Source organism: Pseudomonas viridiflava (assembly GCF_900602065.1).
In the GTDB taxonomy this organism is placed as follows: domain Bacteria; phylum Pseudomonadota; class Gammaproteobacteria; order Pseudomonadales; family Pseudomonadaceae; genus Aquipseudomonas.
On the sequence record NZ_UWFN01000328.1, the window covers coordinates 1 to 57671 of the forward strand.

Here is a 57671-nt window from a genome sequence, read left to right on the forward strand (position 1 = left end):
AACTTCAACCACTTGCGCTTCGATCAACATCACGTTGCTCGTTAGCGGGAGGCGAATTCTACAGCGTTACAACCTGCTGTCAACTCCCTTTTTTCACCGCTTTCGATCAACTTCATCGAAGCCTCTTCCTCGCTAGTCAAATCGTCCAACTCGTTGATTATCAAGGAGTTTTTCGTTCTGTCTGCGCCAGAAGAGGTGCGAATTATAGAGAGATTAGAGAGGCCGTCAACCCCTAAATCACACTTTTGTTTGAACTTTCGGCTTTGCACCTATTACACGCGGGATTCGCCTCGCAATCATTGGGACTCGCAGACTCAGCAGCAGTGCGCCAATTACGGCATAAAAGGACCATTCCTTCAGATCCGCCCTGACAATCCAGAACATATGCAGCAGGCCCAACGCCAAAATCACATAGATAAGCCGGTGAAGTTTTTTCCAGCGCGCCCCTAACCGTCTCTGGCTATAACGGTTGGAAGTCACTGCCAGGGCCAGCAGACATATAAAGGCAAGGCTGCCGACAATAATGTATGGACGCTTGACCAGCTCCACTCCCAGTTGCGACCAATCCAGGCCCAATATGAAAACGGCATACGCGCTCATGTGCATGAATACGTAAGCAAAGCACCAAAGCCCTAACTGACGCCTGACAGCAATCCAGCCCGCCCAGCCCGTCAGCTTCTGCAGTGGTGTCATCGCCAGCGTAATCAATAGCAATATCAGAGTACCCAGCCCCAGCCTGTCGACAAGCACCTTCCCGGGATCAGGCCCCAGCGCAAAGATCCATGCCTGATATAGCCAGAGCACCGGTGCAACACAAGCAGCTACAAAAACGCCCAAGCGCCAGAACGGGTAACGCATCAATAATTCTTCCGCAAATCCAGACCTGTATATAAAGAGGCAACCTCCTCCCCATAACCATTGAACATCTCGGTTTGACGCACGTTGGGACTGAATAGCCCACTCGGCAGCCTGCGCTCATGCGCCTGAGTCCAGCGGGGATGATCGACCGTCGGGTTCACATTGGCATAAAAGCCATACTCGTTAGCTGCGATGCTTTGCCAGGTTGTCTTGGGCTGCTCGCTGACCAGACTGATGCGCACGATGGACTTCACGCTTTTGAAGCCATACTTCCACGGCACCACCAAACGCAACGGCGCGCCATTCTGGTTAGGAAGCTCACGCCCATACATACCCACAGCAAGAATCGCCAGCGGGCTCATCGCCTCATCCAGTCTCAACCCTTCCACATAGGGCCAATCGATCAGGGCAAAACCCGAGCGCTGCCCAGACATCGTTTTCGGATCCTGCAGCGTTTCAAAGCGGATGTACTTCGCCTTGGAAGTAGGTTCGACCTGTTTGAGCAAAGCGGAGATTGGAAACCCTATCCAGGGAATAACCATGGACCAGGCCTCTACACAGCGCAGCCGGTAAATACGCTCTTCCAACTGGTAAGGCTTCATGAAGTCTTCAAGCGCATAACGACCCGGCTTGCCGACCTCGCCATCAATCACAACACTCCACGGTTCAGTCTTCAAGGAACCGGCGTTTTGCGCGGGGTCACCTTTGTCGGTGCCGAACTCATAGAAGTTGTTGTAATGCGTGGCATCTTTAAAAGGAGTGATCGCCTCCCCCTTGACGTTGACCGCCTGCCACCGGGTATCGGGGAGCTTTTCGGCGAACCACGCAGGGGCCTTGCCAGGCTCCACATCCGGATACAGAGAAGGATCGGCAGCGCTCGCCCAACCCGGCAAGGCACTGACAGCCAAACCGGCAAGCGAAGAACCCAACAGGGTACGACGAGAGAGATAGAGAGATTCAGGGGTAACGTCCGATTCTTTGCTATCAGACGCTGAAGGGATTTTGATTAGCATGATGACTCCACAATCCAGAGGAACTGATGCACCAATAGACTGTGGAGTATGGGGGAAATTACATCAATCGGCCGACTTGTGACGGCGCAGACGCAATAAATATTGAATTGGGCCAGATGCCGCGTAAGCGAGGAATATCAGCAGCAAAACGCGCGGAGGGTCACTGAACACCACAGCGAATACCAGCACAACGGCCAGAATCGCGACAAAAGGCACTCGCCCCTTCAGGTCCAGCTCTTTAAAGCTGTTGTACTTGATGTTGCTGACCATCAGCATGCCCGCCGCTGCAACCAGCAAGGCCACCAGGAACGACAGTTTGGAACCCTGGATTCCGTAATCGCTGAACGCCCAGACCGTACCTGCAACAACGCCCGCCGCAGCGGGGCTCGCCAAGCCGATGAAGTAACGTTTGTCTGCCTTGCCAACCATGGTGTTGAAGCGAGCCAGACGCAATGCAGCACCAGCGACATAGATGAAGGCAACCATCCAGCCGACTTTGCCCATATCACTTAACGCCCAGCCGAAAGCCAGCAAGGCCGGAGCGACGCCAAAGGCGACCATGTCGGAGAGGGAGTCATACTCAGCGCCAAATGCACTCTGAGTATTGGTCATGCGCGCCACACGTCCATCCAGACCGTCGAGCACCATGGCGACAAAGATAGCGATAGCGGCGAATGCAAAGTACTTGCTTGCTCCTGCGGAGTCCCCCGCCGCCAGGGCGCTCTGGGCGCTCATCGAACTGATAATGGAATAAAAGCCCGCGAACAGATTCGCAGTAGTGAACAGGTTGGGCAGCAGATAGATGCCGCGATGCCGGACCTTGCGCCCTTCGGCGTCGTGCCCTTCTTCAATATGCTCATCGATCGGTAGCAGGCTTTCGGCGTCAGAGGCCTTGTTTGGCTCTTCAGGACGTTCGCTCATAGACTTTACCTTGCAACGGTGTGGAAAGTTTCGACAGATGCTTGAGACGAGGGTTCGTCTGCAAACGATGCAGCTTTATACCAGATGCGCTCCCGCTTAACGAAAAAACGCGGCCGGTTGGCCGCGTTTTTCTAGCGTTGAACAGCGTCGCGAGGACTTAGTTCTTGGCTTTGTCGACGATCTTGTTGGCACCAATCCAAGGCATCATGGAGCGCAGTTGCTCGCCGATGATTTCGATACCGTGAGCAGCGTTGTTACGACGCTTGGCGGTCATCGAAGGATAACCAGTAGCGCCTTCGCTGATGAACATCTTCGCGTATTCACCGTCCTGGATGCGCTTCAGAGCGTTGCGCATGGCCTGACGGGATTCAGCGTTGATCACTTCAGGGCCGGTCACGTACTCGCCGTATTCGGCGTTGTTGGAGATCGAATAGTTCATGTTGGCGATACCGCCTTCGTACATGAGGTCAACGATCAGCTTCAGTTCGTGCAGGCACTCGAAGTAAGCCATTTCTGGAGCGTAGCCAGCTTCAACCAGTGTTTCGAAGCCAGCTTTAACCAGCTCAACAGTACCGCCACACAGAACAGCCTGCTCGCCGAACAGGTCGGTTTCAGTCTCGTCTTTGAACGTGGTTTCGATGATACCGGTACGGCCGCCGCCAACGCCCGAAGCGTAAGACAGTGCAACGTTTTTAGCGTTACCCGAAGCATCCTGGTAAACAGCGATCAGGTCAGGAATACCGCCGCCTTTGACGAACTCGGTGCGAACAGTGTGACCTGGCGCTTTTGGCGCGATCATGATCACGTCCAGATCAGCGCGAGGCACAACCTGGTTGTAGTGGATCGCGAAGCCGTGGGAGAAGGCCAGGGTAGCGCCCTTCTTGATGTTCGGCTCAACTTCGTTTTTGTACAGCGCGGACTGGAACTCGTCCGGGGTCAGGATCATGACCAGGTCTGCAGCAGCAACAGCGGAAGCAACGTCAGTCACTTTCAGGCCATGAGCTTCAGCCTTGGCGACAGTAGCCGAACCTTTACGCAGGCCAACAGTGACATCAACGCCGGAGTCTTTCAGGTTGCACGCTTGCGCGTGGCCTTGGGAACCGTAACCGATGATGGCAACTTTCTTGCCCTGGATGATCGAAAGGTCGCAGTCTTTGTCGTAATAAACTTTCATGGAATTCCCCTGTTATCGTGGCCTTCAGGCCATTTTGCAAAATGAGATTAGATGCTCAGCACTTTGTCGCCACGGGCAATGCCCGTCACGCCGCTGCGTACTGTTTCCAGGATAGCGGCAGTGCCGATGGCCTGAATGAAGCTGTCCAGCTTGTCGCTAGTACCGGTCAGTTGCACGGTATAAACGCTGGCTGAAACGTCAACGATTTGCCCACGAAAAATATCCGTAGTGCGCTTGATCTCGGCGCGCTGGGCGCCAGTAGCCTTTACCTTGATCAGCATCAGCTCGCGCTCGATGTGCGCGCTTTCCGACAGATCAACCAGCTTGACCACCTCGACCAGCTTGTTGAGGTTTTTGGTGATCTGCTCGATCACCTCATCCTGGCCAACCGTGGTCAGCGTCAGACGCGACAAGGTCGGGTCTTCGGTTGGCGCCACCGTCAGGCTTTCGATGTTGTAGTTGCGCTGCGAAAACAGGCCAACGACGCGAGACAAAGCACCCGGTTCGTTTTCCAGCAAAAGGGAAATGATGTGCCGCATGATTAGGTCCGCTCCGTCTTGCTGAGCCACATATCGCGCATGGAGCCGTCTTTGATCTGCATCGGGTAAACGTGCTCGGTGACGTCAACCTGAATATCGATGAACACCAGGCGGTCCGTCATGGCGAACGCTTCTTCCATCTTCGGCTTCAGATCTTTCAAATCAGTGATCTTCATGCCGACATGGCCATAAGCTTCGACCAGTTTCACGAAGTCCGGCAGCGACTCCATGTAGGAGTGCGAGTGACGACCGCTGTAGCTCATGTCCTGCCATTGACGAACCATGCCGAGCACGCCGTTGTTGAGCAGGATGATTTTTACAGGCAGACCGTACTGCAGGCAGGTCGACAGCTCCTGGATATTCATCTGGATGCTGCCTTCGCCTGTTACACAAGCGACATGCGCCTCAGGGAAGCTGAGCTTGACGCCCATCGCAGCCGGAAAGCCAAAGCCCATGGTGCCCAGACCGCCAGAGTTGATCCAGCGATTCGGTTTGTTGAAGCGATAGTACTGCGCAGCAAACATCTGATGCTGACCAACGTCGGAGGTAACAAAAGCATCGCCGTTGGTGACTTCGCACAAGGTCTCGATGACTTTCTGCGGTTTGATGACGCTGCCATCGCCCGGGTTGTACGGGAACAGGTCACGATCACCACGCCACTCGTCAATCTGCTTCCACCAGCTGGCAACCAGCGCCTTGTCTGGCAGTTCGCCGATCTCTTTGAGGGTCGCAACCATTTCAGTCAGAACGCTCTCAACCGGACCTACGATAGGCACATCAGCCTTGATGGTCTTGGAGATCGAAGCCGGATCGATGTCGATGTGGATAACTTTGGCGTTCGGGCAGAATTTGGCGGCGCCGTTGATGACTCGGTCATCGAAACGCGCGCCCACAGCCAGAATCACATCCGCATGGTGCATCGCCAGGTTGGCGGTGTAGCTGCCGTGCATACCCAGCATGCCGACAAACTGACGGTCCATACCTGGATAGCTACCCAGGCCCATCAGCGTATTGGTCACGGGAGCGTTGAGCTTTTGCGCCAACTCAGTCAGCGGCTCGGAGCCATTGCCCATGATCACGCCGCCACCGGCATAAATGATCGGACGCTTGGCCGCCAGCAGCATTTCGACTGCCTTGCGAATCTGGCCTGAGTGACCACGAACAGCCGGGCTGTAAGAGCGCAGCTTGGCTTTCTTGGGGAATACGTATTCGAATTTCTCGGCTGGGTTGGTCATATCCTTCGGGATATCGACAACCACAGGGCCCGGACGACCGGACTGCGCCAGGTAGAAAGCCTTCTTCAGCACTTCAGGGATTTCCGAAGGGTGCTTGATCATGAAGCTGTGCTTCACGATCGGCCGGGAAATACCGATCATGTCGGTTTCCTGGAACGCATCGGTGCCGACCAGGGTGCTCGCGACCTGCCCGGACAGCACGACCATTGGAATCGAATCCATATAAGCCGTGGCGATGCCGGTGATTGCGTTGGTTGCACCCGGGCCGGACGTTACCAGCACCACACCGGCCTTGCCGGTGGCGCGCGCATAGCCGTCAGCCATGTGCGTCGCCGCTTGTTCGTGACGAACAAGGATGTGATTAACGGCTGGCTCTTTGAACAGGGCGTCGTAAATGTGCAGGAGGGCACCGCCTGGGTACCCATAGATATGCTTAACGCCTTCGTCACGCAAAAAGCGGACGACCATTTCAGCGCCGGATAAGAGCTCCACGTTGTTCACCTCTAAAACGCCAGAATACCGTCCACAAACGAGGACGGGTCTTAATAGGTTTTACTGCCAAGCAGAGCATGAGCGACGGTGGTCGCCGACTACGTCAGCACTGACTGAGCAAGTATTGGGTAACCCCTGAGTGTTTCGGGGCGTTCCCACCCAGCGCGAGGTAACGCGTTGCGGGTGTTACAGGTCGGCGCGGGTGTGCGCCTCATGATCTACCGAGATGGTCTGCTTCTGGCAGTCCCTTCACAGCGAACTTTGGATTGTTGTGATTCGCCTGCCCCAAGTCAAGTCATCCGTGAGCTTTCTTCCAATTAACCGCACCAAACTGCGTCGAATAAGGTCATCGAGATGGCCTTGTGGTAGCTTTCAGGGCAAACGTATCTGGAAGGAAGCAACATGCGTTGCATGATTTTCGCGGTGATTATGGCAGCAGCGTTCAGCGTCCCTGCCCATGCCGCTCAAATTTATAAATGGGTCGATGACCAGGGCGTTACCCATTTCGACGCCCAGCCACCGGCCGGGCGACAAACCCAGCAGATCGATATCCAGAAACCGCCCGCAGCGCCCGCAGCGTCAGAGAGTTCGAAGTCGGCAATGGAAGCTGAGGCAGAGCAGCGGGAGATTAATAACTCGGTCAAAAAGAAAGTTGCCCAGCAAGACGCCCGACGCGCCGAGGACTGCAAGATCCTGCGCACCAACCTCGCCCAGTTGCAGAACAACCCTCGCGTACGCGAGCAAGTTGAAGGGGGGCTGAAACGCCTTTCAGAAGATGAGCGGCAAGGGCGCATTGCCGAAACGCAAAAGGCAATAAACGATTATTGCCTTTGATAACGCTGCTGATCTGCCTTGATAGCACCGTGCTGTTGTAGGAGCTGCCGAAGGCTGCGAAGCATTTTATCCTGACACGCCGCGATCGCAGCCTTCGGCAGCTCCTACAGGTCCTATGTTTGCCGCGAGACAGCGCAGTATCATGGGGCGCCTACAAGAACGGCCAGCCGTTAGCGGGCCTGGCCGATCAGCCGATCAAACTGGGCAAGCAACTGTTGCAATGGCTGGGTTTCACGCTGGCGTGTCGCATAGACCATCTCAGCCATTTCAAGAATGCCCGAGGCATTTGGCAGCGGCAGGTCATTCTCCAGAATAAGCTTCATTCTGGGCAGGAAAATCCACTGCAGCCACTGCTCGAACTCCAGCGTATCAACGCAGAACGGCTCGCCACTGGACAGCGCCTGATCGCTGGGCGGCAGATCACTCCACCAGCCCAGTACGCGCAATTCGCGCTCGATCAGCAGCAAATGCTCCGCAACTTCAGGAAAGCGCTGATCCATCAAGCACCAACCCTGGCTTTTTGACGAGCCAGAGCAGCGCCGGCCGCATCACCCTGCTTCTCACGTGCCTGAGCGATGATGTCCCAGAGACTGGCCTGCAGACTTGGTCGCCCGTTAGCGTAAGTCAAACCACGACGCGCCAGTTGCTCGGCCTGCGCGGCATCCCCCTGGGCGAGTCGCACCTGAGCCAATCGATAGATGACTTGCGGCTCACGCGGAGCAACGCGCTGCGCACGCTCCAGGCTTGAGGACGCGCCGTTGAGGTCGCCGCCGTTCTGCTGTTGCTGAGCAGTGGTCAACAACGCCAGGACCGGACCATCCAGTTGTTCATCGGCAGACAAGCCGCTACCGGAAGACGGGATGCCACTGGGTGTGGAAGCAGGCATGTTGTAAGTATTGCTGGTAACCGGTGCACTGACCGAAGAAGTATCAATCGGCGGGCTGACACTGATCGGCGCCTGCCCAACCGGAGCAGCATACGTATCGATAGGCGCAGAACTACCGCCACCGCCACCTGGAATCATGACCACGACACCGGAATCCTGCGGTACGGATTGAGCCTGTGCAGGAGCCTGAGCAACGCTTGCCCGAGAAGCACCATTGCGCGAAACACGTTCGCTATTGGAAACCTTCGAACCCGAATCCACCACGGGAATCGAGCCACGTTCTACGCTGGCACAACCATTGAGCAGAGCAACAGCTGTCAACGCTGGTATTAACCACTTGTTCACTTTAGATCCTCTTTGGGCGCTCTCAATTCGTCTAGTTCAGCCAACCCTTGACCCAATCCATCACTTCCTGAGCCGGGGCTGCAGGACCGCCACATGCAGCGCCGGGTGCCGGTTCACTGCCGCGAATATACGGCATCTGCACTGCGTTCGGGCAACCCGCATCGGAGCCCTCGCCTGTTGCGGCATTGACCCACGCCTGTACCACGTTATCAGGCTGAGCCATATCCAGCGGTAGCGGATCGGCCTTTTTCATGAAACTGGTCCAGACCTGCAGCGCGCCGGTCGCACCGGTGAACGGCGTTTTGCCGTTGTCATCCCGGCCAAGCCACACAACCGCCAACAGATCCTGGCTGAAGCCTGCAAACCAGCTGTCGCGAGAATCGTTGGTCGTCCCGGACTTGCCAGCCAGGTTCAACGAGCTTGGCAGTACGTTATAAACAGAACGCCCCGTACCTTCGCGCATCACCCGCTGCATCGCATTTTGCAGGAGGTAGATCGAGCCCGGATCGAAGCGCTGCTGGATCTGGAACGGGTAACGCTTGAGTGGTTCGCCCTCGGCAGTCAGAACGCTACGAATCCCTCGCATCGGAGTATTGAAACCGCCATTCGCAATGGTCTGGAACATTGTCGCAACCTGAATCGGACTCAGTGCACCAGCCCCCAGCAACATAGAAGGGTAAGCAGGCCAGTCAACGTCAACACCCAGCTTGCCGATGGTTTTGAATACATTCGGCACACCGACTTCAAGGCCGAGCTTGGCACTGGACAAGTTGTAGGAATGCGCCAACCCCTGATACAGGAAGATATTGCCGTGCGCTTTGTGATCGAAGTTTTGCGGCTTCCATACCTGACCGTCAGCACCTTTGACCTGGAACGGCTCATCCGCCACCCAACTGGTCAAGGTGTACTGGCTCGGGCGCTCCAGTGCAGTGAGGTAAATAGAAGGTTTGACCAATGAGCCAATTGGACGCACTGCGTCGATGGCCCGATTGAAACCGGCATAACCTGCCTTGCGGCTGCCGATCAACGCCTGGACTTCACCCGTTTCCGGGTTGGTTACAACCATGGCTGCTTCGACGTCATCCACACCCTTGCGACCCGACAGGCGCTTGAACGTCTCGCTCATGGCCGATTCGGACTTCATCTGCAGGATCGGATCAAAACTGGTGAAGATACGCAGACCTTCTTCGGTCAAGTCTTCATCGCGATAGTCCTCGCGCAACTGGCGCTTGACCAGATCAAGGAAGCCAGGGAAAGAACTGTCAGCCAGGCTACCGGTCTTGGTCACACCCAACGGCATTTTCTTGGCCGCTGCCACCGCTTCAGCTGTGGCCACACCCTGTTGCTCCAGCAGGTCGAGCACCAGATTGCGTCGTTCAAGTGCACGCTCCGGATTACGTCGCGGGTTGTAATAGGAAGGCCCTTTGACCAGCCCGACCAGCAACGCCACCTGATGCAACTTCAGCTCAGACAATGGCTGGCTGAAGAAATACTGACTGGCAAGACCAAAGCCGTGCACCGCCCGCTGGCCGTCCTGACCGACGAACACCTCATTGAGGTAAGCCTCAAGGATTTCCTGCTTGCTGTAATGAATTTCCAGCAAAACAGCCATCATCGCTTCAGTCAGCTTGCGGGTAAGACTGCGCTCGTTGGTCAGGTAGAAGTTCTTGACCAACTGTTGCGTCAGCGTACTACCGCCCTGGCGCATCTGCCCGGCAGAAGCGTTGACCCAGAATGCACGGGCAATCGACTTGGGCGACACACCGAAGTGGTGATAGAAATCACGGTCTTCAACAGTTACAAGTGTATCAAGCAGATACGGCGGAGCCTGATCGAGCTTGATCAGGATGCGGTCTTCCAGATTCTTGGGGTACAACCCCCCGATCATCAGGGGTTCCAGGCGAGCCACTGCCAGCTTGGCACCATTGGCCGAGGACAGGTCTGCAACATAATCGCCCGAGAAACGCACACGGATCTGCTGCGCGGGATCGGAGCCTTCATAGAACTGAAAACCGCGGGTATTAAGGTCCACGGTATTGCCACTGACGGCAGCGGCGCCCGGACCGTTCGCAACGCTCTCCCGTCGATAACCCAGCGCATCGAGCTCAATCAGGAAGTCATCCTTGCTGAGCTTCTGCCCAACAAAGAGCTCAAGCGGGCGCGCATACACCTTGGCAGGGATCATCCAGCGCTTGCCGGAAAATTTCTCCTGAACAATGGCATCAAGGTAAATAGCGAAGCCAGCCAGCACGACGAGCCCGACAATGCCGAGCTTCAACCCCCAGCCTAACCAGGTACGAAGGCCGCCAGAGGCAGGTTTTTTTGCTTTGCGAGAGGATCGAGTACGAGTCATGGCGGCGGATTATACGCACTTTGCCGGGGTTCGACAGACACCCTTACCGGAGGTTTGCAGCCTCGCGCCAAGCGGCCATAATGGCCACCTTGACGCATTTAATGAAACATCACTCTTGAAGGATCGTCCGTGAGCCAGTCACTGATTGCAGCCCTGCAGAACCCCGCCCTGTTTCCACATCCGGTTGAGGGTTTCCAGCTCATCGAAACGCACATTTCGTGGGTGCTGCTCACCGGCCCCTTCGTTTACAAATTCAAGAAACCCGTCAACTTCGGCTTCCTGGACTTCACGACGCTGTCTGCTCGTGAGCACTTCTGCAAGGAAGAACTGCGCCTCAACCAGCGCCTGACTGACGACTTGTACCTGGAAGTCATCCCGGTAACAGGCAGCGCCGAAGCGCCACAATTGGGTGGCGAAGGCGAAGTCATCGAATACGCGCTGAAAATGCGCCAGTTCCCGCAGGACGGGCTGCTGAGCACTTTGCAGGCAAATGGTGAGTTGACTCCGACGCACATCGATAACATTGCGACCCAGATCGGCCAGTTCCATCTTGCCGCCCCGAAGGTCGGCCCGGAAAACGAACTGGGCTCGCCTGACAGCGTTATGGCCCCGGTCCTGCAAAACTTTGAACAAATCCGCCCGCTAATCAGCGAAAAGGCCGACCTTCTGCAACTCGATGCCTTGCAAGCCTGGGCCGAATCAAGCTTCGAAAGGCTCAAACCGCTCCTCGCCCGGCGCAAATCAGACGGGTTCATCCGCGAGTGCCACGGTGACATCCATCTGGGCAACATCACCCTGATCAATGACAAGGTCGTCATTTTCGACTGCATCGAATTCAACGAACCGTTCCGCATGACGGACGTCTATGCCGATATCGGTTTCCTGGCGATGGACCTGGAAGACCGTGGCCTCAAGTCTCTGGCACGCCGGCTTGTCAGCCAGTATCTGGAGTTGACCGGTGACTATCAGGGCCTGGAGCTGCTGAACTTCTACAAGGCCTATCGTGCGCTGGTACGCGCCAAGGTTGCGCTGTTCACTCTGCCGGCGGACGCCGACGCGGTTCAACGCGGCGCCACGCTGCGCCAGTACCGCAACTACGCCAATCTTGCGGAAAGCTATAGCGCCATCCCGTCGCGTTTTCTGGTGATCACCCACGGCGTATCCGCAGTGGGCAAGAGCCACGTGGCCAAGCGTCTTGTGGAATCGCTCGGCGCTGTACGCCTGCGCTCGGACGTGGAACGCAAGCGACTGTTTGCCGGTCAGGACGCCAACCTTTATGAAGCCGATGCCAGCAACGCAACGTATGACCGCCTGCATGAGCTTGCCGGAGTGGTCCTGCGCGCCGGATTCCCGGTGGTGATCGATGCGACGTACCTTAAACAGGCACAACGCAAAGCCGCCTCAAAAGTCGCCGAAACTACGGGTGTGCCGTTCCTGATTCTGGATTGCGATGCACCGGAGGCTGTCATCGCTGGCTGGCTCGCTCAACGCCAGGCAGAAAACAACGACCCTTCAGACGCAACTATGGAAGTTATCCAGGCCCAACAAGCCAGCCGCGAACCGTTGACCGCAGAAGAAATCCTGCACAGCAAACGCGTCGAAACCAATAAAAGCAGTGATCTCGACAGCCTGATCGAAAACCTTCGTCAGCGTCTTCCTACGCTCTAAAACAATGTTTTGAGCCGTTTGGCAGTTAGTGCTTCACGGCTTCAAAATAGTGGCGATATACTGGCGTCATAATTCTAACGGAACGGAAAAGCGAGGCGCTATGAGTCAGCCCAAAGTACTGGATTCCCCGCTGTATGCGATGTTGCGCAACGACGATGTGGCCGGTTTCAACCAGGAAAAACCCAAGTCAGGCACCATCGATTTCAAGGGCGGTGATTTCCGCGGACTGGACCTGCGCAACCTTGACACAGCCGGCATCGACTTCACCGATGCCTACTTCCGCTCCGCCGATTTGCGCGGTCTTGACCTGACCAGCACACCGCTGGAAGGAGCAAGCATCGCACACGCCCAGATTTCCGGGACGTTCTTCCCTCGCGAGCTGAGCGCCGATGAGATCCTGATGTCGGTCAACTTCGGTACGCGCCTGCGCTACCGAACGCACTAAGCTTCCCGCACGTTCCGTATCGATCACGCCCGCATGCGCAATGCATGCCGGGCCGTGCTCGTGCTGCCCCGCCGCCCACTGATCACCTGAAGCTATCTATCCGATCACTGCCCCCTGCGCCTTTCTCCTCAAACGCTACAATATTTCCAGACTTGCCATGTTTTCACCCACAGTCAGAGCTCAACATTGCACGGAGGCATGATGAACGATGAACTGCAGCACCTGAAAAACGTCGGCAAGACGTCAGCCCAATGGTTACACGCCGTGGGCATACACAGCGCTTCGGACTTACGCCGGATGGGGGCTGTGGATGCTTATCGGGCGGTTCGAAAGCGAGGATTTCGAGCCACCAGAGTGCTGTTGTATGCGATTGATGCAGCGCTAATGGACATTCACTGGAATGACCTGCCCAATGATCGCAAAGACGTTTTGAACAAAATGGTCAGCCATCGGGCAAGCCCGCGAAAGGGCTGATTGAGCCCCTCTTGAAAATAGATGAGAAGAAGTCATTGACTTGCAAATGAGAATCGATATGATTATCACAACCGGTCGCGAGGCTGGCCGATAACTGAAAGACCTTGGTTCGGACTTTCAGATTATCTCCTCATCAGGCTAATCACGGTTTTTGACCCGGCTTTTTGCCGGGTCTTTTTTTGCCTGTGATTTTTATGCCAATGCAAATCCCCCGAAGAGTCACGTCCCCAGCCACCGTGCAATCAGTACCCATGCTCACTTGAACCCGGCGCAAGCACCCCAAGCTGTAGCAAAATATCGTCCAGCAAGCTTGAGCCCACCAGCCGTACGCGCTGGGCACTGACCCACTGCGGACCGAAGCGTGCGCGCGCCATGTCGATAAACAGCCTGGCCTCGGCAAGAGTTCGCAACCCACCGCAGAGTTTGAGCCCGACCTGCCCGCCGACGTCGACAATGCACTCAAGCATGATTCGTACAGCCTGGGGGGTAGGAGGGTTCACAAGCTTGCCGGTGCTGGTCTTGATAAAGTTCGCGCCCGCCAGAATCGCGCCCTGACAGGCATGACGAATGATCTGCGGATCACGCAGATCGCCCACTTCCAGGGTCACAGTGAGCACAGTATTCGGCCCGCATGCAGCGCGACATGCAGCAATCATGTCCTTCCCAGTCTGCTGGTCGCCCGAAAGCAGCGTACGAAACGGATACACCATGTCGATCTCATCAGCGCCCGACATGACCGCCGCACGCGTTTCAGAAACAACCGCCTCGATGCCCGGCGAGCCATATGGAAAATTGACTACCGCTACTACGCGAATATCGCGATGGAGTAGACGATCCAGGGTCGTTCGCGCCAGTAACACGAAGCGCGGATAGACGCAGATCGCCGCGATAGGCCCTAAAGGCGTCATAGCCCGCTGACATAAACCAATGACCCGCGCTTCAGTGTCGTTGACATCCAGCGCCATCAAATCGAACAGGCCAATCGCCTGGCGCCCCAATTGCTCATCTTCATTGCAGATATCCATGCTCATAAGTCGTCCTGATACGCTCAAACAATCAAAGCGAGAACATATATGAGCCACAGACCAGCAGATTGCCGTTGGGACCAAGAGAGAGATGGACTACGTGATAACCGGAAGTTTCCGAAATGAGGGCGTGACATCTTGCCCCCTGCCCCGTTGTCCGGCACAACCGCTATGCTGGCGCGCTCCTGCCAGTAAAAATCATGTTAAATCAGTCAGTTATATTTTTTATAACAGGAAGTCGCCAAACGACTACCCGTGCCTCTGTACACAACAGTCCTGCTCGCGCAGGGCTGCCTTTGAGGTTTGATCATCCGTATCCCGGCAAAGACTGACACACTGCCAGGCCTGAGAACCCACCTTCACGCGCCCAACGGAGGCCCTGGTGAAACTGCTCTGTACCGGTGACCAATTGCCGGAAGCCCAAAGCCGCGGCTTTGAAATCAATGGCCGAAAACTGTTCGCCACGCGTCGCAACGGGCGGGTGTTCGTCTATGACAACCGCTGCCCCCATCGTGGCGTGCCACTGGAATGGCAGCCCGACCAGTTTCTGGACCCCAGCGCCAGCTTGATTCACTGCGCGACTCACGGGGCCTTGTTCCTCATTGAAAGCGGCGAATGCGTGGCAGGCCCTTGTGAAGGAAAGTCATTACGCGGTATTGCCAGCCACGAAGATCATCAAGGCATCTGGATTGATATACCCGATATCGATTGATCAGCTTCTACGCCCCAACGCAGCGTCAAGGGACGATCAATGAAGATTTCCTCTGGTGTCAGATGCACGCCATACGCCAACACCTCAACGCCCGCCTCAACCGCCTCGCGCAACGCAGCGGCGTAGCCTGGATCAATCTCCTGAGCCGGTCGCACCGCTTCGATGCCCGTCAGATTGACGCAATACAACAACACCGCACGGACACCTTCGCGCGCCAGGGTCGCCAACTCCCGCAAGTGACGGGCACCACGCTGAGTGACCGCATCTGGAAACGCCGCCACTGCGCTGCCGTCAAAGCCCAGCGTGACGCTTTTGACCTCGACATAAGCCGGCCCCTGCGGATAATCCAGGCGGAAATCCACCCGGCTTTTTTCCTGACCGTAGGCCACTTCGCGCTTGAGAGCGGTGAAACCATTCAGTTCGGTGATGACACCTGCGCGTAGAGCCTCTTCTACCAAGGTATTCGCCCGCCCGGTGTTGACGCAGGCCAGCCGCCCCTGAGGGGTTTCGCTGATTTCCCAAGTGCCGGGCAACTTGCGCTTTGGGTCGTTGGAGCGGCTGAACCACACACGCCCGCCAGGCATCATGCAATTGAACATCGACCCCGTATTGGGGCAATGGATGGTCAGTAATTCGCCTTTGTCAGTCTGAATATCCGCTAGAAAACGCTTGTAGCGCACCAACAGCAAACCTTGTTCAAGCTCTGGAGAAAAACGCATCAGCCTTGCCAGCTCCTTAGTCCGCGCGCAATGCGCTCTACCGCCTCCTGCAAACGCGGCAAGCTCTGGGTATAGGCGAAACGCACGTGATGCCCCGCCTGGAAACGGCCAAAGTCCAGGCCCGGCGTGATCGCAACGTGCTCAGTTTCAAGGAAGTGCTGACAGAAAGAGAACGCATCGCCACCGAACGCACTGATGTCGGCATAGAGGTAAAACGCACCTTCGGGCTCCACTGCAATCCCAAAGCCCAATTCGCGTAACGCCGGTAACAAGTAGTCGCGACGCAGCCCGAACTCTGCACGGCGCTGCTCGAGGATTTCCAGCGTCTGTGGTTCAAAGCAAGCCAGCGCAGCATATTGGGCCATGCTAGGCGCGCTGATATAAAGATTCTGGGCCAGTTTTTCCAGATCAGCGACGGCTTCCTGAGGCGCCACCAGCCAGCCCAGTCGCCAACCGGTCATGCCGAAATACTTTGAAAAACTATTGAGAACGAACGCCTCATCGTCCACCTCCAGCACACTCGCAGCATCAGTGCCATAAGTCAGACCGTGATAGATCTCGTCCACCACCAAATGCCCGTTGCGCGCTTTGAGCGAAGAGGAAAGCGCTGCCAGCTCATCGCGACTCAGCAATGTACCGGTCGGGTTCGCAGGCGATGCAACCAGCGCGCCGACACTGTCCCGATCCCAATGCCGAGCCACCAGATCCGGCGTCAATTGATAGCGTTCCTGAGGCCCGACCGGCACCAACTGTGCCGCGCCCTCCACGAGGCGCAGAAAGTGCCGGTTACACGGGTAACCAGGGTCCGCCAGCAACCAGTGCTTGCCAGGGTCGACCAATAAACTGCTGGCCAGGAGCAGCGCGCCCGAACCACCGGGGGTCACCAGAATCCGCCCTGGATCCACCGTTACCCCGTAGCGCTGGTGATAAAAACCCGCGATGGCTTCACGTAATTCAGGCAGGCCTCGCGCCGCTGTATAACGGGTTTTACCCGCCGCCAGCGCAGCCTGCCCGGCCGCAACAATGGGTTGCGCGGTGGTGAAGTCAGGCTCGCCGATTTCCAGATGAATGACGTCGTGCCCCGCCGCCTGCAATTCATTCGCCCGTGCCAGCAACGCCATGACATGGAATGGTTCGATGGCGCGACTGCGCGCACTGTAGGGCTGAGCCATTAGCCTTCCTTAATTTGATCGGGCCGGATGCCTGTGGGCATACAAAATGATGAGCGATTCTACCCAAGCACTCACCTGCACAGGGAAGTTAATCACGGCACGACAATAGCGGGACGCGGAGCAGAATCTATCCAAATGGGTGTAACGCGTTTCAGGCGTTGAACGTTTTCTTCAGGCCCGCGTCTGTTGCAACGACCATTAACCGCCCAGGTTGAATGCACGCTCGACAACCGGGAGTAGCGCGCTCCGATTCGATCTGGTAAGTTCGCCCGCTTGCAGCCGCAGGGCCGGCAGGTGCCGGTGATGGATATTTTCCTGCGCAATGGATTAAAGAGTGAGAGGCGGTCCATTCATGCCCACCCAAGAAAAGCAGCAGAACAACCAGCTGAACGGTGACTTCAAGCCTTACGAACTCGGTAAGGGTGAAGAGTATATGAGCGCTGAAATGCGCGGCCACTTCACGAAAATCCTCAACGGCTGGAAGCAGCAGTTGATGAATGAAGTCGATCGCACCATGACTCACATGAAGGACGAGGCTGCCAACTTTCCTGATCCGGCCGATCGCGCCAGCCAGGAAGAAGAATTCAGTCTTGAACTTCGCGCTCGTGATCGCGAGCGCAAGTTGATCAAGAAGATCGACAAGACGCTGCAACTGATCGAAGACGAAGAATACGGCTGGTGCGAATCGTGCGGTGTAGAGATCGGCATCCGCCGCCTCGAAGCCCGCCCGACCGCCGACCTTTGCATCGACTGCAAAACGCTGGCAGAAATCAAGGAAAAGCAGGTCGGCAAGTAATACGACCCGCAACCTTGCACACAAAGGACGCTTCGGCGTCCTTTGTTGTTTCCAGCTCAGCCAATGCCCCTTTAGCAGCCAACTCTTCTCAACAACACGTAACTATCTGAGTTTACGCACAACCTGTGGGACCGGATTCATCCGGGAATGCGGCATTCATGGCGACGATGATGTGGCGGATGTACTGGCCTCTTCCCGGATGAATCCGGTCCCACAGGTTCTCTGTTTTCCGCGCAACAGCGCGGTGTCATAGACGCCGGACGATCTCCTACAGATATCCGACACTATCCAGTAACATCCGCCCCATGAAATCCCCCTCTTACATCGGGCGCTTTGCGCCAACGCCCAGCGGTTATCTGCACTTCGGCTCACTGGTCGCAGCGGTGGCGTCTTATCTCGACGCGCGCTCAGTCGGTGGCCAGTGGCTAATGCGCATGGAAGACCTCGACCCGCCACGAGAAGTCGCGGGGGCTCAAAGCGCCATTCTTGAGACGATCGAACGCTACGGCTTTGAATGGGATGGCCAACTGGTCACGCAGAGCCATCGTCACGAGGCTTATCAGGAAGTCATCAATCGCTGGTTCAATCACGGTCTTGCCTACGCCTGTACTTGCTCGCGCAAACAGCTCGAACCGTTTCAGGGTATCTATCCGGGCACTTGCAGAAACGCCGGACACTCGCCTGATAACGCTGCCATCCGCATCCGTGTACCCGAACTGCTGTACCGGTTCGAGGACCGGGTACAAGGCACGTTTCAACAACATCTTGGCCGGGAAGTCGGCGACTTTGTCATACGCCGTCGCGACGGGTTTTATGCCTATCAACTGGCAGTCGTCATTGATGACGCCATGCAGGGTGTTACCGATATCGTCCGCGGCGCCGACCTGCTCGACTCTACCCCGCGCCAGCTTTACCTTCAGGAATTACTCGGCGCACCGCAACCGCGCTATCTGCATGTACCACTGATTACCCAGCCCGACGGCCACAAGCTTGGTAAAAGCTATCGTTCGCCGCCCCTGGAAGCCGATCAGGCCACGCCTCTGCTGTTGAGGGCATTGCGCGCACTGGGCCAGGAAACAGAATCAGCACTCGCTTACGGCACACCTCAGGAAGTATTGAACTGGGCAATCGAGCGCTGGAACGTTTCCGCAATTCCTCGTCTGCGGAACCTTGAGGAGGCTGCAATAGACTGAGATAGAGCGGTCGACGCAAACTGGCAGACGCTGCCGCTCACGCGACGCTTGCAGGTTACTCGCCATCCGTTACCATGCCGCTCCTCAACTGCCGCAACGCGAATGAATCGTGAAGGAGGCCAAATGTATATTTACCGCTTGGTCTTGTTGCTGGTAGTCGGCATTTACCTGTTTTCGCCCGCCATCATGGATTGGTGGATTGACGCCACCGGCGCATGGTATCGGCCTTATTTGCTATGGCTGATCCTGATCGTAGTGACCTTCATTCTGCAGAGTCAAAAAGATGCCGATGAGCTTTAGCCTGACCCAGATGATTCTGGTCAGCGCCGCCTATCTGCTCATGCTGTTTGGTGTGGCATGGATCAGCGAACGCGGCGTCATCCCGCGCTGGGTGATCCGCCACCCGCTGACCTACACCCTTTCCCTCGGTGTTTACGCCAGTGCCTGGGCCTTCTACGGCACGGTGGGTCTGGCGTACCAGTACGGTTACGGCTTCCTTTCCAGCTACCTCGGGGTTTCCGGCGCATTTCTGCTGGCGCCCGTGTTGCTCTATCCGATCCTGCGTATCACCCGCACCTATCAACTCTCGTCCCTCGCGGACCTGTTCGCGTTCCGCTTTCGCAGCACCTGGGCGGGAGCACTGACCACGATATTCATGTTGATTGGCGTCCTGCCGCTACTGGCGCTGCAGATCCAGGCCGTCGCCGACTCGATTGGCATCCTGACCCGCGAGCCCGTCCAGGATCGAGTTGCCGTAGCGTTCTGCGCACTGATTACCCTGTTCACGATTTTCTTCGGCTCGCGCCACATCGCCACCCGCGAGAAACATGAAGGACTGGTGTTCGCCATCGCCTTTGAATCGGTGATCAAGCTGGTGGCCATCGGCGGCATTGGCCTTTATGCCTTGTATGGCGTGTTCGACGGCCCGCAACAACTTGAACTGTGGCTGCTGCAGAATCAAGCTACCCTCGCCGCCCTGCATACCCCCCTGCAGGAAGGCCCGTGGCGCACACTGTTACTGGTGTTCTTCGCCTCAGCCATCGTCATGCCGCACATGTACCACATGACGTTTACCGAGAATCTCAACCCGCGATCGCTGGTCAGCGCAAGCTGGGGCCTGCCGCTGTTCCTGTTGCTGATGAGTCTGGCCGTACCGTTAATTCTGTGGGCAGGGCTCAAACTTGGCGCCACCACCAGCCCCGAGTTTTTTACTTTGGGCATCGGCATCGCGGTAAACAGCAAGTCCCTGGCGTTGCTGGCTTATGTGGGTGGTCTGTCGGCGGCCAGCGGTCTGATCATCGTCACCACGCTGGCGCTGTCGGGCATGGCGCTAAACCATCTGGTGCTGCCGCTTTATCAGCCTCCGGCCGAGGGCAATATCTACCGCTGGCTGAAATGGACCCGTCGCGCCTTGATCGTGGCGATCATCATGGCTGGTTACGGTTTTTACCTGCTGCTGGGTGCCCAGCAGAACCTGGCCAATCTGGGCATCGTCGCGTTTGTCGCCACGCTTCAGTTTCTGCCCGGCGTGCTCTCAGTGCTGTATTGGCCCGCCGCCAATCGCCGCGGCTTCATCGCCGGGTTGCTGGCGGGTATCACGGTCTGGGTTTTCAGCATGTTGTTGCCGTTGATTGGCGACCTCCAAAGCGTCTACCTACCGCTGCTGAACAAGATCTACAAACTGAACGAGACCAGTTGGCACATGGCAGCGATTGCTTCGCTGGCCGTCAACGTGCTGGTCTTCACGCTGATTTCGCTGTTCAGCAACCCAAGCCCCGAAGAAGCCAGCGCTGCCGAAGCGTGCGCTGTAGATAACGTACGTCGCCCGCAGCGCCGCGAGCTACACGCTGTATCGCCTCAGGAGTTCGCCACGCAACTGGCCAAACCCTTGGGGGCCAAGGCCGCACAAAAAGAAGTCGAGCAGGCGTTGCGCGATCTTTACCTGCCATTCGACGAACGTCGGCCTTACGCGTTGCGCCGGTTAAGGGACAGAATCGAAGCCAACCTCTCAGGCTTGATGGGCCCCAGCGTGGCACAGGACATGGTTGAAACGTTTTTGCCGTATAAATCCAGCGGCGAGAACTATGTCACCGAAGACATCCACTTCATCGAGAGCCGGCTTGAGGACTACCACTCGCGCCTGACCGGTCTGGCAGCTGAGCTTGACGCGCTGCGCCGCTATCACCGCCAGACACTTCAAGAGCTACCGATGGGTGTGTGTTCGCTGGCCAAGGATCAGGAAATCCTGATGTGGAACAAAGCCATGGAAGAACTCACCGGCATTGCCGCCCAGCGCGTCGTGGGCTCTCGGCTTGAGACCATTACCGAACCCTGGAAAGAATTGCTCAGCGGCTTCATTAATGTGCCCGACGAACACTTGCATAAGCAGCGCTTGCCTCTGGATGGTCAAATCCGTTGGCTGAATCTGCACAAAGCCGCTATCGATGAACCACTGGCACCGGGCAACAGCGGGCTGGTGCTGCTGGTTGAAGACCTGACCGAAACGCAGATGCTGGAAGACAAACTGGTGCACTCCGAGCGCCTTGCCAGTATTGGTCGCCTGGCAGCCGGGGTTGCCCACGAGATCGGCAACCCGATTACCGGCATTGCCTGCCTTGCGCAAAACCTGCGCGAAGAGCGTGAGGAAGATGGTGAACTGACCGAAATCAGCAGCCAGATCCTCGAACAGACCAAGCGTGTTTCACGCATCGTTCAATCATTGATGAGTTTCGCCCATGCAGGCAGCCATCAACATAGCGATGAAGCGGTTTGCCTGGCTGAAGTGGCACAGGATGCCATTGGCCTGCTGGCGTTGAACCGGCGCAACTTCGAAGTCCAGTTCTATAACCTGTGCAACCCCGAACACTGGGTCGACGGTGATCCGCAGCGGCTCGCACAGGTACTGATCAACCTGCTCTCCAACGCCCGCGACGCCTCACCTGCCGGTAGCGCCGTCAGGGTCAGGAGCGAAGTATCCGAACACACTGTCGATCTGATCGTAGAAGACGAAGGCAGTGGAATTCCGAAAGCAATCATGGATCGATTGTTCGAACCGTTCTTCACCACCAAGGACCCGGGTGAAGGGACTGGACTGGGCCTCGCGCTGGTCTATTCCATCGTTGAAGAGCATTATGGACAGATCACCATCGACAGCCCGGTTGATACCGAGCACGAGCGCGGGACCCGTATTCGGGTCACACTGCCACGCCATGTCGAAGCGACGTCCGCCGTGAAATGAGCCCGTCGAGAGAATTGAATAAATGCCCCATATTCTGATCGTCGAAGACGAAACAATCATCCGCTCGGCCCTTCGCCGCCTGCTGGAACGTAACCAGTACCAGGTCAGCGAAGCAGGTTCGGTGCAGGAAGCACAGGAACGTTTCAGCATTCCTTCGTTTGATCTGATCGTCAGCGATTTGCGCTTGCCCGGGGCTCCCGGCACTGAGCTGATAAAGCTCGGCGAGGGCAAACCGGTGCTGATCATGACCAGCTACGCCAGCCTGCGCTCGGCTGTCGACTCCATGAAAATGGGCGCCGTCGATTACATTGCCAAGCCATTCGATCACGACGAAATGCTTCAGGCAGTTGCCCGTATCCTGCGCGATCGCCAGACCGTGCAAAGCATTCAGGCTGACCGCAGCGCCGCCAAAGCCGGTAACCCGGACAAAGCTGGCGTTGATAACAGCAATGGCGAGATCGGCATCATTGGCTCCTGCGCCCCCATGCAGGATCTCTACAGCAAGATTCGCAAGGTCGCCCCTACCGATTCGAACGTGCTGATTCAGGGCGAATCAGGCACGGGTAAAGAGTTGGTTGCGCGCGCACTGCATAACCTTTCGCGCCGGGCAAAAGCCCCGATGATTTCGGTTAACTGTGCGGCGATTCCGGAAACACTGATCGAGTCTGAGTTGTTCGGTCACGAAAAAGGCGCGTTCACCGGCGCCAGCGCTGGTCGTGCCGGGCTGGTGGAAGCGGCCGATGGCGGTACGCTGTTCCTCGACGAAATTGGCGAATTGCCACTCGAAGCCCAGGCGCGTCTATTGCGCGTGCTGCAAGAGGGCGAAATTCGTCGTGTGGGTTCAGTCCAGTCACAGAAAGTGGACGTACGCCTGATCGCGGCCACCCACCGGGATCTCAAGAGCCTGGCCAAAGTCGGCCAGTTCCGCGAAGACCTTTATTACCGTCTGCACGTTATTGCCCTGAAGCTCCCCGCACTGCGCGAGCGCGGTAACGATGTGCTGGATATCGCTCGCGCCTTCCTGACCCGACAAAGTCTCAAAGCCGGTCGTAACGATCTGAGGTTTGCTCCCGACGCAGAGCTCGCCATTCGCCAGTACACCTGGCCAGGCAACGTTCGCGAACTGGAAAACGCTGTGGAACGGGCCGTCATCCTGTGTGAAAGCCCGGAAATCTCAGCCGAGCTGCTGGGCATCGACATTGAGCTCAGCGATCTGGAAGACGAAGACTTCATCGGCCTCGCTCCCCAGCAAGGCTCGGCAAGCTCCACCAGCCACGAACCTACCGAAGATCTGTCCCTTGAGGACTATTTTCAGCACTTCGTGCTGGAGCATCAGGACCACATGACCGAGACAGAGCTGGCGCGCAAACTGGGCGTCAGTCGCAAATGCCTGTGGGAACGTCGCCAGCGCTTGGGCATTCCTCGTCGCAAAGGCGTTGCCAGCGAAACCTGACCACAAGGCTCTGGCCTGCGCCTTCCGGCCAGACCAGAAACTGTTACCTCAACAGGTGGGCGTAACAAAAGCCGGGGTTTACGGTAACGAAAACCCCGGCTTTTTTGTGCCGCCAAAAAGCCATCTAATCGCTGAAAGCCCCGGTTTTAAAGGGTTTTCAAAAGTTGGCACAGGTCCTGCTATATCTACCAGTACAAGAACAACAAAAACACGCAGTGCTAAACACCATAATAAAAACAATACGAATCGACTCACGCATAACAAGAACAACACGGCGGAGGCGCAGCTAACTGATTCTTTTGGAGAGGCGTTGTATTTGGGGCTTGCCCCGCAACCAGGCTGAGAACAACAAAAACTACCCTTAGGTAGCGCCTGAACTGGTTGGATCGAATGATCATTGCAACACAGCGACCAAAGCAATCCGTTTGCTCTTGACTCCCGATTGGGAGGTTTCACAGACGAAAGTCTCGTGAATGGGCACTCAACAAAAACAAGAAGCCCACAGACAAAATAAAAATAAGAGCACGCACTTTGGGGGAGCTTCGGCTCCCCCAGTAGCTTCTGAAAGAAACTCCCTCCTGACACATCCCCAGATTGAAATGCGCTCTCAATGAATCACCGAATCCTGTAGGAGCTGCCGAAGGCTGCGAAAGCATTCTCATGGCAGACCCAATTCGCAGCCTTCGGCAACTCCTACAGATCTCAGCGCCTGGCAGATGGCTTAACACCATCGCGCAGCTTCCTACACCATCCCCTGACTAAATGCTAGAATCCCCGCCCATCATGCGGTCATTCTTCGTTTATGGCCGAATATTCCTTCAAACAGTGCATCCCATGCTGAAGAAGCTGTTCCAGTCATTCCGTACTCCACTGCGTAAACCGCAGCAACATATTCGCAGCACGCCTGAAGTGCTCAACAGCAGCCAACACTCGCTGCAACGCGGCCAATTCAGTCGCTATGCGGTGAATATTGTCGAACGCCTGCAAAATGCCGGCTATCAGGCTTATCTGGTTGGCGGCTGTGTCCGTGACCTGATGCTGAATATCACGCCCAAGGACTTCGACGTCGCCACCAGCGCCACTCCGGAGCAGGTGCGTGCCGAATTCCGTAACGCCCGTATCATTGGCCGCCGCTTCAAACTGGTCCACATCCACTTCGGTCGAGAAATCATCGAAGTGGCCACGTTCCGCGCCAACCATCCGCAAGATGATGAAGAAGAGGACAGCAATCAGTCCTCGCGTAATGAAAGCGGGCGGATTCTGCGCGACAACGTTTACGGCACCCTTGAAGACGACGCCCAGCGCCGCGATTTCACCATCAACGCGCTGTATTACGATCCGGTCAGCGAGCGCATTCTCGACTACGCCAACGGCGTACATGACATTCGCAATCGCCTGATCCGTCTGATTGGTGATCCGGAGCAGCGTTATAAAGAAGACCCGGTCCGCATGCTGCGTGCCGTGCGTTTCGCCGCCAAGCTGGATTTCGGTATCGAGAAGCACAGCGCCACGCCGATCCGACCGCTGGCACCGATGCTGCGCGATATCCCTTCGGCACGACTGTTCGAAGAAGTGCTCAAACTGTTCCTGTCCGGCTACGCCGAGCCTACCTTCGAAATGCTGGTAGATCTGGAACTGTTCGACCCGCTGTTCCCGGCCAGCGCCAAGGCCTTGGAATATCGCCCGACGTACACCCACACGCTGATCAGCCAGGCCCTGGCCAACACTGACCTGCGGATCAAACAGAACAAACCGGTCACTCCGGCATTCCTGTTCGCGGCACTGTTGTGGCCTGCCTTGCCAGCCAAAGTGCTGCGCCTGCAAGAGCGCGGCATGCCGCCGATACCGGCCATGCAGGAAGCAGCCAACGAGCTGATCATCGAGCAGTGCCAGCGCATTGCCATTCCAAAGCGCTTCACCATGCCGATTCGGGAAATCTGGGACATGCAGGAGCGTCTGCCACGCCGCTCCGGTAAGCGTGCTGACCTGTTGCTCGATAATCCACGCTTCAGGGCCGGGTACGATTTCCTGCTGCTGCGTGAAAGCGCGGGCGAAGAAACCGATGGTCTTGGCGAATGGTGGACCGATTATCAGGACGCCAACGACAGCGAACGCCGTAACATGATCAGCGAACTGGGTAGCAAACCCGACGCCGGCGCGCCTCGCAAACGCCGCCGCAGCAGTGGCCCTAAACGCAAACGTGCCGGTGGTGACGCGCCGGCCGCATCGGGCGAGTAACAACCTGTGGAACGCGTCTATATAGGCATGGGCAGCAATCTGGCTGCCCCCGCCGACCAATTGCGCCAGGCCATCAGGGCCTTGGCGAAACTGCCGCAGAGCAAATGGGTAGGCGTCTCTTCCTTCTATGTAAGCGACTCGCTGCTGCCCAATCAACCGCGTTACACCAACGCCGTTGCAGCGCTGGATACCACGCTCGAACCTCTGGCACTGCTCGACGCCTTGCAGGCCATCGAACAGGGCCAGGGTCGGGAACGCACCGAGCGCTGGGGGCCACGCACGCTGGACCTGGACATTCTGGTATTTGGCGAGCGCCTGATCGACGAACCACGACTCAAGGTGCCGCATTACCACATGCAGGCCCGGGCTTTCGTGCTTTATCCGCTGGCCGAGCTTGCCCCTGACTTACAACTGGCCGACGGCCGCTCCCTGAGTAAATTGCTGACCCGCTGCCCGTTTGAAGGTATCGAGCGCCTGACACCTCAAGCGTAACAGACGACACGCGGTAACACTCATCTGTAACACCTCGCGCACACCGTGTTTAACGGCGTGCTCACCTGCACCATGGTCGGCAAAAACAGGCAATTGACTTAATCCCCCCTCCTCACGAAGATAGGCGTCCCGCCAGCCTGTTCGCTGGCTTATGGGCGCAAGCAGGCTGCTTTTAAACACCGCACACGACGGTGTACCTGCTTCTCCAGGATGAATTTCACGCGCTGCTCGCCGTAGTGTTCACCGCGCCTGACAGAGGACTTTTCCATGCCAGATATCACCGTAACGTCGTTGCAGGCACTCAAGCAGAAAGGCGAAAAAATCGCCATGCTGACTTGCTATGACGCGACCTTTGCCCATGCCGCCAGCCAGGCTGGCGTTGAAGTGCTGCTGGTCGGCGACTCGCTGGGCATGGTCCTGCAAGGCCATGACAGCACGCTGCCTGTGACCACTGCCGATACGGCCTATCACGTTGCCTGCGTTAAACGTGGTAACCAGGGCGCGCTGATCATGGCCGACCTGCCCTTCATGTCTTATGCAACCCTGGACCAGACTTACGCCAACAGCGCCGCATTGATGCAGGCGGGCGCACACATGGTCAAAATTGAAGGCGCTGCCTGGCTGGCTGAGTCGATTCGTCTGCTGGCCGATCGTGGTATCCCGGTCTGCGCGCACATGGGCCTGACTCCGCAATCAGTCAACGTGCTGGGCGGTTACAAGGTTCAAGGGCGTCTGGAAACCCAGGCGCGGCAGATGCGCGCCGATGCGATCACCCTGGAACAGGCCGGTGCGGCGATGATTCTGCTGGAATGCGTACCGAGCGAACTGGCGCAAGAGATCAGCCATGCGGTGAAAATCCCGGTCATCGGTATTGGCGCAGGCAGCGCCACCGACGGTCAGGTTCTGGTGATGCATGACATGCTCGGCCTTTCCATCACCGGGCGCGTCCCCAAGTTCGTGAAGAACTTCATGACCGGTCAGCCTGACATCCAGGCAGCACTTCACGCCTATGTCACGGCAGTCAAAGACGTCAGCTTCCCCGCCACAGAACACGGATTCTCGGCATGAACACAGTAAAAACCGTACGCGAATTGCGCGCCGCTATCGCTCGTGCACGCAGTGAAGGCAAGCGGATCGGCCTCGTGCCTACCATGGGTAACCTGCACAGCGGCCATACAGCGCTGGTAACCAAAGCAGCACAGCGCGCCGACTTCGTAGTAGCGACTATTTTCGTCAACCCCATGCAGTTCGGCCCCAACGAAGATTTGGCGACCTACCCGCGCACCCTCGCTGCCGATCAGGAAAAGTTGCTCGAAGCAGGTTGCCACCTGTTGTTCACGCCCAACGTTGAAGAAATGTATCCCCACGGGATGACCGACCAGACCGTGGTCAGCGTTCCTGTTATTTCCGAAGGGTTGTGCGGCGCCAGTCGCCCCGGTCATTTCGACGGTGTATCCACCGTTGTCAGCAAGCTGTTCAACATGGTCCAGCCTGATCTGGCCGTGTTCGGCGAAAAAGACTTTCAGCAACTGGCAGTCATCCGTGCGCTGGTTCGCGACCTGAACATGCCGATTCAGATCATTGGCGAGCCAACCGTGCGCGCCGACGACGGCCTTGCACTGTCGTCACGCAATGGTTATCTCAACGAAGAACAACGCGCTACCGCACCCACCCTTTATAAAGTCATCCAGGAGATTGGCGCAGCAGTCGATAGCGGTGACAAAAACTTCGTCACCCTGCTCGAGGCTGGCAAGCGCCAGCTCGAAGCGGTCGGGTTCCGCCCCGACTATCTGGAAATCCGCGAAGCCACCAGCCTGCGCCCCGCGACCGATCAAGATGGCGATCTGGTGATTCTGGCCGCAGCGTTTCTGGGCAAGACCCGCTTGATCGATAATCTGCATTTGAACCGCGAGCAGCATTAAGCCCGGCAAAACAGGGGACCCTGTAGGAGCTGCCGAAGGCTGCGATGGCGGTGTGACAGGACGAGCGCTTTCGCAGCCTTCGGCAGCTCCTACAATTTGCGTATCTTCCTGCCTACACTCGGCAATGAACTTAGCACCACCCGCAATGCCCTATTCGTACCGGTTTCATCGCGTCTGTTCATCCAGCAGACAGCAACATGTGAAATAGTACCGGGCACCGAGCAGTTCAGGCGCAGACACAGCCGCACATTATGTTTAGTCTTGGTGCCAAGATTAAAAAGTCTGCTTATCTTCGCTTTCAGTGTTTAGCCAGTTCCAAGTACAAGGAAACCCGCAGCGATGGCGTACTACCGCACCCCTTCTGATGTGACCGCCCTGCCCGCATGGCAGGCGCTCAACCAACACCGCGAAGCCATGCAGGATTTCAGCATGCGCGAAGCCTTCAATGCTGACCCGCAGCGTTTCAGCCAATTCACCCTGAGCAGTTGCGGACTGTTCCTCGATTACTCGAAGAACCTGATCAACGCCGAAACGCGCGACTTGCTGGTCAAGCTGGCCAATGAAGTGGGCCTCAAAGACGCCATCAAGGCGCAGTATGACGGCGAGCTGGTCAACTCTTCCGAAGGCCGCCCGGCCCTGCACACCGCGTTGCGGCGTCCGGTGGGCGACAAGCTGCAGGTCAACGGCGTCAATGTGATGCCTGAAGTGCACAAGGTGCTGAACCAGATGACTGATCTGGTCGGCCGCATTCATGACGGCCTGTGGCGCGGTTACACCGAGAAGCCGATCACCGACGTGGTGAACATCGGCATCGGTGGCTCATTCCTCGGCCCGGAGCTGGTCTCTGAAGCGCTGTTGTCCTACGCCCAAAAAGGCGTGCGCTGCCATTACCTGGCGAACATTGACGGCAGTGAGTTCCACGAACTAACCATGAAGCTGCGCGCCGAAACGACGCTGTTCATTGTTTCGTCGAAAACCTTCACCACTCTGGAAACCCTCAAGAACGCGACCGCTGCTCGTGCCTGGTATCTGGCACAAGGCGGATCCGAGGCTGAGCTGTATCGCCACTTCATCGCCGTGTCGAGCAACAACGCCGCAGCCGTAGCGTTCGGGATCCGTGAAGAGAATATCTTCCCGATGTGGGACTGGGTCGGCGGCCGTTACTCGTTGTGGTCGGCCATTGGGCTGCCTATCGCACTGGCTATCGGCATGTCCAACTTCAAGGAACTGTTGTCCGGTGCTTATTCCATGGACCAACACTTCCTGACCGCACCGTTCGAGCAGAATATGCCGGTGCTGCTGGGTCTGCTGGGCGTCTGGTACGGTAATTTCTGGGGCGCGCAGAGCCACGCGATCCTGCCTTACGACCACTACCTGCGCAACATCACCAAGCATTTGCAACAGCTGGACATGGAATCCAACGGCAAAAGCGTCCGCCAGGACGGCACGCCGACGGCGACCGACACCGGCCCGGTCATCTGGGGTGGCGTAGGCTGCAATGGCCAGCACGCGTATCACCAGTTGCTGCACCAAGGCACCCAACTGATCCCGGCCGACTTCATCGTGCCGATTGTCAGCTTCAACCCGGTTTCTGATCACCACCAGTGGCTGTACGCCAACTGCCTGTCGCAAAGCCAGGCACTGATGATCGGTAAAACCCGTGCAGAAGCCGAAACCGAACTGCGTGACAAAGGCCTGAGCGAAGAAGACGTGCAGAAGCTTGCACCGCACAAGGTCATCCCCGGCAACCGTCCGAGCAACACCTTGGTGGTCGAGCGCATCAGCCCTCGCCGCCTTGGTGCGCTGGTCGCCATGTATGAGCACAAGGTCTTTGTGCAAAGCGTGATCTGGGGTATCAACGCCTTCGACCAATGGGGCGTGGAGCTGGGCAAGGAAATGGGTAAAGCCGTTTACCAACGCCTGACCGGTGGCACCGACGAGCCAGCCGACGATGCTTCGACCCAAGGCCTGATCAACTACTTCCGCGGCCGTCACCGCGGCTGATTGTCCCAAAGCGACACCCAAACCCGCTGCTCTCGCAAGAGACGGCGGGTTTTGTGCTCTTGGGGTTAACGCTGTACTTGTGGGAGCTGGGCTTGCCCGCGATGAACGATAACCAGATTAATGCCTGTAAATCAGGTTGGCCTTATCGCGGGCAAGCCCAGCTCCCACAAGAGATAGCACCTCAGGCTAGACTCAGTGCGCCTCAACCCGCGCCAGCGAGCGATCCAGCTCAGTCCTGGCCATGCCGATCAAGTGCACCACCGAAAAAGCAAGATCACGTTTCGGGCCGTTGAGGCTGTCGCCGGATTCGTACGCCGTCGCCGCAGCGCAACGCAGGAGTTCGCTGACGTGCAGCAGGGATTCTTCGAGGGAAATGTCTGGTGGATCCGGTGTTACTTTTTTCATGCAGGTTGCTCCCGTTAGGGCCACCGGAAGTTCGCTGCTAAACAAACAAGGGTGGCGGCTTTGTCGCGGGTTAGCAGACCGGCGCAACCTACAAAACCGGCGCACTCGAAAGTGCCCCACGCAAAGCCGCCATAAGCGGTAATAGCGCGTCGTAGAAATTGCGGAACAGGCTGCTAAACCCGATCACTGATGAGCAGTGACCGGCGCAGCCTAGAGAGCAAAACCCACCCACGCAAGGGGTCAGGATTTTCTAGGAAACTTCACTCAGATGAAAGGGACAGGTCTGTCGGAGGCGGCCTATATTTCGCCCATTTCGTTAGCATTCGTAACAATAAACACCGCGTCTGTAGGAGCTGCCGAAGACTGCGAAGGCGGCCTGTCTGACACACAGCCAATCGCAGCCTTCGGCAGCTCCTACAGAGCGGGCACGTGGCATCCCACCCAATTGAACCCACCCTCCCCCAACAAGCTCCTATTCTTTGATGACTCCACAAGAATAAGGAACCGTCATGTTCGATATCAGCAAGTTCCCCAAGGCAGAAGCAGTACGTCAGGCCGCACAGCTCAGCCACTCAGACTATGAGCGTATGTACCGTCAATCGGTGGAGCAACCTGACCAGTTCTGGGCCGAGCAGGCCAAGCAGTTCCTCGACTGGTCAGCCCCTTGGAGCGCCGTGCAAAAGACCGACCTGAAAACCGGCGCTGCTCAGTGGTTCAAAGATGCCAAACTCAATGTCAGCTACAACTGCATCGACCGCCATCTGAAAGATCGCGGTGAGCAGGTCGCAATTATCTGGGAAGGCGACAACCCTTCCGACTCGGCCAAAATCACCTACAGGCAACTCCATCAGCACGTCGCTCGCCTGGCCAACGTGCTGAAAAGCCGGGGCGTGAAGAAAGGTGATCGGGTGTGCATATACATGCCGATGATCCCCGAAGCCGCTTACGCGATGCTCGCCTGTACGCGAATTGGCGCGATGCATTCGGTGGTGTTCGGTGGGTTCTCGCCTGAAGCCCTGCGCGACCGGATTCTCGACGCCGACTGCCGCACAGTGATTACGGCTGACGAAGGTGTTCGCGGCAGCAAACAAGTACCGCTCAAGCAAAACGTCGACAAGGCATTGCAGAGCTGCCCGAACGTCAGCACCGTACTGGTCGTGCAGCGGACCAAAGGCAAGGTCGAGTGGGTGCCTGATCGGGATATCTGGTACCACGAAAGCGTGCAAAGCGTGACAGACGATTGTCCACCCGAAGCCATGGACGCCGAAGACCCGCTGTTTATCCTCTACACCTCTGGCAGCACCGGCAAACCCAAGGGGGTTTTGCATACCACTGGCGGCTATCTGCTGCAGGCCGCCATGACCTTCCAGTACGCTTTTGACTATCACGATGGCGAGGTCTTCTGGTGTACGGCAGATGTCGGTTGGGTCACGGGCCATAGCTACATTGTGTACGGGCCGTTGGCCAATGGTGCCACCACCCTGATGTTCGAAGGCGTGCCCAACTATCCCGATGCGTCGCGCTTCTGGCAGGTCATCGACAAGCATCAGGTGAATATTTTCTACACCGCGCCAACGGCCTTGCGCGCCTTGATGCGTGAAGGTCCCAAGCCCCTGCAATCCACGTCCCGGGAAAGTCTGCGATTACTCGGCAGCGTCGGTGAGCCTATTAACCCTGAAGCGTGGGAATGGTATTTCCGTGAGGTAGGCAAAGAGCGCTGCCCCATTATCGATACCTGGTGGCAGACCGAAACCGGCGGCATCATGATGACCCCACTGATCAGCAACAGCCCGATCAAGCCAGGCTGCGCGACCCAGCCGATGTTTGGTGTGCAGCCCGTTTTACTCGATGAAAAGGGCAACGAGATTGAAGGTCCGGCCAGCGGTTTATTGGTCATCAAAGCCAGCTGGCCTGCGCAAATTCGCAGCGTCTATGGCGACAATCAGCGCATGATCGACACCTACTTCAAACCGTTCCCCGGCTACTACTTCACTGGTGACGGCGCCCGCCGTGATGAAGATGGCGATTACTGGATCACAGGGCGTGTTGATGACGTGATCAATGTGTCAGGCCATCGCATTGGCACGGCGGAAGTAGAAAGCGCATTGGTCCTGCACGACAGCATCGCCGAAGCCGCCGTGGTCGGTTACCCCCACGATGTCAAAGGCATGGGCATTTATGCCTTTGTCACGCCCATGGACGGAGTCGACGCCAACGACGAACTGAAGAAACAGCTGCTCGCCCACGTCAGCTCGGAGATTGGCAGCTTTGCAAAACCGGAATTGATCCAATGGGCTCCCGCCCTGCCAAAAACCCGCTCGGGCAAGATCATGCGGCGTATTTTGCGCAAGATCGCCTGCAATGAACTGGATAGCCTGGGCGACACATCAACCCTGGCTGACCCGAGCGTGGTGGAGGGGCTGATCGACAAACGCTTGAATCGTTGAGCGAAGCGGGGCATGGTCGCTGCCAAGAATTGCGGCAGCGACCGCGCTCTCGAATTGAAATGAAATTTTATTGTGGGAGCGAATTCATTCGCGAAGGGGTTACCTGTTAAAACATTGGCGACTGACACACCGCTTCGCGAATAAATTCGCTCCCACAGGTTATGCAGTTGTTGCTATAGCGTGTATCCACTCCTGAAAGCGATTGTTAACGAGCCCCCATGGAATTCATCCGCAGTCGTATCGAAACCCAGGTGATGAGCCTGACGGGCTTATCCCTCGGTCAACTCGATCTGGAAAATCCCAAGGGCGATCCGGGTCTGTTTGGGCCAGACGCTATTTGCTGGCAGGTGCATGGAGACTTTCCCACCATGCTGATCGGCGGTATCAGCGCCCTGATGCTGCAAGCCTTGCATCCTCTTGCACTGGCTGGCGTGTGGGATCACTCCAACTTTCGCCAGGACATGCTTGGACGGCTACGGCGTACCGGGCAATTTATTTCCGGGACGACCTTCGGCTCAACCCGCGATGCCAACTGGCTGATCGACAAAGTCCGCACGATCCATTTGCAGGTCATCGGTACTGCACCGGATGGTCGCCCTTATGCTGCCAGCGATCCTGACTTGCTGACGTGGGTGCATGTAGCCGAGGTCAGCAACTTCCTTGCGGCGCACCTGCGCTACCTTAATCCGGAGCTTTCGCTGGCAGATCAGGACAAGTACTACGCAGAAACCGCCGTTATCGCAGAGCGCCTCGGTGCCCGAAACGTCCCCCACTCCTCCCAGGCAATTGCCGAGTACCTCGAACAGATGCGGCCTCAGTTGCTGTGCGACGAACGGAGCCGGGAAGTGCTGCGCATTCTGCTGAACGCACCCGCGCCGAGTATGCTGGCGAAACCCATGGGCGCACTGATGATGCAGGCCGGTATCGACCTGCTACCTCTGTGGGCCAGTGAAATGCTGGAGCTGCACCAGTCCCGGCTGCGACGACGAATGATTCGTGCCGGCGTCAAACGCAGCGCTCCGGTGCTGCGCTGGGCGGTACGCAACGCCTCTATTCATCGCGCCCGCCGACGGATGGGGCTGTAATCACCGAATCAGTACTGGCCAGTTCTCGGTTGGAAGCTGGCCCGGCTTCTGTGCCAACATGTCTTTCTGATCACAGCGAATCGGGCGGCCTGCAAAGCGCCTGACGTAAAACCCAATAATAGTGAGGATCCGCGCCATGCAAGACGTCGTTATCGTTGCCGCCACTCGTACCGCAGTCGGAAGTTTCCAGGGCTCACTGGCGAATGTATCCGCAGTCGACCTGGGCGCAGCAGTCATCCGTCAGCTTCTGGTACAAACCGGGCTGGATGGCGCGCAAGTCGATGAAGTCATCATGGGGCAGGTGCTCACAGCAGGCGCGGGGCAAAACCCGGCGCGCCAGGCCGCGATCAAAGCAGGCCTGCCATTTGCCGTTCCGGCAATGACGCTGAATAAAGTCTGCGGCTCAGGCCTCAAGGCATTGCACCTGGCGACCCAGGCGATCCGCTGTGGCGACGCTGAAGTGATCATTGCCGGGGGCCAGGAAAACATGAGCCTGTCCAATTACGTCATGCCCGGCGCACGAACGGGCCTGCGTATGGGCCACAGCACGCTGGTAGACACCATGATCAGCGACGGTTTGTGGGATGCGTTCAATAACTATCACATGGGCATCACTGCCGAGAATCTGGCCGACAAATACGAAGTCAGCCGCGAGGCACAGGATGCGTTCGCAGCGTCTTCGCAGCAAAAAGCCGTTGCCGCAATTGAAGGTGGTCGTTTCGTCGACGAAATCACGCCGATTATGATCCCTCAGCGCAAGGGCGACCCGGTGGCCTTCGCAACCGACGAGCAACCCCGCGCAGGCACCACAGCTGAAACGCTGGGCAAGCTCAAGCCTGCCTTCAAGAAAGACGGCTCAGTGACCGCCGGTAACGCCTCTTCGCTAAACGATGGCGCCGCTGCGGTGATCCTGATGAGTGCAGCAAAAGCCGCAGAGCTAGGCTTGCCCGTGCTTGCACGCATCGCCGCGTATGCCAATGCGGGTGTCGACCCCGCCATCATGGGCATCGGTCCGGTCAGCGCAACTCGCCGCTGCCTCGACAAAGCCGGTTGGTCGATTGAACAACTGGAGCTGATCGAAGCCAACGAAGCCTTCGCAGCCCAGGCATTGTCTGTCGGCAAAGAACTGGGTTGGGACATGGCCAAAGTCAACGTGAATGGCGGCGCTATCGCGCTGGGCCACCCGATTGGCGCCTCAGGCTGCCGCGTGCTGGTGACCCTGCTGCACGAGATGATCAAGCGCGACGCCAAAAAAGGCCTGGCGACGCTGTGTATCGGCGGGGGTCAGGGCGTGGCACTGGCGTTGGCGCGTTAATCGAAACCTCCACAGGTTAATGGGCCCTTTCTGTTGGAGCGAGGCTTGCCCGCGAACCAGTCGCCCCGGTATATCAGATAGAACGGGGAACGGCCTTCGCGGGCAAGCCTCGCTCCAACAGGACATGTGAAATGTGATGGACAGGCCTTACCTGATAAACTGCCGCGCCTATATCCAGCCCAAGGCGCTTTGCATGTCTTCCTTGATTCAGGCGCTCAGCGTCGCCCTCGATAACCGTCAACCGCTGCTTGCCGAGCTGCATCAGCAAGACACGGACTGTTATCGGCTGTTCCACGGCAGCCAGGAAGGCGCCAGCGGCCTGACCATCGACCGTTACGGGCCGCAGCTGCTTGTACAAAGCTTCCATACACGCCTTGAGCGTGAGGCGTTACTGGAGCTGCATGCCGCTGTGAACAGCCGCTTGGGTCTGGATTTGTTGCTGGTCTACAACGATCGCTCCCAGGGCAACTCGCGAATTGATCGAGAAGACACCGTCTACAAGGCCGAACCGGCTGCACTGGAGGACCTGATCGGCCACGAATGGGGCCTCAATTACCGCGTGCGTGGGCGGCACGCCGGGCAGGACCCGTTACTGTTTCTCGACCTGCGTAACACCAGAGGCTGGGTCAAGCAACGCAGCAAGGGCAAAAGCGTGCTCAACCTCTTCGCCTATACCTGCGGTGTTGGCCTGAGCGCAGCCGCGGGCGGGGCGAGTGACGTGTGCAATCTGGATTTCGCGGAAGGCAACCTCGCAGTGGGTCGGGAAAACGGCGCACTCAACCCGCAATTGCCGACCATGTCGTTCATCCAGTCCGATTACTTCCCGGCGATCCGGCAAATGGCAGGCCTGCCCATCACCCAGCGCCGCGGCCATAAACTGCCCGACTATGTGAAGCTCGAACAACGCCAATATGATCTGGTGCTGCTCGACCCACCGGCATGGGCGAAAAGCGCTTTTGGCACCGTGGACCTGCTGCGTGACTATCAAAGCCTGCTCAAGCCAGCCCTGCTGACCACGGCCGAGGGCGGCGTGCTGATCTGCTGCAATAATCTGGCAAAGGTCAGCATGGAGGATTGGCGAGAGCAGGTCCTGCGCTGTGCAACCAAAAGCGGTCGCCCTGTTCGGGATTGGCAGGTCATGCCACCGGCTGCAGATTTCCCGTCGCTGGATAATCAGCCGCCGCTCAAGACCCTTATTCTGCAACTTTGATACCGCACGAGCTTTAGGGAAATATCCCACAACATGCGGGGGCAGCGTCTTCGGAACCAGATTGGCATGCCATACTCCAAGGAGCTCCCATAAAGTCCGATAAAGAGAGACGACGCCTCACATGTCCAAAGGATTGATACGCGCAGTTGGCACCTTACTGGTCGTTTTCGGACTCTATAGCGTTCTGGGCTTTCTGATTTTGCCCGGGGTTGGTTTGCGCATTGCCAACCAGCAACTGGCTGCCTACTCCACTGTCCCGGCGCGCCTTGAACGCATTGAATTCAATCCCTACAGCCTTGAGCTGACCTTGTGGGGCCTGACTATCGGCGCACCGGGTAAAGAGCAGGTCGGCTTCGAAAAGCTTTATACCAATCTGCAGATTGATAGCCTCTGGACCCGCGCCTTGCATCTGCAGGCCGTCGAGCTGGTCAAACCCAAGACTGAACTGCTGTTCGGCAAGGACGGCACGCTGAACCTGAGTCAGCTGTTCAAGCTGCCGCCCAGCGAGCCTGCCGCCACAGATGAACCGGCCAGCAAACCCTTCCCGCTGCGCATCGACGAAATAAAACTGGCTGACGGTTATGTCCACTTTCAGGACATGAGGCCCAGCGAACCGATCGAGTTTCTTTACGACAAGCTGAATCTGGAGCTGAAGAACCTCAGCACCCTGCCGGAAGACAATGCGGACATGACAATGGTCGCTGCAGGACCTGATGGAGGGCAGATCGATTGGGTCGGGCGCATCAGCCTGCTACCAATCACATCTGAAGGCACGCTGAAAGTCACTGACAGCAAGATGAAGGTCTGGTGGCCCTATGTGCGCGATGCCCTGCCACTGGTGTTGAAAGATGGCACGCTGAACCTCAGCACAGCCTATTCGCTCAATCTTTCAAAAGAAACCGAGTTGAAGCTGACCAACACGTCGCTGAGCATCGCGCCGTTCGCCATCGACGCTCCGGATGGCCGACCGCTGGCGCGCCTGCAGCGTCTGGATGTCACTGACAGTTCGGTCGATCTTGCCAAACAATTAGTCACTGTCGGCAAGATCCGCAGCGCAAAGCTCGAAACGTGGGCAGCGCTGGAAGCTGACGGTCAACTGGACTGGCAAAAGCTGTTCGCCAGTCAGCCCGCCAAACCTGCTGCCAAATCAACAGCCACGTCTGCCCCCAAACCTGCGGTGGACGACAAGGCTGCACCGACAACGGCTACAGCCGACGCTCAACCACCTGCTGCCAAACCCGCTGCGCCTTCCAAGCCATGGCAAGTACTGCTCAAAGACGTGCAGCTGCGTGACTATCAGGTTCACCTTGCTGACCGCAGCCAGAAAGAACCGGTCGCACTGGACGTGGGTCCGTTGAATCTGGATTTGCAGAATTTCGACAGCCTGAACAAATCGCCGTTTACGCTGAAACTGGATACTGGCGTCGGCAAGCAGGGCAAGATCACCGCAGCGGGCGACGTCAACCTGAACCCGGTGAGCGCAAAACTGCAGGTCACCACGAAAGATATCGATCTACGTGTTGCTCAGGCCTACATCAGCCCGTTTATTCAGCTGGAACTGCGCAGCGGTATGCTCGGCAGTGATCTGGCGGTGAACCTGAAAAGCACAGAGCCACTGGCGTTCACCATCAACGGCAAGGCGCAGGTTGAGCAGTTGCATACACTGGACACACTCAAGAAACGTGACTTCCTGAAGTGGCAAAAACTGACGCTTGAAGGTCTCAATTACGAGCACGGCGACAGCCTGAACATCGCCAAGGTCAATCTGGAACAACCCTACGCCCGCTTCATGATCAACAATGACCGGACAACCAACATCGACGACTTGCTGATCCCACAGCCAGCGGATAAGTCTCCGGCAGCCAAGACCAGCGCCTCAGCCAGCAATTCGAAACCGCTGGGTATTCGCATCGGTGAAGTGAATATTAATGATGGCTCCGCCAACTTCGCCGACTTCAGCCTGACACCGAATTTCGCCACAGCCATTCAGCAGCTCAATGGCAAAATTGGCACTCTGGATAATCGTCAGTCGAACCCTGCCACGGTGAACGTCAACGGTAAGGTGGACCGTTATGCACCGGTCACCATCAAAGGCAGCCTGAATCCGTTTGACCCAATGGCAGCGCTGGACATCGCCACCAGCTTCAAACGTGTGGAACTGACCACCCTGACACCCTACTCAGGCAAATTTGCGGGATATCGCATCCGCAAAGGGCGTCTGAATCTGGACCTGCATTACAAAATCACCAAGGGCCAACTCCAGGCCGAAAACAAGGTCGTGGTGGAACAACTGGAGCTGGGTGAAAAAGTCGACAGCCCTGACGCTGTAGACCTTCCCTTGAAGCTGGCGGTGGCGCTGCTCAAGGACGTTAACGGTAGGATATCGATTGAGCTGCCCGTATCGGGAGATTTGAACAATCCGCAGTTCAGTGTCATGCCCATTGTCTGGCAGACCCTGCGTAATCTGGTCGTCCGTGCGGCAGCGGCACCGTTCAACTTCATTGGCGGGCTGGTCACCGGCGGAGGCTCTGAAGACCTGAGCAGCGTGAAGTTCGCGCCCGGTGCGACTGAATTGAGCGCCGATGCACAAAAGGCGCTGGACAAGCTTGCTGCGGCCCTCAAGGAACGCCCTACCCTGCGTCTTGAAATTGAAGGTACGAGTGCCGCCAGCAGCGACGGCCCATTCCTCGCTCAGCAGCGTCTTGAGCGCGAGTATCAATACACGTACTACAAGATCCTCCAGCGTCGCGGCGACAAGGTCCCGGCCAGAGCGGCGATGGTCGATGTCCCCGATAGCGAGAAGGTACCGATGCTTGAGGGCATTTATCGCGCACGCCTGAAAAAACAACCGCTGGCGCAGTGGACTGACCTGGGCAAAGAAGAGCGCGCCAACAAGATGCGTACCGAGATCATTCAATTCTGGAGTGGCAACGAAGTATTGTTACGTGAGCTCGGCCAGAGTCGCGCCAGCAGCATCAAGGATTACCTCGTGGACAAGGGCAAACTCGAAGATGAGCGAGTCTATTTCGTCGACGCCAAATTGGGTCAGGCAGAAAAGGACGGCAGCGTGATCAGCCCATTGCATCTGGACAGCGAGTAACCGTATGCGCCTGTATTTGATTCCCAGCCTGGTCTTGTTGGCATTAGCCAGCGCATCTCAAGCGGCAACCCTGCGTTGTGGCAGCCAGCTCATCAGCGCCGGTGATCGCGCGTTTGAAGTGCAGCAAAAGTGTGGCGTGCCTGTAAGCCAGGAAGTCATTGGCTCCAAGGAGACCTTCAGCGGTAACTACCGCCAGTCTGAGCAGATGATGATCGAAGAATGGATCTACGGACCGGACCACGGCATGTATCAATACCTGCGCTTTGAAGGCGGCCGGTTGGTCAGGATCGATAGCAAGCGCGGGAATTGAAAGACTACTGTCTCATCAAACATTAAATAACCATCTGAATTTAAATGCTTTCTCTGTAGGAGTGACCGGGGTGGCGCTCCACCTTGCTCGCGATAGCGTCAGATCAGACGATATCTTGTTGATAGATCTGCCGCTATCGCGAGCAAGCTCACTCCTACAGGTCCCATGTTTACTGCAAAACAGAGCAGCGTCTGCACGACGGCGGGGGGGCATACAGGTGATGGATTTCAATCGATGGACTGCATTTTCAACCATAGAAAAAGCCCCGACGTTTCCGCCGGGGCCTTTAATGACCACATCCTTGTGGTCTTTCGCATGAACCTTCCTGAATCAGCGGTTACCCATCCAGGTGATCCGCCAATCCCTTCACTCGTTCAGCGATGGATGTCCGATTACTCAGCTTTCAGGCCAGCAGCCGAAACGTCTTTAACACCTTTGATTTTCTTGGTGATATCAACAGCTACTTTTTTCTGAGTGTCGGTAACTTTTACGTCGGAGGACAGGGAAACCACGCCTTTGTTGGTTTCAACCTTGATGTCCGAACCTGGGATGCCTTTCTCAGTCAGCAGGTCAGCTTTGACTTTGGTGGTGATCCAGGTATCAGAAGTGTCTTCTTTCACTTCTTGAGTAGTGGTGTTGGCAGCTACAACCATTGGGGTAGCGGAAGTCTGAGCGAAGGCAGCGTTGGCCATAGTCAGAGTCAGTGCAGTAGCGGTGGCAGCAGCAATAGCGAACTTCTTCATACGAGTAACTCCTGTTTTTCTCAGAAACTGCGCCAGCAAGTGGCAGCAGGGTTACTGGTATATATCGCAAGCGGTATGCCAACATTGAACCAGACTATAAAACCTTTAAAAACAACAAGTTATGAAAACAGCAAACTTTTGGAATCGTGCAGATTGCCCGCTCGTCGAAACTTTCGCGTGCAAGATGCATGCTTTGATTATTACCCACAAAAGTTCCGTAACTACTTAATTAGACACATAAAAAAGGGATCCCGAAGGATCCCTTTTTGAGCAGCTAACTGATCGACTGATCAGACGCCCGATGCTTTCGCAGCAGCAACGTCTTTGATCGACAGCTTGATACGGCCACGGTTGTCGACGTCCAGTACCAGCACTTCGACTTCCTCGCCTTCTTTCAGGATGTCAGTCACTTTCTCAACGCGAGCGTCGCTCAGCATGGAGATGTGAACCAGACCGTCCTTGCCAGGCAGGATGTTGACGAATGCGCCGAAGTCGACGATGCGCTCAACCTTGCCCACGTAGATCTTGCCGATCTCGGCCTCAGCGGTGATACCCAGAACGCGCTGACGTGCTGCTTCAGCTGCTTCCTTGGTTTCGCCGAAGATCTTGATCGAGCCGTCGTCTTCGATATCGATCGAAGCTTTGGTCTCTTCACAGATCGCACGGATGGTCGCGCCGCCTTTACCGATAACATCACGGATTTTGTCGGTGTCGATTTTCATCGCGATCATGGTCGGAGCATTTTCCGACAGCTCGGTACGCGACTGACCAATGATCTGGTTCATCTGACCGAGGATATTCAGGCGCGCTTCCAGGGCTTGGCCCAGAGCGATTTCCATGATTTCTTCGGTGATGCCCTTGATCTTGATGTCCATCTGCAGCGCGGTAACACCTTTAGCGGTACCGGCTACTTTGAAGTCCATGTCGCCCAGGTGGTCTTCGTCACCCAGGATGTCGGTCAGGATGGCGAACTTCTCGCCCTCTTTAACCAGACCCATGGCGATACCGGCAACAGGTGCCTTCATCGGTACACCAGCGTCCATCAGCGCCAGGGAAGCACCGCAAACGGAAGCCATGGAGCTGGAACCGTTGGACTCGGTGATTTCCGAAACGATACGGATGGTGTACGGGAACACGTCAGCGGCAGGCAGCATGGCCTGAACCGAACGACGCGCCAGACGGCCGTGACCGATCTCACGACGACCAGCACCGCCCATACGACCACACTCGCCCACCGAGAACGGAGGGAAGTTGTAGTGCAGCATGAACGGGTCTTTTTTCTCGCCTTCCAGGGTATCGAGCAACTGCGCGTCACGTGCGGTACCCAGAGTTGCAACAACCAGTGCCTGAGTTTCGCCACGGGTGAACAGAGCCGAACCGTGAGTCTTCGGCAGAACGCCGACTTCGATGTTCAGCGGACGTACAGTGCGAGTGTCGCGACCATCGATACGTGGCTTGCCGTTAACGATGTTCTCACGAACGGTGCGGTATTCGATTTCACCGAACGCTGCTTTGACTTCGCTGGCAGACGGGCTGCCTTCTTCTACAGCGAGTTTGGCAACGATCTGATCTTTCAGCTCGCCCAGGCGCGCATAACGATCAGCCTTGACGGTGATGGTGTAAGCCTGGGAAATCGCGTCGCCGAACTCAGCGCGGATGGCGCTCAGCAGCGAAGTGGCTTCAGGCTTCGGCGTCCAGGCCCAGGTAGGCTTGGCAGCTTCGGCAGCCAGTTCTTTAACGGCCTTGATCACCGACTGGAATTCGTCGTGGGCGAACAGTACAGCGCCCAGCATCTGGTCTTCAGTCAGCTCTTTAGCTTCCGATTCAACCATCAGAACGGCTTCTTCGGTACCGGCGACAACCATGTCCAGGCTCGAAGCCTTGAGTTGCTCGTAAGTCGGGTTCAGCAGGTAACCGGTGCTTTCATGGAAAGCAACGCGAGCTGCGCCGATCGGGCCATCGAAAGGAATGCCGGAGATCGCCAGAGCAGCCGAAGTACCGATCATCGCAGCGACGTCCGGATCGGTTTTCTTGCTGGTGGATACGACGGTGCAGACAACCTGCACTTCGTTCATGAAGCCTTCCGGGAACAGCGGACGGATCGGACGGTCGATCAGGCGCGAGGTCAGGGTTTCTTTTTCGGAAGGACGGCCTTCACGCTTGAAGAAGCCACCAGGGATTTTACCTGCAGCGTAGGTTTTTTCCTGGTAGTGCACGGAAAGTGGGAAGAAGCCTTTGCTTGGGTCTGCTGTCTTGGCGCCGACCACAGTCACAAGTACGGTGACGTCGTCGTCAACGGTGACCAATACAGCACCCGAAGCTTGACGGGCAATGCGGCCAGTCTCGAGGGTTACGGTCGATTGACCGAATTGAAATTTCTTGATTACCGGGTTCACGGTTTCCTACCTTCTTTGTGGCTCTTGGGGAACTGGTTTCTTGCGAATTCTTGGGCGGTGCGGGGAATCGGCCCCACGACTGTCCAGATACAACTAGAGGCTGGGAGCCTGCCAGCCTTACCGAAACAACCGGCAAGACAACAGCAGACAACCAACCTCTATCCGAGTCGTTATTAGCGACGCAGACCCAGACGACCGATCAGGGCGCTGTAACGGCTAACGTCCTTACCTTTCAGGTAATCCAGCAGCTTACGACGCTGGTTTACCATACGGATCAGACCACGACGCGAGTGGTGATCTTTACCGTTGGCCTTGAAGTGGCCTTGCAGTTTGTTGATGTTGGCGGTCAGCAGTGCAACTTGCACTTCTGGCGAACCAGTGTCACCAACAGCTTGCTGGTAGTCGGTTACGATCTGAGCTTTTTCTTCAACGCTGAGTGCCATGTGGGCAATCCTTTTATCAGGAAACCGTTCCGGAGAGCGGTTTCAACAGGCCAAGGGCAAACCCTTGTATTAAAAGATGAGGAATGACCGTGCCTGTTAACAGCCATCCTCTCCCGGATCATTCACATGACCCGGGGTTCGGTCATTCTGACCGAATCAAACGACGTGGCGCGATCCGCCCGTCTTCGCTCACTTCACCGATACCGATGAAGCGACCATTGTGATCCTGCACCCGAACCATGCCAAATTGCGGCGCGTCCGGTGCTCTTACTGGCTGACCATGCAACCAGTAAAACGAACTGTGTTCCGAGAACTGCAATACCGGCCAGTCCTGCAAACCGCTGTCCGATGGCATCAGGAAGCGATCAACCGCTTCATTACCGCCGTCGGCGTGCACCTGCTCCAACTCTTCCAGGGTGACCGTCTGGGCCAGGCTGAAAGGTCCGGCTTGTGTACGGCGCAATTGCGCGACATAAGCACCGCAGCCCAGTTTCTCACCAATATCTTCAACCAGGGTACGTATATATGTACCTTTGCTGCAATCGACCGAGAAGCGTGCAGTGTCTGCATCACATTCGAGCAATTCCAGGCGCGCAATAGTAACAGAACGCGGTTCGCGCTCCACTACTTCCCCGGCACGAGCGAGCTTGTAGAGCGGCTGCCCGTCACGCTTGAGCGCAGAGTACATCGGTGGTATCTGACTGATTTCACCGCGAAATTCCGGCAAAACCGCCTCGATATCGGCACGACCAACGGTCACTGGACGCGTCTGTAAAACCTCGCCTTCGGCATCGCCGGTGGTCGTGGTCTTACCCAATTGCGCCAGTGTTTCGTAGGATTTGTCTGAATCCAGCAGGTATTGCGAGAACTTGGTGGCTTCACCGAAGCACAACGGCAGTACACCGCTGGCCAAGGGGTCGAGGCTGCCGGTGTGCCCGGCCTTCTCGGCGTTGAGCAGCCAACGCACCTTCTGCAAGGCGGCATTGGAAGTGAAGCCCAACGGCTTATCGAGCAGGATAATCCCGCTGACGTTACGACGTATGCGCTTGACCTGAGCCACTCTTATTCCTCAGTGCTGTCTGGCTTGCCGCTCTGCGGCGCGCTTCCGGCATGCTGACCGTCTTCGGCAACGGCACGCTCGATAAGGGCAGACAGATGCGCACCACGCACGACGCTTTCGTCGTAATGGAAGTGCAACTGAGGCACGCTGCGCAGCTTCATTTCACGGGCCAGTTGCATGCGCAGGAAACCTGCGGCGCTGTTCAGCACCTTGATGGTCTGCGAGATTTCCTCTGCGCTGTCCTGACCCATGACGGTCATGAAAATCTTGGCGTGACCGACGTCACGGCTGACATCGACAGCAGTGATGGTGACCAGACCTACGCGCGGGTCCTTGATTTCGCGGCGGATCAGTTGAGCCAGCTCGCGCTGCATCTGATCGCCAATGCGTTGGGTACGGCTATATTCTTTTGCCATGGTTTGCTACCTGATACTGACCGGGGGCGAAACCCTCGCGGTCTGAAAGCGGCAAACGCCCGGCCTGACAGATGTCGGACCGGGCGTTGCGTGTTGAGCCCATGACAGGGTCTGCGGCATTTGCATGCGAAGACCTGCCATGGCTCCTATAGCTCGCGACTTAGAGGCTGCGAGCCACTTGGACCTTCTCGAAGACTTCGATCTTGTCACCGACTTTGACGTCGTTGTAGCTCTTGACGCCAATACCGCATTCCATGCCGGCACGTACTTCGGAAGCGTCATCCTTGAAGCGACGCAGGGATTCCAGCTCGCCTTCGAAGATAACGATGTCTTCGCGCAGTACACGAATCGGACGGTTACGGAAGACAACGCCTTCGATAACCATGCAACCAGCGATCGCGCCAAACTTCGGCGAACGGAACACGTCGCGGACTTCGGCAATACCCAGGATATTTTCCCGAACATCGCTGCCAAGCATACCGGTAAGGGCTTTCTTGACGTCTTCGATGATGTCGTAGATCACGTTGTAGTAACGCATATCCAGACCTTCCTGCTCGACAATCTTGCGAGCGCCAGCATCAGCACGCACGTTGAAGCCGAACAGTACAGCGTTGGAAGCCAGCGCCAGGTTAGCATCGCTCTCGGTGATACCACCGACACCGCCGCCGACAACGCGCACTTGCACCTCGTCGTTACCCAGGCCGTTCAATGCACCCTGCAGAGCTTCCAGGGAACCACGGACGTCGGATTTGAGGACGATGTTAAGCGTCTTCTTCTCTTCCTGACCCATGTTCTCGAAGATGTTCTCCAGCTTGCCAGCGTGAGCACGGGCCAGTTTGACTTCGCGGAACTTGCCTTGACGGAACAGAGCCACTTCACGGGCTTTCTTCTCGTCAGCAACAACGCTCATCTCGTCGCCAGCGTCCGGTGTACCGTCCAGACCGAGGATCTCGACCGGAATGGCTGGACCTGCTTCCTTGATTGGCTTGCCGTTCTCGTCGAGCATGGCGCGAACACGGCCATAGTTCGAACCAACCAGCACCATGTCGCCCTGACGCAGTGTACCGTCCTGAACCAGAACAGTTGCGACCGGACCACGGCCTTTGTCGAGACGCGACTCAACAACCACACCACGGCCAGGAGCCGAAGGCGTTGCAGTCAGTTCCAGGACTTCAGCCTGCAACAGAACTGCTTCGAGCAGGTCGTCAACACCGGTACCCATCTTCGCGGAGACCGAAACGAACGGCGTTTCACCGCCCCACTCTTCGGACGTCACGCCGTGAACCGACAGTTCACTGCGGATGCGGTCCAGGTCAGCGCCCGGCTTGTCGATCTTGTTCACTGCAACGACCAGAGGAACACCGGCAGCCTTGGCGTGTTGCACGGCTTCGATGGTCTGTGGCATCACGCCGTCGTCAGCAGCAACAACGAGGATCACGATGTCAGTGGCCTTGGCACCACGAGCACGCATTGCGGTAAACGCGGCGTGACCCGGGGTGTCGAGGAAGGTGACCATGCCGCGTTCGGTTTCAACGTGGTATGCACCAATGTGCTGGGTGATACCACCGGCTTCGCCAGCAGCAACCTTGGCACGACGAATGTAGTCGAGCAGGGAAGTCTTACCGTGGTCAACGTGACCCATTACGGTCACAACAGGAGCACGGGAGAACGTTTCACCTTCGAACTTCAACGACTCTGCCAGGGAATCTTCCAGGGCTGTATCGCTGACCAGGGTCACTTTGTGGCCCAGCTCTTCAGCAACCAGTTGAGCAGTTTCCTGATCCAGAACCTGGTTGATGGTGGCTGGAGTACCCAGCTTGAACATGAACTTGATGATCTCAGCTGCCTTGACCGACATTTGTTGTGCCAGGTCGCCGACAGTGATGGTCTCACCGATTTTCACGTCACGAACCACAGGGCCGGTAGGGCTCTGGAAACCGTGAGCATTACGCTTCTTCAGCTTGGCCTTGCCACGACCACCACGACGGAAGCCATCGCTTTCTTCGTCAGTAGTGCGCGGGGCAACGCGTGGCGCTGGAGCTTTCTCTTTAACAGAGGCGCGATGCGGGGCGTTCTTGCGATCACCGTCACCACCACGAGCATTGCGATCATCGCTGCGCGGCTTGTCCGGACGACGCTGTTCGTCACGCTTGCGAACTTCAGCAACCGGAGCCGGAGCAGGAGCAGCAACAGGTGCTTCCTGAACAGGTTCGGCAGCCGGAGCTGGCGCTGCTGCTTCAGTAGCAACGGCGGCAGGAGCTGAAGGCTGATTACGCGCTTCTTCTTCGGCGCGGCGCTTGGCTTCTTCTTCAGCCTTTTGACGTGCAGCATTTTCTACGGCGCGACGTTCATCAAGCTCGCGCTTGCGCTCGGCCTCGATTTCTTCCGGGCTGCGCTGCACGAACACTTTCTTCTTGCGTACTTCAACGCTGATGCTTTTGCTGCCAGCAACACGCAGGGTGCTGGTGGTTTTACGCTGCAGCGTGATCTTGCGTGGTTCTTCCACTTTCGCCTTGTGGCTGCTCTTCAAGTGAGTCAGCAACGATTGCTTCTCACTGTCAGTCACATGTTCTTCGGCGGCGGTGTGCGGCAGACCTGCCTCACGCATCTGCTGCAACAGGCGCTCTACCGGTGTTTTGACCTCATCGGCCAGTTGTTTCACCGTGACTTGCGTCATGCACTTCTCTCCTCAGGCCGCGCCTAATTACTCGAACCAGTGGGCTCGGGCGGCCATGATCAACTTGCCGGCACGAATATCATCAATGCCGTCGATGTCGAGCAGATCGTCAATAGACTGCTCGGCCAGGTCTTCGCGGGTAATTACGCCGCGCACCGCCAGTTCCATCGCCAAATCCTTGTCCATACCCTCAAGCGAGAGCAGGTCTTCGGCCGGATGGGCGTCTGCCAGCTTTTCCTCTGTAGCGATGGCTTTGGTCAACAAACGATCCTTGGCCCGAGCACGAAGCTCGTTGACGGTTTCCTCGTCAAAGCCGTCGATGTTGAGCATCTCCTCCACCGGTACGTAGGCAATCTCTTCCAGGCTGGTGAAGCCTTCATCTACCAGCACTTGCGCCAGGTCTTCGTCGACTTCCAGCTCGTCGATGAAGTTGCGCAGGATGTCGCCGGTTTCTGCTTGCTGCTTGGCCTGGATGTCCGATTCGGTCATTACGTTCAGGGTCCAACCGGTCAGTTGACTGGCCAGACGCACGTTCTGACCGCCACGACCAATGGCCTGAGCCAGGTTGTCGGCACCGACCGCGATGTCCATTGCATGGGCGTCTTCATCTACGATGATTGCCGCCACTTCAGCCGGGGACATCGCGTTGATGACGAATTGAGCCGGATTGTCATCCCACAGGACGATATCCACTCGTTCGCCACCCAGTTCGCCCGAAACAGCCTGAACTCGCGAACCACGCATGCCAATACAGGCGCCTTGCGGATCGATTCGTTTGTCCTTGGAGCGAACAGCGATTTTTGCACGCGAACCCGGGTCACGAGAGGCAGCCATCACCTCGATCAGACCTTCAGCGATTTCCGGCACTTCAATGCGGAAAAGCTCAATCAGCATCTCTGGCGCTGTACGCGACAGAATCAGCTGCGGACCACGGTTTTCGGTGCGAATTTCCTTCAGCAGAGCCCTTAGACGGACACCTACACGGAAGGTTTCGCGGGAAATAATGTCTTCACGAGCCAACAGCGCTTCAGCGTTGTTACCCAGATCAACGATGACGTTGTCACGCGTGACCTTTTTAACAGTACCGGAAATGATTTCGCCCAATCGTTCACGATAGGCGTCAACCACTTGGGCACGCTCGGCTTCACGAACCTTCTGCACGATGACTTGCTTTGCAGTCTGTGCAGCGATGCGGCCGAACTCGATGGATTCGATTTTTTCTTCGATCAGGTCGCCGGCTACAGCGCCTGGCCTTTTCTCTTGAGCCTGATCGACGGCCAGCTCGTATGCTGGATCGTCAAGGTCTTCGTCTTCGACCACTGTCCAGCGACGGAACGTCTCGTAGTTACCCGTCTGACGGTTGATCTCTACACGCAGCTCAACTTCATCTTCAAAGCGTTTTTTTGTCGCTGTGGCCAGAGCCAGTTCCAGCGCTTCAAAAATAACACCTGCCGGGACGCCCTTTTCATTGGACACCGACTCAACAACCAGCAGTACTTCTTTGCTCATCGTACGCCTCGCCTTTCGCAAGCCATTGGATCCGCGGGATCCGCAGTATTTGGCACGTATCAGTCAAACGTGGGAATAATGTTGGCCTTGTCGATCATATCGATCGGCAACAGGAACTCATGGTCTTCTACCTGCACCACAACGTCCTGCTCTTCTACACCACGCAGAAGGCCCTGAAAGTTGCGTCGACCCTCGAAAGGCGAACGCAGCTTGATCTTCACTTGTGCACCGGCAAATTGTGCAAACTGCTCGATAGTGAACAGTGGGCGTTCCATGCCAGGCGAGGAAACTTCAAGGGTGTATTCAACGGAAATCGGATCTTCAACATCCAGAACACCGCTGATTTGACGGCTCACGATGGCACAATCGTCCACCAGCACGCCGCCTTCCTTATCAATATAAACGCGCAACATTGAGTGGCGACCTTGAGCCGAAAACTCAATACCCCAGCATTCATAGCCCAGGGCCACGACCACCGGGGCCAGCAAGGCCTGCAACTCTTCTAGCTTGCTCGACACCTGAACCCCCTCGTGCATGTATGTGCATGCTATGCAAAATAAAAAAATGGGCGAAACGCCCATCCTTGAAACGCCGTCGAACAGCGGCGTTGAAAGTGTCCAGCTAACAAAAAGCCCCTTAAAAGGGGCTCCTTAAACTGGTTGCGGGGGCCGGATTTGAACCGACGACCTTCGGGTTATGAGCCCGACGAGCTACCAGACTGCTCCACCCCGCGACAAAGCTGGGGCGGAAGTATACGACCGATCCCTTGCAGGGTCAATGTAACCTTCCACCTACAAGAAAGCCCGCAACAGCGGGCTCTCCTGATAATTGGTACCGAGAAGGGGACTCGAACCCCTACACCCTATGGGCACAACCACCTCAAGGTTGCGTGTCTACCAATTCCACCACCTCGGCAATACATCTTTGGCAGCCTCGAATATCACTGCCTGTTGAAACCTTACTTCTGCTCGGGAGCTTGAGGTACGTCAGCTGGAACAACCGCTGGCTTTTGCCCTTCGAGCACCGGAACATCATCTGCTGCCGGTTTTTGCTTCACTTCCATTACCGCTGGATCTGGCAAACCTTCCTGAGTCAGCTCATGAGCTTTCTCTTTAGCAAAGTAACCTAACCCCAAGCTGGTTATGAAAAAAGCTGCGGCGAGTATACCAGTAAACTTACTAAGAAAGGTAGAGGAACCTTGGCTTCCGAAGACAGTATTTGATGCACCTGCTCCGAAAGACGCGCCAGCGTCCGCACCCTTACCCTGCTGCAGCAAAACCAGGACGACAACGCCCAGAGCGGCCAACAGATGAAAAACGACTACGACTGTTTCCAGCATTTTTTCAGTTTCCCGCGGCGCGAATAATCGCACCGAACTCAGCTGCATTCAGGGAGGCACCACCAATGAGCCCCCCATCGATATCCGGCATGCCGAACAGTTCGACCGCATTGGCCGCCTTCACGCTGCCGCCATAAAGAAGTCGCACGCCTTGTGCGACCTCAGCATTCTCTTTCGCCAACTGCGCACGAATGGCTGCGTGCACGTCCTGCGCCTGTTGAGGCGAAGCGGTCAGCCCGGTGCCGATGGCCCAGACTGGCTCGTAAGCGATTACTGCATTCACGAGAGCATTGATGCCCAGCGCTACGATGATGCTGTCGAGCTGCTGCCCGACCACTTCAAGCGTTTTGCCAGCTTCACGCTCTTCGAGGGTTTCGCCGATACACAGCACCGGCGTAAGGCCGCTTGCCTGAGCTGCAGCGAACTTGCGAATCAGCACATCATCGCTCTCGCCCATAATCTGGCGACGCTCCGAGTGACCGACAAGTACCAGCTTGCAACCTGCATCAGCCAATTGACTCGACGAAACTTCGCCAGTCAAGGCACCCTGCCCTGCTTCATGCGCACAGTTCTGCGCACCCACAGAAATTGATTTGCCCTGCAAACCTTCAACCACCAGGCTTACGTGCAGGCTCGACGGAAACACCGCCACATCAACACCGCTTGGGAGGACCTGCTCTGCAAGGCCCTCGATCAGCTCAGCGACGCTGGCGCGGGTACCGTGCATCTTCCAGTTACCAGCTACCATAGGGCGACGCATGCTGTACCTCGTCGGTCAAAGTGGGCGCAGATGTTACCCAACACTTTCAACACTGGCAAGCCGAAATCAGGCGCAAACTTCAGCAACCAGTTTTGCGAGCTCATCGGCGTAACCACGAACCTGTACTTCGTCCTCGCCTTCAACCATCACGCGGACCAGTGGCTCGGTCCCGGACTTGCGCAGCAACACGCGACCGCGCCCCTCCATGGCTGCCGTTACACGGTCGCAAGCCTCTTTGACAGCGGGATGCGTGACCGGATCAACACCGCCCGAAAACCGGACGTTGACCAGTACTTGCGGGCATTTGCGAAGCGCCTGACGCGACTGCGCAAGACTTTCTCCGTTGCGACGCAGCGCAAGCAGCACCTGCAGCGCAGCGATAATTGCGTCCCCGGTTGTGGTGTGCTGGAAGCAGACGACGTGACCGGAGTTCTCACCACCGATCTGCCAATTGCGTTCCAGAAGCTCGGCAATCACATAACGATCACCCACGTTGGCGCGAACAAACGGGATATCCAGATCAGCCAGGGCCAGCTCAAGCCCCAGATTGCTCATCAGAGTACCCACGACGCCACCTTGCAGGCGGCCACGCGCATGGAGATCACGGGCAATGATGAACAACAACTCGTCCCCATCAACAACAGCGCCCGTGTGATCGACCATCAAGACGCGGTCGCCATCACCATCGAAACCAATGCCGAGGTCTGCATGCTCGGCGAGCACGGCTGCCTGCAACGCACCCATGTGCGTGGAGCCACAGTCTTCATTGATGTTCAGGCCATTGGGCTGGGCAGACAAAACGGTCACTTGAGCGCCCAGCTCACGGAAGACGTTTGGCGCCACCTTGTATGTCGCGCCATGGGCGCAGTCGACCACCAGTTTGAGACCGGCAAAATCGGTGCTGGTCGGCACGCTGCTTTTACAGAATTCGATATAACGGCCCGCAGCGTCATTGATACGCGAAACCTTGCCCAGCTTTTCCGACTCGACGACTGTCATCGGCGCATCGAGCAACTCCTCGATCATCAACTCGATCTCATCAGGCAACTTGGTGCCCTGACCGGAGAAGAATTTGATGCCGTTATCGTAATGCGGGTTATGCGAAGCGCTGATCACGATGCCAGCTTCCGCATGAAAAGTGCGGGTCAGGTAAGCGATGGCAGGCGTAGGCATTGGCCCCAACAGCATCACATCAGCGCCAGCGGCAGACAGGCCCGCCTCAAGCGCCGACTCGAACATATAACCGGAGATACGCGTGTCCTTGCCTACCAGAATGCGGCAGGCGCCGAGGCGTCGAAACGCCATGCCTGCTGCCCAACCGAGTTTCAGCATGAATTCGGGAGTAATAGGGAATTGCCCCACTCGACCACGAATGCCGTCGGTTCCGAAATATTTCTTGGTAATCATGGATGCTCCGTATTCTTATTGCGCCGCTTCAACCGCGGCAATCATCCGCACGACATCGACCGTTTCGGCCACATCATGCACACGTAGAATTCTTGCGCCCTTGGTCATCGCCAACGCGGCGAGAGCAAGACCACCAAACAGACGTTCGCCGACCGGACGCCCCAACGCACCGCCAATCATGCTCTTGCGCGAGACACCAACCAATAGCGGGCGGCCCAGCAAATGCAATTCCTGCATATGCTTGAACAGGCTCAGATTGTGATCGAGGCTTTTGGCAAAACCAAAACCCGGATCCAGAATGATGCGCTCTTCAGGAATACCTGCAACACCACACTGACCCATCCGCTCGCGCAAAAAAGCACCGACCTCAGCGACCAGATCGTCATACCGAGGATCATCCTGCATATCGCCCGGCTCGCCACGCATGTGCATCAGGCACACCGGCAACCCGGTCGCAGCCGCCGCATCCAGCGCACCGTCACGACGCAATGAACGAACGTCATTGATCAAACCTGCACCCAGCCGAGCGGTTTCACGAATGACAGCAGGCGTGGAGGTGTCCACCGAGATGATAACGTCCAGCTCGCGATTCAGCGCCTCCACGACAGGGGCCACGCGCTCGAGCTCTTCAGTGGGCGATACCGCACGCGCGCCCGGACGAGTTGATTCGCCGCCGACATCAATCAGCGTGGCACCCGCAGCAACCATCGCTTCGGCATGCCGCAGAGCGGCATCGAGGAGGGTGTAGCGACCGCCATCGGAGAAGGAATCAGGGGTTGCGTTGAGGATGCCCATAACATGCGTACGGGACAAATCAAGAACCCGGTTGCCGCAAGGCAACCGGGTCGGGTACAGCACAGGATTCATGTCAGGCCTTAGTGTTCAGCGGCAGGGCCACCGATCGGGGCTTCCGGACGAACATCCGGAGGTGCTACCGGTGTACCTGGAGTACCCGAACCACCTTCCCAATCGCGCGGCTCACGCGGAGTACGGCCAGCCATAATATCGTCGATCTGCTCAGCATCAATCGTTTCGTACTTCATCAACGCATCTGCCATCGCGTCGAGCTTCTCACGATTGTCGGTGAGGATCTGTTTGGCGGTGCCGTAGCACTGATCAATGATGCTTCGAACTTCAGAGTCGATCAAACGAGAGGTGTCAGCCGACAAGCCGCTGCTGGTACCACCGCCGCCACGACCCAGGTAGCCCTGATCTTCGTCTTCCCCGTACAGCAGAGGACCCAGCTTCTCGGACAGACCCCACTTGGTCACCATGTTCCGGGCAATCTGACTGGCCCGCATGATGTCATTGGAAGCGCCAGTGGTAACACCGTCAAAACCAAGAGTCATCTCTTCAGCAATCCGGCCGCCATACAACGAGCAGATCTGACTGATCAAAGCACGTTTGGACAGGCTGTAACGATCTTCCTCAGGGAGGAACATGGTGACACCCAGCGCACGGCCACGTGGAATGATCGACACTTTGTAAACCGGGTCATGCTCTGGCACCACTCGCCCCACGATCGCATGACCTGCTTCGTGATAAGCCGTGTTGCGCTTTTCTTTCTCGGACATGACCATGGATTTGCGCTCAGCGCCCATCATGATTTTGTCTTTAGCAAGCTCAAACTCCTTCATCTCGACGATGCGCTTACCGGTGCGGGCAGCGAATAGCGAAGCCTCGTTGACCAGGTTGGCAAGGTCGGCGCCGGAGAAGCCAGGCGTACCACGAGCGATCACACCCGCGTTTACATCGTCGCCCATCGGCACTTTGCGCATGTGAACCTTGAGGATCTGCTCACGGCCACGGATGTCAGGCAAGCCAACCACAACCTGGCGGTCGAAACGACCTGGACGCAGCAAAGCCGGGTCCAGTACGTCAGGGCGGTTGGTCGCAGCGATGACGATGATGCCGTCATTCATCTCAAAACCATCCATCTCGACCAGCAACTGGTTGAGTGTCTGCTCACGCTCATCGTGACCACCGCCCATACCAGCACCACGATGGCGACCTACAGCGTCGATCTCGTCGATGAAGATGATGCAAGGAGCGTGTTTCTTGGCCTGTTCGAACATATCGCGAACGCGGCTTGCGCCGACACCCACGAACATTTCAACGAAGTCAGAGCCGGAAATAGTGAAGAACGGTACTTTCGCCTCACCCGCAATGGCCTTGGCCAGCAAGGTTTTACCGGTACCCGGTGGACCCACCATAAGCACGCCGCGAGGAATACGACCGCCCAGACGCTGGAACTTGCCCGGATCACGGAGGAACTCAACCAGCTCGCCCACTTCTTCCTTGGCTTCGTCGCAACCTGCAACGTCAGCCAGGGTGGTCTTGACCTGATCTTCAGAGAGAAGGCGCGCCTTGCTCTTGCCGAAACTCATCGGCCCGCCCTTGCCTCCTGCACCACCTTGCATCTGGCGCATGAAGAACATGAACACTGCGATGATCACCAGGATCGGAAAGCTGGCTACCAGCAACTGGGTCCAGATGCTCTGCTGTTCAGGCTGCTTGCCTTCAACAACCACGTTGTTGTTGACCAGATCGCCGATCAGACCGTTGTCTGGAATATTCGGCCGGATGGTCTTGAAGCTATCACCATCACTGCGCTTGCCCGTGATGACGAAGCCATCCACAGAAACTTTCTCAACCTTGCCATCCTTCACTTGCTGGATGAACTCGGAATAGTTGAGGGTCTGCGGCTCGTTAGGGCTGGAGAAGTTGTTCATCACCGTCACCAGGACAGCTGCGATGATCAACCACAGGATCAAATTCTTTGCCATATCGTTCAATTAGCTACCCTCTGAAGCAAGCTCCACGCAGAGCGTGCCTCGCATGATATTCACCGGCCTAACTTACTACAGAACCTACAGATGTGGCAGGCACCGTCTGTAACCCTTTGTGAAACTTTGACTACACGATGCTCGGTGATGCTGCATCGACAAGGCCATTTAAAAAAAACTATCGCCGCACCTCAAAGGCGCTCATCGCTTGCCGAACCTTCAATACCGCGGAAACCACGCCCCAGCAAATACTGCTCGCGGGAGCGGTCACGCGATGACAATGGCTTGCGCATCTGAACCTTGTCGAACAGCTTGCGAATGTCCTTGTGGTACACATCAAAGCCTTCACCCTGGAAAACCTTGATCAGAAAATCACCACCCGGTCGCAAAACCCGCCCGGCGAGATCGAGTGCCAACTCGCAAAGAAACATTGCGCGCGGCATGTCGACAGCACTCAGTCCACTCATATTGGGGGCCATATCAGAAATCACAAGGTCTACCTGTGTATTACCGACAGCTTCCAGAATTTGTGCCAGGACCGCGTCTTCGGTGAAGTCCCCTTGAATAAAGGTGACATCAGGGATGCTGTCCATTTCCAGTATGTCAGACGCAATCAGCCGACCTTGACCGCCAATCAGACGACTGGTCACTTGTGACCAGCCTCCGGGCGCGGCGCCGAGGTCGATTACGGTCATGCCAGGGCGGATGATTTTGTCCTTTTCCTGGATTTCGAGCAGCTTGTAGCTGGCGCGTGAACGGTAGCCGTCCTTTTGCGCCATTTTGACGTATTTGTCGTCGAAGTGTTCTTTGAGCCAGTTATGGCTTGTCTTGGAACGGGCCACGGGGCACCTCAAAAATAATCGAGTCGTGATTAAGTGGGCGGTCCCGGACTCGCTCGGGTAAACTGGCCGCCGCTTTTTACAAGATCAGACGCAGAGGTCAGATTATGCCGCTCACTCAAGAGCAGAAGAAACAGTACAAATCCATTGGCCACCACCTGAAACCGGTATTGATCGTGGCTGACAATGGTTTGACCGAAGGTGTGCTCGCCGAACTGGAGCGCGCACTGAGCGATCACGAGCTGATCAAGATCAAACTCAACATCCTGGACCGCGAAAGCCGCCTTCAAGCCATTGCCGAACTGTGCAAGGCCGGATCTGCGGATCTTGTGCAGGTCATCGGCAAGATGGCGCTGATCTACCGCAAGAACCCAAAGGTAAACAAGCAGCTCTCCAACGTCCACCGCGCAGTTTGATATCACCAGCCCAGGGCCGCATCAGCGTGCCCTGGCGCTACTCTCCGGCACAGGCTGTAAAACCAGCAGAAGGCCGGACATTCCCAAAATCGTGTAGCTCAGCAACTGCCAGCTAACCGCTTCCGGCAACCACAGTCGCAAGGCGAAGTAGCCGCCCGCCGACAGAATCGCAACGATCAGCAATTGCCCGCGTAAATCCCGCCAGACACCTGCCGACCGCTTGAAACTCACCAGAACCGCCAACTGCAGGGTCGCACATAACACTGCAATCCCGACCAGTAACGCGCCGGAAAAACCGGTGAGCTCCTTGATCAACAACGGCGCAAGGCCGGTCTGATCAAGTACTGCGAGCATCGCCAGATGCAACAAGACCAGGCCGCCCACCCAAAAAGTCTGGGCAAGCTGCCAGGTCAATGCGCCCGTCGAAAACGGGCGACTTTGTTCAAATGTGGCTGACTTCAACAATCTCGTACTCGATCACGCCGCTTGGCGTTTTGACCACCACCACATCACCCTCTTCCTTGGCAATCAAGGCGCGAGCAATGGGTGAGCCGACCGAAATCTTGCCCTGCTTGATGTCTGCCTCGTCTTCACCAACGATCTGGTATTTCACAGATTCGTCAGTCTCGACGTTGGCGATTTCCACCGTAGTACCGAAAATCACTTTGCCGGTATGCGGGATCGTAGTGACATCAATGACCACAGCATTCTGCATGCGGCCTTCGATATCACGGATACGCGCCTCAACCATACCTTGCTGCTCGCGGGCAGCGTGGTACTCAGCGTTTTCCTTCAGGTCACCCAACT

At 56.8% G+C, this 57671-nt stretch carries 51 protein-coding genes and 2 tRNA genes (1 of these 53 running past the window's edge); 22 read left to right on the forward strand and 31 right to left on the reverse strand.

Annotation, left to right across the window (positions count from 1 at the left end; genetic code table 11):
• Nucleotides 1–237 precede the first annotated feature (237 nt).
• From msrQ to EE949_RS24430, 6 genes are all read right to left on the reverse strand, one after another.
• Entirely contained in the window at nucleotides 238–858 is a 621-nt protein-coding gene (gene msrQ, locus EE949_RS24405; protein WP_122666653.1) for a protein-methionine-sulfoxide reductase heme-binding subunit MsrQ, read from the reverse strand.
• Nucleotides 858–1871, reverse strand: coding sequence for a protein-methionine-sulfoxide reductase catalytic subunit MsrP (msrP, locus tag EE949_RS24410; protein ID WP_122666654.1), 1014 nt, complete (start codon nucleotides 1869–1871; stop codon nucleotides 858–860). The genes msrQ and msrP overlap by 1 nt, the downstream gene beginning before the upstream one ends.
• A 63-nt stretch (nucleotides 1872–1934) precedes the next feature.
• Nucleotides 1935–2792, reverse strand: a complete 858-nt coding sequence (pssA, locus tag EE949_RS24415) for a CDP-diacylglycerol--serine O-phosphatidyltransferase (RefSeq protein WP_122666656.1) — start codon at nucleotides 2790–2792, stop codon at nucleotides 1935–1937.
• 157 nt (nucleotides 2793–2949) lie between these two features.
• Nucleotides 2950–3966 carry a ketol-acid reductoisomerase gene (ilvC, locus tag EE949_RS24420; RefSeq protein ID WP_027900358.1) on the reverse strand — a complete coding sequence of 339 codons (1017 nt, stop codon included), beginning with the start codon at nucleotides 3964–3966 and terminating at the stop codon, nucleotides 2950–2952.
• Between the two features lie 47 nt (nucleotides 3967–4013).
• On the reverse strand, nucleotides 4014–4505 hold the full coding sequence (gene ilvN, locus EE949_RS24425) for an acetolactate synthase small subunit (protein WP_020293234.1): 492 nt from the start codon (nucleotides 4503–4505) through the stop codon (nucleotides 4014–4016).
• Between the two features lie 2 nt (nucleotides 4506–4507).
• Nucleotides 4508–6232 (reverse strand): acetolactate synthase 3 large subunit, encoded by a 1725-nt coding sequence (locus tag EE949_RS24430; protein WP_122666870.1) that lies wholly within the window; start codon nucleotides 6230–6232, stop codon nucleotides 4508–4510.
• A 402-nt stretch (nucleotides 6233–6634) separates the two neighbouring features.
• Here EE949_RS24430 and EE949_RS24435 point away from each other — a divergent pair, with 402 nt between their 5' ends.
• A complete protein-coding gene (locus tag EE949_RS24435; RefSeq protein ID WP_122666657.1) occupies nucleotides 6635–7066 on the forward strand; it encodes a DUF4124 domain-containing protein in 432 nt (143 codons plus the stop codon).
• Between the two features lie 170 nt (nucleotides 7067–7236).
• Here EE949_RS24435 and EE949_RS24440 read toward each other — a convergent pair whose 3' ends face one another.
• From EE949_RS24440 to mrcB, 3 genes are read right to left on the reverse strand one after another with little or no spacing between them, the layout of a single operon-like run.
• A complete protein-coding gene (locus tag EE949_RS24440) occupies nucleotides 7237–7566 on the reverse strand; it encodes a YqcC family protein (protein ID WP_122666659.1) in 330 nt (109 codons plus the stop codon).
• A complete protein-coding gene (locus EE949_RS24445; RefSeq protein WP_122666660.1) occupies nucleotides 7566–8297 on the reverse strand; it encodes a tetratricopeptide repeat protein in 732 nt (243 codons plus the stop codon). Before EE949_RS24445 ends, EE949_RS24440 begins: the two co-directional genes overlap by 1 nt.
• A 31-nt stretch (nucleotides 8298–8328) precedes the next feature.
• Complete coding sequence (gene mrcB / locus EE949_RS24450) at nucleotides 8329–10650, reverse strand: penicillin-binding protein 1B (protein ID WP_122666661.1); 2322 nt, start codon at nucleotides 10648–10650, stop codon at nucleotides 8329–8331.
• Nucleotides 10651–10779: 129 nt separating this feature from the next.
• Between mrcB and EE949_RS24455 the strand changes: the two genes are divergently transcribed.
• The 3 genes from EE949_RS24455 to EE949_RS24465 all read left to right on the forward strand — a co-directional run bounded on the left by EE949_RS24455 (nucleotide 10780) and on the right by EE949_RS24465 (nucleotide 13237).
• Nucleotides 10780–12318 carry a bifunctional aminoglycoside phosphotransferase/ATP-binding protein gene (locus tag EE949_RS24455; protein ID WP_122666662.1) on the forward strand — a complete coding sequence of 513 codons (1539 nt, stop codon included), beginning with the start codon at nucleotides 10780–10782 and terminating at the stop codon, nucleotides 12316–12318.
• 100 nt (nucleotides 12319–12418) lie between these two features.
• On the forward strand, nucleotides 12419–12763 hold the full coding sequence (locus tag EE949_RS24460; protein ID WP_122666663.1) for a pentapeptide repeat-containing protein: 345 nt from the start codon (nucleotides 12419–12421) through the stop codon (nucleotides 12761–12763).
• A 201-nt stretch (nucleotides 12764–12964) separates the two neighbouring features.
• Nucleotides 12965–13237, forward strand: coding sequence for a TfoX/Sxy family protein (locus tag EE949_RS24465; protein ID WP_122666664.1), 273 nt, complete (start codon nucleotides 12965–12967; stop codon nucleotides 13235–13237).
• A gap of 242 nt (nucleotides 13238–13479) precedes the next feature.
• Here EE949_RS24465 and deoC read toward each other — a convergent pair whose 3' ends face one another.
• Nucleotides 13480–14268: a deoxyribose-phosphate aldolase gene (gene deoC, locus EE949_RS24470; RefSeq protein WP_122666665.1), complete on the reverse strand. Its 789-nt coding sequence runs from the start codon at nucleotides 14266–14268 to the stop codon at nucleotides 13480–13482.
• Between the two features lie 376 nt (nucleotides 14269–14644).
• On the opposite strand from deoC, the gene EE949_RS24475 reads away from it, so the two are divergent.
• Nucleotides 14645–14974 (forward strand): Rieske (2Fe-2S) protein, encoded by a 330-nt coding sequence (locus EE949_RS24475; RefSeq protein WP_122666666.1) that lies wholly within the window; start codon nucleotides 14645–14647, stop codon nucleotides 14972–14974.
• Here EE949_RS24475 and sfsA read toward each other — a convergent pair.
• Nucleotides 14938–15693 carry a DNA/RNA nuclease SfsA gene (gene sfsA, locus EE949_RS24480; RefSeq protein WP_122666667.1) on the reverse strand — a complete coding sequence of 252 codons (756 nt, stop codon included), beginning with the start codon at nucleotides 15691–15693 and terminating at the stop codon, nucleotides 14938–14940. The two genes, EE949_RS24475 and sfsA, sit on opposite strands and share 37 nt — an antisense overlap.
• On the reverse strand, nucleotides 15693–16865 hold the full coding sequence (locus tag EE949_RS24485; RefSeq protein WP_122666668.1) for a pyridoxal phosphate-dependent aminotransferase: 1173 nt from the start codon (nucleotides 16863–16865) through the stop codon (nucleotides 15693–15695). Before EE949_RS24485 ends, sfsA begins: the two co-directional genes overlap by 1 nt.
• A gap of 352 nt (nucleotides 16866–17217) precedes the next feature.
• Between EE949_RS24485 and dksA the strand changes: the two genes are divergently transcribed.
• From dksA to pgi, 10 genes are all read left to right on the forward strand, one after another.
• A complete protein-coding gene (dksA, locus tag EE949_RS24490; RefSeq protein WP_122666669.1) occupies nucleotides 17218–17661 on the forward strand; it encodes an RNA polymerase-binding protein DksA in 444 nt (147 codons plus the stop codon).
• A 305-nt stretch (nucleotides 17662–17966) separates the two neighbouring features.
• Nucleotides 17967–18854: a tRNA glutamyl-Q(34) synthetase GluQRS gene (gene gluQRS / locus EE949_RS24495; protein ID WP_122666670.1), complete on the forward strand. Its 888-nt coding sequence runs from the start codon at nucleotides 17967–17969 to the stop codon at nucleotides 18852–18854.
• A 123-nt stretch (nucleotides 18855–18977) separates the two neighbouring features.
• Complete coding sequence (locus EE949_RS24500) at nucleotides 18978–19154, forward strand: hypothetical protein (protein ID WP_003176118.1); 177 nt, start codon at nucleotides 18978–18980, stop codon at nucleotides 19152–19154.
• Entirely contained in the window at nucleotides 19138–22092 is a 2955-nt protein-coding gene (locus tag EE949_RS24505) for a sensor histidine kinase (protein WP_162874009.1), read from the forward strand. Before EE949_RS24500 ends, EE949_RS24505 begins: the two co-directional genes overlap by 17 nt.
• 22 nt (nucleotides 22093–22114) lie before the next feature.
• Nucleotides 22115–23545 (forward strand): sigma-54-dependent transcriptional regulator, encoded by a 1431-nt coding sequence (locus EE949_RS24510; protein WP_122666672.1) that lies wholly within the window; start codon nucleotides 22115–22117, stop codon nucleotides 23543–23545.
• Between the two features lie 834 nt (nucleotides 23546–24379).
• Entirely contained in the window at nucleotides 24380–25783 is a 1404-nt protein-coding gene (locus tag EE949_RS24515) for a polynucleotide adenylyltransferase PcnB (RefSeq protein WP_122666673.1), read from the forward strand.
• Nucleotides 25784–25789: 6 nt separating this feature from the next.
• The gene (gene folK, locus EE949_RS24520) at nucleotides 25790–26275 is read left to right on the forward strand and encodes a 2-amino-4-hydroxy-6-hydroxymethyldihydropteridine diphosphokinase (RefSeq protein ID WP_162874007.1); all 486 of its coding nucleotides are present in this window, start codon (nucleotides 25790–25792) and stop codon (nucleotides 26273–26275) included.
• Nucleotides 26276–26542: 267 nt separating this feature from the next.
• Nucleotides 26543–27343 carry a 3-methyl-2-oxobutanoate hydroxymethyltransferase gene (panB, locus tag EE949_RS24525; RefSeq protein WP_122666675.1) on the forward strand — a complete coding sequence of 267 codons (801 nt, stop codon included), beginning with the start codon at nucleotides 26543–26545 and terminating at the stop codon, nucleotides 27341–27343.
• Nucleotides 27340–28197, forward strand: coding sequence for a pantoate--beta-alanine ligase (gene panC / locus EE949_RS24530; RefSeq protein ID WP_122666676.1), 858 nt, complete (start codon nucleotides 27340–27342; stop codon nucleotides 28195–28197). Before panB ends, panC begins: the two co-directional genes overlap by 4 nt.
• A gap of 339 nt (nucleotides 28198–28536) precedes the next feature.
• Entirely contained in the window at nucleotides 28537–30201 is a 1665-nt protein-coding gene (pgi, locus tag EE949_RS24535) for a glucose-6-phosphate isomerase (protein WP_122666677.1), read from the forward strand.
• A gap of 192 nt (nucleotides 30202–30393) precedes the next feature.
• Here pgi and EE949_RS24540 read toward each other — a convergent pair whose 3' ends face one another.
• On the reverse strand, nucleotides 30394–30606 hold the full coding sequence (locus EE949_RS24540; protein WP_122666678.1) for a DUF6124 family protein: 213 nt from the start codon (nucleotides 30604–30606) through the stop codon (nucleotides 30394–30396).
• Between the two features lie 509 nt (nucleotides 30607–31115).
• On the opposite strand from EE949_RS24540, the gene acs reads away from it, so the two are divergent.
• From acs to EE949_RS24570, 6 genes are all read left to right on the forward strand, one after another.
• Nucleotides 31116–33053 (forward strand): acetate--CoA ligase, encoded by a 1938-nt coding sequence (acs, locus tag EE949_RS24545; RefSeq protein ID WP_122666679.1) that lies wholly within the window; start codon nucleotides 31116–31118, stop codon nucleotides 33051–33053.
• A 218-nt stretch (nucleotides 33054–33271) separates the two neighbouring features.
• On the forward strand, nucleotides 33272–34138 hold the full coding sequence (locus tag EE949_RS24550) for an oxygenase MpaB family protein (RefSeq protein ID WP_122666680.1): 867 nt from the start codon (nucleotides 33272–33274) through the stop codon (nucleotides 34136–34138).
• Nucleotides 34139–34274: 136 nt separating this feature from the next.
• The gene (locus EE949_RS24555; RefSeq protein WP_122666681.1) at nucleotides 34275–35453 is read left to right on the forward strand and encodes an acetyl-CoA C-acetyltransferase; all 1179 of its coding nucleotides are present in this window, start codon (nucleotides 34275–34277) and stop codon (nucleotides 35451–35453) included.
• A gap of 193 nt (nucleotides 35454–35646) precedes the next feature.
• Nucleotides 35647–36663, forward strand: coding sequence for a class I SAM-dependent rRNA methyltransferase (locus EE949_RS24560; RefSeq protein ID WP_122666682.1), 1017 nt, complete (start codon nucleotides 35647–35649; stop codon nucleotides 36661–36663).
• Nucleotides 36664–36784: 121 nt separating this feature from the next.
• A complete protein-coding gene (locus EE949_RS24565; protein WP_122666683.1) occupies nucleotides 36785–39763 on the forward strand; it encodes a DUF748 domain-containing protein in 2979 nt (992 codons plus the stop codon).
• Between the two features lie 4 nt (nucleotides 39764–39767).
• Nucleotides 39768–40073 (forward strand): DUF2845 domain-containing protein, encoded by a 306-nt coding sequence (locus EE949_RS24570; protein ID WP_122666684.1) that lies wholly within the window; start codon nucleotides 39768–39770, stop codon nucleotides 40071–40073.
• Between the two features lie 392 nt (nucleotides 40074–40465).
• Here EE949_RS24570 and EE949_RS24575 read toward each other — a convergent pair whose 3' ends face one another.
• From EE949_RS24575 to rlmE, 16 genes are all read right to left on the reverse strand, one after another.
• Nucleotides 40466–40816, reverse strand: coding sequence for a BON domain-containing protein (locus tag EE949_RS24575; RefSeq protein ID WP_122666685.1), 351 nt, complete (start codon nucleotides 40814–40816; stop codon nucleotides 40466–40468).
• Nucleotides 40817–41106: 290 nt separating this feature from the next.
• The gene (gene pnp / locus EE949_RS24580; RefSeq protein WP_027900330.1) at nucleotides 41107–43212 is read right to left on the reverse strand and encodes a polyribonucleotide nucleotidyltransferase; all 2106 of its coding nucleotides are present in this window, start codon (nucleotides 43210–43212) and stop codon (nucleotides 41107–41109) included.
• A gap of 173 nt (nucleotides 43213–43385) precedes the next feature.
• Complete coding sequence (rpsO, locus tag EE949_RS24585; protein WP_002555121.1) at nucleotides 43386–43655, reverse strand: 30S ribosomal protein S15; 270 nt, start codon at nucleotides 43653–43655, stop codon at nucleotides 43386–43388.
• Nucleotides 43656–43797: 142 nt separating this feature from the next.
• Complete coding sequence (gene truB, locus EE949_RS24590; RefSeq protein ID WP_122666686.1) at nucleotides 43798–44715, reverse strand: tRNA pseudouridine(55) synthase TruB; 918 nt, start codon at nucleotides 44713–44715, stop codon at nucleotides 43798–43800.
• Nucleotides 44716–44717: 2 nt separating this feature from the next.
• The gene (gene rbfA / locus EE949_RS24595; protein WP_122666687.1) at nucleotides 44718–45131 is read right to left on the reverse strand and encodes a 30S ribosome-binding factor RbfA; all 414 of its coding nucleotides are present in this window, start codon (nucleotides 45129–45131) and stop codon (nucleotides 44718–44720) included.
• 160 nt (nucleotides 45132–45291) lie between these two features.
• Nucleotides 45292–47808 (reverse strand): translation initiation factor IF-2, encoded by a 2517-nt coding sequence (infB, locus tag EE949_RS24600; RefSeq protein WP_122666688.1) that lies wholly within the window; start codon nucleotides 47806–47808, stop codon nucleotides 45292–45294.
• Nucleotides 47809–47835: 27 nt separating this feature from the next.
• Nucleotides 47836–49317 (reverse strand): transcription termination factor NusA, encoded by a 1482-nt coding sequence (gene nusA, locus EE949_RS24605; RefSeq protein ID WP_122666689.1) that lies wholly within the window; start codon nucleotides 49315–49317, stop codon nucleotides 47836–47838.
• A 59-nt stretch (nucleotides 49318–49376) separates the two neighbouring features.
• The gene (gene rimP / locus EE949_RS24610) at nucleotides 49377–49835 is read right to left on the reverse strand and encodes a ribosome maturation factor RimP (RefSeq protein WP_162874006.1); all 459 of its coding nucleotides are present in this window, start codon (nucleotides 49833–49835) and stop codon (nucleotides 49377–49379) included.
• 138 nt (nucleotides 49836–49973) lie between these two features.
• Nucleotides 49974–50050, reverse strand: a tRNA-Met gene (locus EE949_RS24615).
• 96 nt (nucleotides 50051–50146) lie between these two features.
• Nucleotides 50147–50232, reverse strand: a tRNA-Leu gene (locus EE949_RS24620).
• Nucleotides 50233–50275: 43 nt separating this feature from the next.
• Nucleotides 50276–50656, reverse strand: coding sequence for a preprotein translocase subunit SecG (gene secG / locus EE949_RS24625; protein ID WP_027900323.1), 381 nt, complete (start codon nucleotides 50654–50656; stop codon nucleotides 50276–50278).
• Between the two features lie 4 nt (nucleotides 50657–50660).
• Complete coding sequence (gene tpiA, locus EE949_RS24630; RefSeq protein ID WP_122666691.1) at nucleotides 50661–51416, reverse strand: triose-phosphate isomerase; 756 nt, start codon at nucleotides 51414–51416, stop codon at nucleotides 50661–50663.
• A gap of 66 nt (nucleotides 51417–51482) precedes the next feature.
• The gene (glmM, locus tag EE949_RS24635) at nucleotides 51483–52820 is read right to left on the reverse strand and encodes a phosphoglucosamine mutase (RefSeq protein ID WP_049826944.1); all 1338 of its coding nucleotides are present in this window, start codon (nucleotides 52818–52820) and stop codon (nucleotides 51483–51485) included.
• An 18-nt stretch (nucleotides 52821–52838) separates the two neighbouring features.
• Nucleotides 52839–53690 carry a dihydropteroate synthase gene (gene folP / locus EE949_RS24640; protein WP_122666692.1) on the reverse strand — a complete coding sequence of 284 codons (852 nt, stop codon included), beginning with the start codon at nucleotides 53688–53690 and terminating at the stop codon, nucleotides 52839–52841.
• A gap of 8 nt (nucleotides 53691–53698) precedes the next feature.
• Complete coding sequence (gene ftsH / locus EE949_RS24645; RefSeq protein WP_122666693.1) at nucleotides 53699–55609, reverse strand: ATP-dependent zinc metalloprotease FtsH; 1911 nt, start codon at nucleotides 55607–55609, stop codon at nucleotides 53699–53701.
• A 191-nt stretch (nucleotides 55610–55800) separates the two neighbouring features.
• On the reverse strand, nucleotides 55801–56451 hold the full coding sequence (gene rlmE / locus EE949_RS24650; RefSeq protein ID WP_037015133.1) for a 23S rRNA (uridine(2552)-2'-O)-methyltransferase RlmE: 651 nt from the start codon (nucleotides 56449–56451) through the stop codon (nucleotides 55801–55803).
• 104 nt (nucleotides 56452–56555) lie between these two features.
• On the opposite strand from rlmE, the gene EE949_RS24655 reads away from it, so the two are divergent.
• Nucleotides 56556–56864, forward strand: coding sequence for a YhbY family RNA-binding protein (locus EE949_RS24655; RefSeq protein ID WP_027900317.1), 309 nt, complete (start codon nucleotides 56556–56558; stop codon nucleotides 56862–56864).
• Between the two features lie 21 nt (nucleotides 56865–56885).
• On the opposite strand, the gene EE949_RS24660 is transcribed toward EE949_RS24655, so the two are convergent.
• Together EE949_RS24660 and greA are read right to left on the reverse strand one after the other, a co-directional pair.
• Nucleotides 56886–57329, reverse strand: coding sequence for an MFS transporter (locus EE949_RS24660; protein ID WP_240350484.1), 444 nt, complete (start codon nucleotides 57327–57329; stop codon nucleotides 56886–56888).
• Nucleotides 57307–57671, reverse strand: partial view of a transcription elongation factor GreA gene (greA, locus tag EE949_RS24665; RefSeq protein ID WP_122666694.1) — the 3' portion only. It continues 112 nt past the right edge of the window; only the last 365 of its 477 coding nucleotides appear in the window; the start codon falls outside the window, past its right edge — the gene reads right to left on this strand; it ends in the stop codon at nucleotides 57307–57309. The genes EE949_RS24660 and greA overlap by 23 nt, the downstream gene beginning before the upstream one ends.

Coding starts and splice junctions, on each gene's coding strand:
- msrQ (WP_122666653.1), bottom strand. CDS start 858: ATGCGTTACCCGTTCTGGCGCTTGGGCGTTTTTGTAGCTGCTTGTGTT.
- msrP (WP_122666654.1), bottom strand. CDS start 1,871: ATGCTAATCAAAATCCCTTCAGCGTCTGATAGCAAAGAATCGGACGTT.
- pssA (WP_122666656.1), bottom strand. CDS start 2,792: ATGAGCGAACGTCCTGAAGAGCCAAACAAGGCCTCTGACGCCGAAAGC.
- ilvC (WP_027900358.1), bottom strand. CDS start 3,966: ATGAAAGTTTATTACGACAAAGACTGCGACCTTTCGATCATCCAGGGC.
- ilvN (WP_020293234.1), bottom strand. CDS start 4,505: ATGCGGCACATCATTTCCCTTTTGCTGGAAAACGAACCGGGTGCTTTG.
- EE949_RS24435 (WP_122666657.1), top strand. CDS start 6,635: ATGCGTTGCATGATTTTCGCGGTGATTATGGCAGCAGCGTTCAGCGTC.
- EE949_RS24440 (WP_122666659.1), bottom strand. CDS start 7,566: ATGGATCAGCGCTTTCCTGAAGTTGCGGAGCATTTGCTGCTGATCGAG.
- mrcB (WP_122666661.1), bottom strand. CDS start 10,650: ATGACTCGTACTCGATCCTCTCGCAAAGCAAAAAAACCTGCCTCTGGC.
- EE949_RS24460 (WP_122666663.1), top strand. CDS start 12,419: ATGAGTCAGCCCAAAGTACTGGATTCCCCGCTGTATGCGATGTTGCGC.
- EE949_RS24465 (WP_122666664.1), top strand. CDS start 12,965: ATGAACGATGAACTGCAGCACCTGAAAAACGTCGGCAAGACGTCAGCC.
- deoC (WP_122666665.1), bottom strand. CDS start 14,268: ATGAGCATGGATATCTGCAATGAAGATGAGCAATTGGGGCGCCAGGCG.
- sfsA (WP_122666667.1), bottom strand. CDS start 15,693: ATGCGTTTTTCTCCAGAGCTTGAACAAGGTTTGCTGTTGGTGCGCTAC.
- EE949_RS24485 (WP_122666668.1), bottom strand. CDS start 16,865: ATGGCTCAGCCCTACAGTGCGCGCAGTCGCGCCATCGAACCATTCCAT.
- dksA (WP_122666669.1), top strand. CDS start 17,218: ATGCCCACCCAAGAAAAGCAGCAGAACAACCAGCTGAACGGTGACTTC.
- gluQRS (WP_122666670.1), top strand. CDS start 17,967: ATGAAATCCCCCTCTTACATCGGGCGCTTTGCGCCAACGCCCAGCGGT.
- EE949_RS24500 (WP_003176118.1), top strand. CDS start 18,978: ATGTATATTTACCGCTTGGTCTTGTTGCTGGTAGTCGGCATTTACCTG.
- EE949_RS24505 (WP_162874009.1), top strand. CDS start 19,138: ATGCCGATGAGCTTTAGCCTGACCCAGATGATTCTGGTCAGCGCCGCC.
- EE949_RS24510 (WP_122666672.1), top strand. CDS start 22,115: ATGCCCCATATTCTGATCGTCGAAGACGAAACAATCATCCGCTCGGCC.
- EE949_RS24515 (WP_122666673.1), top strand. CDS start 24,380: ATGCTGAAGAAGCTGTTCCAGTCATTCCGTACTCCACTGCGTAAACCG.
- panB (WP_122666675.1), top strand. CDS start 26,543: ATGCCAGATATCACCGTAACGTCGTTGCAGGCACTCAAGCAGAAAGGC.
- panC (WP_122666676.1), top strand. CDS start 27,340: ATGAACACAGTAAAAACCGTACGCGAATTGCGCGCCGCTATCGCTCGT.
- pgi (WP_122666677.1), top strand. CDS start 28,537: ATGGCGTACTACCGCACCCCTTCTGATGTGACCGCCCTGCCCGCATGG.
- EE949_RS24540 (WP_122666678.1), bottom strand. CDS start 30,606: ATGAAAAAAGTAACACCGGATCCACCAGACATTTCCCTCGAAGAATCC.
- acs (WP_122666679.1), top strand. CDS start 31,116: ATGTTCGATATCAGCAAGTTCCCCAAGGCAGAAGCAGTACGTCAGGCC.
- EE949_RS24550 (WP_122666680.1), top strand. CDS start 33,272: ATGGAATTCATCCGCAGTCGTATCGAAACCCAGGTGATGAGCCTGACG.
- EE949_RS24555 (WP_122666681.1), top strand. CDS start 34,275: ATGCAAGACGTCGTTATCGTTGCCGCCACTCGTACCGCAGTCGGAAGT.
- EE949_RS24560 (WP_122666682.1), top strand. CDS start 35,647: ATGTCTTCCTTGATTCAGGCGCTCAGCGTCGCCCTCGATAACCGTCAA.
- EE949_RS24565 (WP_122666683.1), top strand. CDS start 36,785: ATGTCCAAAGGATTGATACGCGCAGTTGGCACCTTACTGGTCGTTTTC.
- EE949_RS24570 (WP_122666684.1), top strand. CDS start 39,768: ATGCGCCTGTATTTGATTCCCAGCCTGGTCTTGTTGGCATTAGCCAGC.
- EE949_RS24575 (WP_122666685.1), bottom strand. CDS start 40,816: ATGAAGAAGTTCGCTATTGCTGCTGCCACCGCTACTGCACTGACTCTG.
- rpsO (WP_002555121.1), bottom strand. CDS start 43,655: ATGGCACTCAGCGTTGAAGAAAAAGCTCAGATCGTAACCGACTACCAG.
- rbfA (WP_122666687.1), bottom strand. CDS start 45,131: ATGGCAAAAGAATATAGCCGTACCCAACGCATTGGCGATCAGATGCAG.
- infB (WP_122666688.1), bottom strand. CDS start 47,808: ATGACGCAAGTCACGGTGAAACAACTGGCCGATGAGGTCAAAACACCG.
- nusA (WP_122666689.1), bottom strand. CDS start 49,317: ATGAGCAAAGAAGTACTGCTGGTTGTTGAGTCGGTGTCCAATGAAAAG.
- secG (WP_027900323.1), bottom strand. CDS start 50,656: ATGCTGGAAACAGTCGTAGTCGTTTTTCATCTGTTGGCCGCTCTGGGC.
- tpiA (WP_122666691.1), bottom strand. CDS start 51,416: ATGCGTCGCCCTATGGTAGCTGGTAACTGGAAGATGCACGGTACCCGC.
- folP (WP_122666692.1), bottom strand. CDS start 53,690: ATGAATCCTGTGCTGTACCCGACCCGGTTGCCTTGCGGCAACCGGGTT.
- ftsH (WP_122666693.1), bottom strand. CDS start 55,609: ATGGCAAAGAATTTGATCCTGTGGTTGATCATCGCAGCTGTCCTGGTG.
- EE949_RS24655 (WP_027900317.1), top strand. CDS start 56,556: ATGCCGCTCACTCAAGAGCAGAAGAAACAGTACAAATCCATTGGCCAC.